This is a genomic window from Streptomyces ruber (assembly GCF_014648075.1).
GTDB lineage: Bacteria > Actinomycetota > Actinomycetes > Streptomycetales > Streptomycetaceae > Streptomyces > Streptomyces ruber.
In genome coordinates this window covers 182799-239081 of record NZ_BMQK01000004.1, presented here as the reverse complement: position 1 = coordinate 239081, position 56283 = coordinate 182799, and the positions used below count along the sequence as shown (strand labels likewise).

Sequence of the window (56283 nt, the reverse complement as noted above, 5' to 3'; positions counted from 1 at the left end):
CCAGCTCCCGCTCGTTGGCGAGGAGCTGGACGACCTGGTCGGCCATGGAGTTGAACGCCACCGCCGCCAGCCGCAGCTCCTCGGGCCCCTCCTCGGGGACCCGTGCCCCCAGCTTCCCCTCCCCCAGTTCGTGGGCACCCTCGGCCAGGCGCTGCGCGGGCTGCACCATCCGGACGCCGAGCCGGTCGGCCACCGCGACCGAGCCGACGACCAGCGCGGCACCCACCGCAGCGAGCACCGCCCAGGCCGTGTTCACGCCGTTGGTGACCTCTGCCTGCGGGACGTAGACCTCGACGACCGCGATCTGACCGGAGCCGATCGCGGTCGGCTGGAGCAGCGTGTGGCCACCGGGCACCTCCGTGGTGGAGGCGCGCCCGAGCCCGCGCACGGTCGCGATGTCCTCGTCCGAGGCCCGCTGCCGGCCGATGTCGAGGGCCTGCTGGCCCTGGCCCTCCGGTAGGTGCACCGCCATCCCGTCGTCCGAGCCCGCGGCGGCGACGACCCGCTCCAGCTCCGCCCGGTCGGTGGTGATGGACAGCGCGGGAGCGACCGCGGCGGCCTCCCGCTCGGCGCCCGTGAACGCGCGGTCGCGTGCCATCTCCTTGACGACCAGACCGAGCGGGACCGCGAAGGCGACGACGACCATCGTCGTGACCGCCACGCACACCTTGACCAGCGCCCACCTCATGGCAGCGGCTCCGCCACCGGAGGCTCCAGCTTCACGCCGACGCCCCGCAGGGTGTGCAGGTAGCGCGGGCGCGCCGCCGTCTCGCCCAGCTTCCGCCGCAGCCACGACAGGTGCACGTCGATGGTCTGGTCGTCGCCGTACGACTGCTGCCACACCTCGGCGAGCAGTTCCCTGCGCGGGACGACCACACCGGGCCGCCCGGCGAGGAAGGCGAGCAGGTCGAACTCCCGCCGGGTCAGGTCCAGTCGCACGCCGTCCAGTTCCGCCTCGCGGCGCAGCGGGTCTATCGCGAGGCCCCCGACCCGTATGACCTGGGGCGGCGGGACGTCACCGCCGCCCGCCCGAGCCCGGCGCAGCACGGCGGCCATGCGCGCGGACAGGTGCTCGACCGAGAAGGGCTTGGTCAGGTAGTCGTCCGCGCCCGCGTTGAGCAGCCGGACGATCTCCGTCTCGTCGTCCCGTGCCGTGGCGATGATCACCGGGACATCGGTGATCCCGCGCAGCATCTTCAGCGCCTCGGACCCGTCGAGATCTGGCAGCCCGAGGTCAAGGACGACCACGTCGAAGCGGAAATGGGCGACCTCGCGCAGCGCCTCCAGAGCCGTACCGACGCTGCGCACGGTGTGTGCGGCGTCGGTCAGATGCCGGATGAGCGCGGAGCGTACGAACTGGTCGTCCTCGACCACGAGCACACTTGCCATGGGCGGCACCGTACGCCATCCGGGCGACAGCGGTCCGGGCCTGTGGACAACTCCGGCAACTCCCCTGCCCCGGGCGGCCGGACGGGGCTGTAGGACACCTGTGCGACTCGTGGTGCAGTATGGCCGCGATGCACAGAGGACTCGTACACGTACTGGCCTGGCTGCTCGCCACGGGCGCGGCCGTCACGCTGTCGTGGTGGGGCGTCCACACGGTGATGTCGGGCACCGCGTACGACCCGCCGCGCGCCCTGCCCATCTCGGCGGGCGGCGCGACGGCCGGTGCGTCGGCGGAAGTGGGTTCGGCGACCTCCACCCCCGCGCCGTCGCCGAGCCCGGAGGAGTCCGGCGGGGAGCGCACGAGCGCGCCGCCCAGCCCGTCCCCCTCCCCGTCACGGTCGGCGCCCGCCTCCGCGCCCGCACCCGCCGGCTCCGTCCCCGCGCCGGCTCCGCCCGACTCCGGTCGGGTCGCCGGGCAGGCCGCCGGACAGGTCGAGAGCTACGACACCGGGGGCGGCCGGGCGGTCTTCTCGCTCGGTGAGGCGTCCGCCGCGCTCGTCTCCGCCACGCCGGCCGCGGGCTGGTCGATGCAGGTATGGAAGACGGAGACGTGGATCCGCGTGGAGTTCGCCTCGGGCGCGGACCGGGTGTCGGTGTTCTGCACCTGGCACGACTCGGCGCCGCGGGTGGAGGTCAACGACTACTGAGTCCCTGCCGTCCCTGCCGTCCCGGCCGTCCCGGCAGTGCGCAGTCCGCGCCGTCCGTGGCAGGTCAGTGGAACACGGACGGCGGTGGCGCCGGTGACGCCACCGCGGCCGCGTCCGTGACCGGCGGCGCGCCGCCGGTGAAGTCGGTGAGGGACGTGCCGTGCTCCACGCGCGCGGGTTGCGGGTCGGAGGCGGCCCGGCGGGTGAGTTCGGCGATCGGCAGCGGCCGGTCGGAGCCGACGAGGATCGCGTTGCCGAAGCGCTTGCCCCGCAGCACGGCCGCGTCGGCGATCAGCGCGAGCTCGGGGAAGACGGTCGCGGCGGTGGCGATCTGGCCGCGGAGGTGGGCGAGCGGGGGGCCGTCGGCGAGATTGGCCGCGTAGGCGCCGCCGGGCTTGGTGACGCGCCGCACCTCGGTGAGGAACTCCGTCGACGTCAGGTGTGCCGGCGTGCGGGCCCCGCTGAACACGTCGGTGACGACCAGGTCGGCCCAGCCGTCCGGCACCTTGCCGAGCCCCTCGCGGGCGTCGGCCGACCGCACCCGTATGCGGGCGCCCGGGTCGAGGGGGAGTTCACGGCGGACGAACTGGACGAGGGCGGCGTCCCGTTCGACGACCTGCTGGGTGGAGCGGGGGCGGGTCGCGGCGACGTACCGGGCGAGGGTGAGGGCGCCGCCGCCGAGGTGCACGGCGTGCACCGGCCGGCCGGGCGGGGCGATCAGGTCGATGACGTGGCCGATGCGGCGCTGGTACTCGAAGGAGAGGTACGCCGGGTCGTCGAGGTCCACGTGCGACTGCGGGGCGCCGTCGACCAGCAGGGTCCAGGCCCGCGCCCGGTCCCGGTCGGGCACCAGCTCGGCGAGCCCGCCGTCGACCGTCTCGCTGACGGCCTCGACGGCCGCCCGCGCGCGCCGCGTCCTCTGTGCCCTGCCCGACCTGCCCATCACCTCATTATCGGGGACCGCGGGGTGCGGGCCTAGCGGCAGTTGTCCGCCGCCTCGATCAGCCGTGCCGCCTCGCCGAGGGCCGCCCGCAGGTGGGCCGGGTCGGTGGCGGGGTCGGCCTCGCCGGGCGGGAGCAGCCAGTCGGCCCCGTCCCGCGGCGCGAGGACCGTGCCGCGGCCGTCGGAGTGGACGCAGGTGCTGCCGGGGACGTCCCACGCGTCGGCGGTGCCGGGCGGGACGAGGAAGCCGAGGACGTCGCAGCCGTCGTCGTGCAGGACGGGTCCCACGGCGAGCGGATCGGGTCCGGGGGCGTCGACGGCGCCGCGGCGGAGGATGTCGACCGCCTCCAGCCCCTGCCGGGCCGGGACCGTCACGAGATCACAGGCGGAGGCCCGCTGCGCGGACGACGGACCGTACTCGGGGGCCGGCCAGTGGTGTGCCGTCGTGGACGTACTGGGGGTCGGCGTACACGGTTCGGTGCGCTCCATCGCGGCCTCCACCAAGAATCCCGTCTGCCCGGCGAGCGGTGCCCGGCGGACGGTTCCCGGGCACCCTGTGAAACGTCCCGCGGACGTCATGGGCTACGGCGGAGTCGCTTCGCACAGGATGGCAGTTCATGGCAGATCATGGATGAGATATCCGGTTTGTAGCCAAACCTCGCGTCACGGCGCCGGTGGGACGGGTACGTTCTTGCCTCGCCGGACACAGGGAACGAGCCGTACGCCACACGGACAAATCCCCCACCCGTCCGGCACGGTTCCACGGCACGCAAGAGAGGGCCCGCCCATGGCGTCGTCATCGGTGACCCCGTCCCAGTCCCCGCCGCCCGCGCGGCCGAACCTCGCCTTCCGCGAGCTGCGCGGACAGCGCTCACCGGCCGAGTTCGCCGCGGCCGTGCGACGAGCCGCGCGTGACATCGGCGAACGGGTGAGCTGCGACGCGCGGTACATCGGACGGGTCGAGTCGGGGGAGATCCGTTGCCCCAACTACGCCTACGAACGGGTGTTCCTGCATATGTTTCCCGGCCGGACGCTGACCGATCTGGGGTTCGTCCCCCGATCGGCGGTTCGGGGCCGTGGGGCGCGCGCCGTCGACGAGGCGCCCGCTCCACGGAGCGAGAACCCCGTACACGCCCCTGCCGGGACGGGAGGGGCACACACGTCGCACCACTCGCACCACTCGCACCACCCGAACGAGAACCACGAGGAGAGCGACGTGCGGCGTCGCGCATTCATGACCGGCGGCACCGCCACGATGGCGGCCGTCTCGCTGGGCCCCCTCACGCTCGGCGGAGCCGCCCAGGCGGCGCAGCGGCCCGGCCACCGGCCGGGCATGTCCGAGGCGGGGGCGCTCGAGGAGGCCGTACGCAAGATCCGGCTGCTCGACGACCGGCACGGGGCGGACGGGCTGTACCGGAGGGCGGCGACGCCGCTGCGCACGGCGTACGCGCTGCTGGACGCGGGAGCCACCCGGCAGCCGGCGACCGACCGGCTCTACTCGGGCGCGGGGGAACTCGCCATCTCGGTGGGCTGGCTGGCGCACGACTCGGGACGGTTCGACGACGCGCGCTCGCACTACGCGGAGGCGCTCGCGACGGCCCGGATGGCGGGTGACGCGGCGCTCGAGGCGCACGCCTTCTGCAACACGGCGTTCCTCGCGCGCGACGCTGGCCGGCCGCGCGAGGCGGTACGGACGGCGCAGGCGGCGCAGCGCGCGGCCCGGCCGCTGGGCTCGGCGCGGCTGATGTCGCTGCTCGCGATGCGGGAGGCGGGCGGCTGGGCGGGGCTCGCCGACCGCACGGGCTGCGAACAGGCGCTGGCCCGCGCGCAGGCCCTGTACGAACGCGGCCCCGCGGATCCCGACCCCGAGTGGATGTCCTTCTACGGGGAGGCGGAGCTGGAGGGCCTGGAGGCGCAGTGCTGGTCCATGCTGGGCGACTGGCAGCGCGCGGCCCGGCACGCCCGGCACGCCGCCGGCCTGCAGAAACCGCACTTCACCCGCAACATCGCCCTCTACAAGGCCGAGCTGGCCGACGACCTCGCGCGCGGGGGCTGCCCCGACGAGGCCGCCGCGGTCGGCATGGAGGTGCTGGACCTGCTGCACGAGGTGCAGTCCTCCCGTATCCAGACGATGCTGGCGGGCACCGCGCGGGTGCTGCTGCCGCACCGCAGGGCGTCCGCGGTGTCGGCTTTCCTCGAACGGCACGCCTCGCTGCCGCGCCCGGTATAAGGCCTGTTGCGAAGGTCCCGTCGTGCGCCCGGCAGGCGGGACTTCCGCAACAGGCCCTGGCGGGCGGGCGTCTCACACGGTCAGGTGCCCGGTGTCGTTCCACGACTCGACGGCGGGCTCCCCGTAGGCCCAGCCGAGCACCGACAGGGACGTCGGGCTGAGGCGGACGCGGGCGGCGAAGTCGAGGCCGAACCCGAGCCAGCGCGCGGCTATGGACCGCAGGATGTGCCCGTGGGCGAAGACCAGCACGTCGCGGTCCGCGGAACGGGCCCAGTCGACGACCTCGTCCGCGCGCACGGCGACCTGCTCCAGGGTCTCGCCCTCGGGGACGCCGTCGCGCCACATGAGCCAGCCCGGCCGGATGTCCTGGATCTCCTTCGGCGTCAGGCCCTCGTACGCGCCGTAGTCGACCTCCATGAGCGCGTCCCAGTGCTCGGCGCGGTCGCCGAACCCGGCCAGCTCGCACGTCTCCCGCGCGCGGGACAGCGGGCTCGTCCGCACCTCGACGCCGGGGAGACCGTCCAGGGGCGCCCGGTGCAGGCGCTCGCCGAGCAGCTTGGCGCCGCGCCGCCCCTCGTCCAGGAGCGGGATGTCGGTCCTGCCGGTGTGCCTACCGAGCAGGGACCACTCGGTCTGGCCGTGCCGGGCCAGCAGGATGCGCGGTGCCATGTGACTCAGGAACCTTTCTGGGGAACCGGTTTCCGAAGGTGTGGAGAAACCAAGACGGACCCAGCCATCATCGCGCACGCTTGCGCGGGGCAACCCGGGGGGCGATCTCCGCGTCTTGGTCATCCGGGATCGCAGGAGTCGCAGGGACCGGCAGGACGACCAGTGCCGCAGACCGACACGGCGCGCACCGGGACCGCGTCGCCCACCCGGCTCCGCTGGTGGTCCGAGCTGCCGTTGATCCTGGTGGTGTACGCGCTGTACTCGGCGGGCCGGCTCCTCGCGCGCGGGGACACGGGCGACGCCGTGGGCAACGGCCTCGCCCTCCTGCGCGCCGAGAAGGCGCTGGGGCTGAACGCCGAGCACCCGCTGAACCGCCTCTTCGCCCGCGAACCCTGGCTCGGGATACCCGCCGACTTCTGGTACGCGTCCCTGCACTACCTGGTCACGCCGGCGCTGCTGGTGTGGCTCTTCCTGTGCCGTTCCGCCGTGTACCGGGCGGCCCGCACCTGGCTCATGACGTCCACCCTCATCGGCCTCGTCGGCTTCGTCGGCTTCACGCTCGTGCCGACCTGCCCGCCCCGGCTGCTGGACGCCGCCCACGGCTTCGTGGACACGATGGCCCGGTACAGCGCGTACGGCTGGTGGGGCGGCGAGGCGAGCGCCCCGCGCGGTCTCGGCGGCCTGACCAACCAGTACGCGGCGATGCCGAGCCTGCACGTCGGCTGGTCGCTGTGGTGCGGGGTGGTCCTGTGGCGGTACGGCGGCTCGCGCGCCACCAGGATCGCGGGCGTGGCCTACCCGCTGGTCACCACCGTCGTCGTGCTGGGTACCGCGAACCACTACTTCCTCGACGCGGTGGCGGGCGCCGCCGTGATGGGTGCCGGGCTGCTGCTGACTCCGCTGGTGACACGCCTCGCGGACCGGTCGGGGGCGGTCCCGCGCGGGCCGTTCGGAGGGCGCGCCGGGGTTCCCGGCGCCGCGCTCGCCGGAGCCCCGGGCGCTCCGGTCGCGGGCGCCTCGCCGGACGCACCGTCCCCGATTGTCAGTGGCGGATGCCAGACTTCCGCGGGTGAGCGATTACCACGGCAGCGCGAGTCCAGGGCCGAACCGGGTGCCGCCCCCGCGGACGCGGGAGACGGCACCGGCGCTCCGGCACCGGCTCGCTGAACTGCGGGGGCCGGACGTCCCCGCGAAGGCGCTGGACGCCCGCGCCCTCGCGGCCCTGGCCGCCAACCCCGGCTGCAGGCGACGCGCGCTCCTCGACGGGGCGGGCGTGAACAAGACGGAGCTGGCGAGCGCGCTCGGTTCGCCCTCCGCCTTCGGCCAGTCCCAGTTCGCCTTCATGCGGGGCGACGCCTTCGAGGCGCGCGTGAAGGCGGACGGCGGCACCGAGCTGCTGCGGCTGGTGCACGAGAGACTCGACCCCTCCGCCGAGCCGCCGTCCGGTGCGCACGTCCCCGACCTCGCCGCGGCCGGCCCCGAGGGGCGTACGGCCCGCACGGAGCTGGCACTGCGCGAGGCCACGGAGTCCGGCGGCTGGACGCTGCTCGACCACCCCATGCTCGCGCTGGACGTCGCCGGCTCGCCCGCGTTCCTGGAGCCGGACGCGGTGGTGGTGCACCCGGACGGGACCTGGACGGTCGTCGAGATCAAGTCCTTCCCGATGCTGGACGGCGCGGCCGACCCGGCGAAGGTGGGCGCCGCCGCCCGGCAGTCCGCGGTGTACGTGCTGGCGCTGGAGGACGCCGCCGCCCGCGTCGATCCGGTTCCCCAGGTGCGCCACCGGGTGCTGCTGGTCTGCCCCAAGGACTTCACCAACCTGCCGACGGCCGCCGCGGTGGACGTCCGCAAGCAGCGGGCGGTCACCCGCCGCCAGCTGACCCGGCTCACCCGCATCGAGGAGATCGCGGACGCGCTCCCCGAAGGCACCTGTTTCGCCCCGGACCTCCCCCAGGAGCGGCTGACCGCCGCCGTCGAACTGCTGCCCGCGACGTACGCCCCCGAGTGCCTCGCCGCGTGCGAGCTGGCCTTCCACTGCCGCGCCCGCTCCCGCGCCGCGGCCGAGGTGACGTCCGTCGGCCGGTCGGCGCGGGCGGAGCTGGGCGGCCTGACGACGGTCGGCGACGTGCTGGCGGCGGCCCACGGGACGGCCGGCGACCCGGCCGACCCGGCGGTGGCGGCGCTGCGCAGGGCGGCGCGGCTGCGGGCCGAGGCACTGGCGTCCGCCGGGTACGGCGCGAGGGATGAGGTCCTCGTGGACGGTGAGGTTCCGGCGGGCGCGGAGTCCCAGGACATGGCCGGCGCCAGCGCGGGGGGTGCCCCGTGTCACTGATCACCACGCTCGCCCGGCTGGAAGCCGTGAGCAGCGGCCGCGCGCGGCCCGTCGCCACCGTGCGCCACCGCCACCTGTCCGAGCGCCCGCTCGTGTTCGTCCCGCTCACGACCGCCGGTGAGGCCGGGGCGCCGCTCGGGGCGCTCGTCGGTACGGACCGGCACGCGCCCCGGCTGCTCGTCGTACCGCAGCCCCGCGACCGCGACCTGCGGTTCGCGTTCCTCGCCGAGCTCGCGGACATCGTCCTGCCGTACGTGGACGCGTACACGGACACCGTGGAGGCCGCCGAGCGCACCGAGACCGACCCGGAGACCGGCAAGCGGGTCAAGGTGGTGGTCGACCTGTGCGCGGACGCCCCGCAGCTGATCGTGCCGAGCCGCGCGGGCGTCGACTTCGTACGGCTGCTGGGGCGCTCCATGCGCTTCCGGCGCACCGCCGAGCAGGACCCCGACACCCCGCATCCGGCCCCGCCCCGGGTCCCGCTGCTCGGCCGCTGGCTGACGCACTTCGGGGAGCGCGCCCGGATGCCGGGCTCCTCGCTGCTCCTGGCGGTCACGGACCTGCTGGCGCGGCACTGGGCCACCGGCCAGTCCAGCGTGGAGGACCAGCACCTGGGCTCGCTGCTGGCGTGGATCGATCCGCCCGGGGACGAGCCGGGGGACGTGGCCGCGCACCGTGCCGAGCTGGCCCGCGACGCCGACGGCCAGCTGCTGTGCCCGCCCGCCGGACCCGCCACCGACCCGGCCTTCGACAACAAGCTGCTGGCCCCGGCGATCGAGGCCTACGACCGCGCGCGGAGCGCGCTCGCCGCCGCCGAGGACGGGCTGGAGGCCGACGACCGGTTCGGCGCCCTCACCGCGGCCGAGCAGCGCGTCCGCGATCTCGTCGAGAGCCGCACCCGGCCCACCTGGGACGCGGTCTGGCACGGGCTCGACCTGCTGCGCGCGCTGCCCGAGGGCGCGCACGTGCCCGACCGTTGGACCCGGGACCGCTGGTCGTTCACCGCCCACCGGGACCGGATCACCGCCGGTGAGCCCCCGCAGCCGCGCGTGGACGACGCGGTCACCGCCGCGAACAAGCTCGCCGCGCGCGAGCGCGAACAGGCCCGGCTGGACGCCCAGGAGGCCCTGGACGACCCGCTCGTCATGGCCGGCCGCCGCCTCGCGGGCGAGGCCTTCGCGGGCGAGGTCACGGACGTGGTGATGGCGTACAGCGAGGGCAGGCGGCCGAGCCCGCGCCCGCTGGTCACGGTGCGCACGGAGGACCTGCCGCACCTCGGGGAACGCGCGAAGGTGTACCGCTCGCTGGGCGGCAAGCCGCAGGCCGCCGAGTTCGTGGGGCACGCGGGGAGGGACGGCATCGGCACCGGAGACCCGGACGGTGACGGGAACGTTCTCGTCGTGCTGCGTGTGCTCGACAAGATGGGCCGCGGCAAGGAACCGGAGCCCGGCTCGGTCCCCGAGAAGGGCGACCGCGTCTGCTTCACGCTCTTCGAGCACGACCAGCGCGGCGGGGCGAAGCTGCCGGATCCGGAGGAGACCCCCTGGACGCACGGCGGCCCGCCGGGCGACCCGGAGGCCGTGCCGCTGCCGGATCCCCTGACGGAGGAGGACGTCCTGTGACCACCGCGCTCGACCCGCACGCGGAAGGCGGCGTCCCGGGAGTGTTCGATCCCGGCGCGGCGGCCGGCCGGGCCACCGAGGCGATCCTGCGCGACACGCTGCACGGTACGCACCGCGGTGTCGTGGTGGACTCGCCGCCGGGCGCCGGCAAGTCCACCCTCGTCGTCCGCGCCGCGCTCGAACTGGCCGCCGCCGGACGTCCGCTGATGATCGTCGCGCAGACCAACGCCCAGGTGGACGACCTGGTGCTGCGGCTCGCGGAGAAGGACGCCGACCTGCCGGTCGGCCGTCTGCACAGCAGTGACTCCGACCCGTACGACAAGGCCCTGGACGGCCTGCCGAACGTCCGCAAGTCGACGAAGGCCGCCGATCTCGCCGGGCTCGACATCGTCGTCTCGACGGCCGCGAAGTGGGCACATGTCAAGGGCGTCGAGCCGTGGCGGCACGCGATCGTGGACGAGGCGTACCAGATGCGGTCGGACGCGCTGCTGGCCGTGGCGGGCCTGTTCGAACGGGCGCTGTTCGTGGGCGACCCGGGCCAGCTCGACCCCTTCTCCATCGTGGGCAGCGAGCAGTGGGCGGGGCTGTCGTACGACCCGTCGGCCTCGGCGGTGACGACCCTGCTGGCCCACAACCCCGAGCTGCCGCAGCACCGTCTCCCGGTGTCCTGGCGGCTGCCGGCCTCCGCCGCGCCCCTGGTGTCGGACGCCTTCTACCCGTACACACCGTTCCGCAGCGGCACCGGCCACGGCGACCGGCGGCTCGCGTTCACCGTCCCGTCCGACGGCTCGGGCCCGGACCGGGTCATCGACGAGGCCGCCGAGGCGGGCTGGGGCCTGCTGGAACTCCCGGCCCGGCACACGCCCCGCACCGACCCGGAGGCCGTCCGGGCGGTCGCGCAGGTCGTACGGCGGCTGCTGGACCGGGGCGGTGCGGCGGTCTCGGAGCGGTCGGAGGAGCCGGTGCCGCTGACCGCCGGCCGCATCGCCGTCGGCACGGCCCACCGCGACCAGGCGGCCTCGGTACGGACGGCGCTGGCCGGACTGGGGGTCACCGACGTGGTCGTGGACACGGCTAACCGGCTGCAGGGGCGCGAGTACGACGTGACGGTGGTCCTGCACCCGCTGTCGGGCCGGCCGGACGCGACCGCGTTCCACCTGGAGACGGGCCGGCTGTGCGTGCTCGCCTCCCGGCACCGGCACGCGTGCATCGTGGTGTGCAGGGAGGGGGTGTCGCAGCTGCTGGACGACCACCCGTCGACGGAGCCGGTGCAGCTGGGAGTCACGGTGAAGTTCCCGGACGGCTGGGAGGCGAATCACGCGGTGCTGGCCCGGTTGTCCGAGCACCGGGTGGCATGGCGGCCGTGAGAAAGGGGGAAGGGCGCAGTGGTGGTGTTCCGGATGCCGATGGTGCGTGAGAGCGCTGTAGGTGTGCCGCGAGCGCCCCTGGTCCGCGCTTCCGGGCCCACTTGCACGGGCGGGAGACAATGGACGGTGGCCCGTGGCCCCGGACAGCGGACCATTGGACGTCCACGAGAAGGAGTAGACATGGCGGAGCCCACGCCGCACCGGAACGAACCGCGGCGACGCCCCGCGCCCCTGCTCTTCGAGCCCGCCGAGGCGGCGGCCGATCCGGAGCACTTCTTCGATCTGGAGTCGATCGACGACCCACGGGCGCTGCTCTCCCGCGCGACCGAACTGACGCACGCCTTCCGCGCCGCGGCGGACCGGGCGGTGGAGTACCAGGCCATGGCGGCCGCCCAACTCGCCGACCCGCGCCGCTTCGACCGCCTGACCGCGGCGGACATCGCCGAACGGGCCGAGTGGACCGAGGACTACGCCCACAAGATGGTCGAGTTCGGCCGCGACCTGATGCGGGGCCGCGACGGCCTCGGCCCCGACACGATCTGAGTCCCGGGCGACCGGAACGGTTGGCCTCCGGCCGGGGCCGGGTGGTCGTGAGTGGCTGCGGACGGGACCCAGATGATCGCGGGCCGGGCCGGGCCGGGGTCACCGTAGGGCAGGTTGAGGTGACTGCAGGGCCGGACTGATAACGCAGGTCAGGTTGGGGGGCGTGGGCCGGGCCGCAGGCCGAGGCGGGGCGCGCGGGCCGGATCGGTAGGGTCGCAGGCCAAGCCGGGGGCGGCGGCGGGCCGGATCGGTGAGCCGCAGGCCAAGCCGGGATGACCCGGGCCGGGCCAGGGAGGCCGCAGGCCAACCCGGAAGGTCGTAAGCCAAGCGGGGATGGCCGCAGGGCCGGATCGGTGAGCCGCAGGCCAAGCCGGGATGACCCGGGCCGGGCCAGGAAGGCCGCAGGCCAACCCGGAAGGTCGTAAGCCAAGCGGGGATGGCCGCAGGGCCGGATCGGTGAGCCGCAGGCCAAGCCGGGATGACCCGGGCCGGGCCAGGAAGGCCGCAGGCCAACCCGGAAGGTCGTAAGCCAAGCCGAGATGGCCGCAGGGCCGGATCGGTGAGCCGCAGGCCAAGCCGGGATGACCCGGGCCGGGCCAGGAAGGCCGCAGGCCAACCCGGAAGGTCGTAAGCCAAGCCGAGATGGCCGCAGGGCTGGATCGGTGAGCCGCAGGGCCAGTCAAGGTGACCGCGGACCAGGCCGGAAGGCCGCAGGTCAGGCTCGCGTTGGCTCGGGGTCGGTTCGTGTGGCCGTGGTTGACCCAGCCAGTCAGGTGGTCGTGGTCGGTTCGCAGATGGTTCGCGGTCCGGGTCTGGGCCTGATTCTCGTCGGACGGCGGCTGGTGGGTCCCCCTCCTGGTCGGGCTGCGGGCGGCGAACGGTCGGGGTTCTGCCGGGTCGGGCCGAACCGTGGCCGGAGTGACGGGGCGTTCCGCCGTGATCGCGATCGGAGTCCGGGCGACCGGTTCCGGGGGGCCGCGATTCCGGTCCGGACATGGCCGGACTTCGGCGGCTCGATCGCGGCGCTCCCGTCCGAGTGCCGTCGGCCGGGCGGGGCCCGCGCGTGGGGCGCGCCCGTGCACCGGGAGAGCGGTCGCTTTGCTCGAACAACCGTTGCATCCTCTCCCGGCATATACCAATTTCGGCGCTTGCTTCACACCAGCAACAGGAGTTTCGGAATTCCGCGACCGACGGGAACGGAGCGCTCACGGGCGGTAAATGTAGATCCCATGAGCCAGCAGACCTTTACCGTGAGCAAGCGTTCCTGCAACCACTCCGGCGCCCTGGGCACAGCCCCCGCGGGCATCGCCGCGTCGGTGCACTCCGCCCCGGACGCGTCGGTCGCGGACGTCACCGCGGAGGGGGCCGCCTGGCTCGCCTCCGCAGGAACGTATCCGCGAAGCACGCTCGCCCTCTGGGAGGAGCAACCCACCGCCCCCGTCGTCCTGCCCTGCGGCACCGTCTTCGACATCGTCAACATTCCCGCGATCTTCGGTCGGCGGATGCTGGACCGGCTGTGGGCCGAGGGACCGGGCACGGGCCCCGTCGCCACGTACCGGGGCCGCATGCTGATCTTCGCCGCCCCCGGCACCGCCCAGCGGTTACCCTCCCTCATGAAGTGGGAGGAATGGGGTTCACCCGGACGGACGGGTGCGATACCTCCCATCCTGTGCCACGGCACCGGAGACGCGGTGACCGTCCCTCCCCTGCGTTCGACCGCCCCCACCGGACCCACCGGCCGGGCGGCCTCCCGCTGGCTCGTCGCCCCCGACACCAGGCAGCCGTGGCTCCCCGGGCCCGAGGTACTGCTCTGGGCGGCCGTCCGCGCGGCCCGCGACGCCGCCTCCGCCGCCGTACGGATATCGATTTCTCCAGCCGCCGATCAGGGTGCTAATGTCTACGACGTCAGCAGGCGCCGCTAGCTCAGTTGGTTAGAGCAGCTGACTCTTAATCAGCGGGTCCGGGGTTCGAGTCCCTGGCGGCGCACAGACACGATGTCGGGGCGGAAGCGCGGAAGCGTTTCCGCCCCGACATCGTCGTAGCCGTTCACCCTGTCACGATCTTCACCGTCCACGCTCCGGACGCCGTACGGCCCTCCACCTCCAGCCGCACCCTCTCCCCCGGCACCGTGAAGGTCTCGCCCAGGTCCACGGGCGCGTCGGCGAGTGGCGGGTAGACCGAGTCGCCCCAGCAGGCTTCGGTGTGCGGGTGGGCGTCCACGACCTCGATCGGACCGTCGCCGGACTCCGTGCCGCTGCGGATCCGGTAGACGAGGATGCCCTGTGAGCAGACCGAGGCGTCGTTGCCCACCGGGCCGCGCGCCTCGAAGCCGAGCGCACTGTCGGGTCCGGTGGGGACGACCGCCAGCTTCGTACCGCCTCCGGAACCGAAGACAGCGGGACCGGCCGCGGAAACGGCCGCGGCACCAACCCCGGGACCGCCCGCGCCACCGGCCCCGGGATCGGTCGCCGGAACGGCCTCAGGACCGGCCGCCGGGACAGCCATAGGACCGGCCGCGGGGATGGCCCTACCTCCGGCCGCGGGGACGGCCCTACCCCCGGCCCGTCCTCGTGCGGCACCGGTCGCCGCTCCCCCGGTGCCGCTCCACCAGCCGCCGTTCCACCTACCGCCACTCCACCCGTCGCCCCCCGGACCCGTGTCCGTCGCCGGTCCCGCCCCCAGGGGCTCCAGGGTCAGACGCGTGGCCCCCGGGCCCCGTACGCAGGCCACCTGTCTCGTCCCCAGCCAGCCGAGCTTCCACTTGTGCCAGCCGAACAGGTCGGGGGCGAGGCCGAACTGGCTGCCCATGAGGTCCCAGTCACCGACGTACGTGTCCCAGTCGCCCTTGCCGTCGGACGGGCGGTGGTACAGGTCCGGCAGGTCGAAGACGTGGCCGGTCTCGTGGGCCAGGACCAGGCGGTCCGGCGGGTGCCTCTCGAAGACGGTGACGATCCGGTGCACGTCGGTGCCGTCGACGTGGAGGGGCCGCTCCAGGTTCACCACCTTCGTCGCGTCCGAGTCGACACCCGGCGCGTCCGGGTCGGCGACGAAGTACACGATGTCGTAGCGGGAGAAGTCGATCCGGGCGTCGGCCTCGGTCATCGCGTCCCGCAGGTAGGCGGCGCGGTGCTCGGCGTCCCAGTCGCGCTCTATGACGTACGCCGTGGACGGCCGCGGCATCTCGATCCACTCCGGCCGCGGATGCGCGCGCAGGCGGAACCTGCCGTACGAGGCACGCTCGTAGAAACGGCTGGTGGCCGGGAAGTGGTCGGCGGCCAGTTCGGCCGGGGTGGCCAGCGGGGCCGCGTCCGGGAAGGACAGGAAGATTAGTACCGCGTCGAGGGCCCGGGTGGGCCGCGGGTAGGAGCGGTTCCAGGTGTCGACGCCCTCCGAGTGGTGGGCGTCGGTGCGGTTCAGGACGCACGCGGCCGACAGCGGTACGGCGACCGACGGGACCGCGACCAGGGACGTGGCGGCCAGGGCGGTCAGCGAGGTGAACACGGCCGCCGTACCGCGCAGGCCCGGCAGCCGGCCCGCCCGCGCCCGCCCTCTCCGGCAGCGGGCGGAACCCTTGCTGAGCAGCGGGTGCGAGCGCGGGCGCGGCACATCGACCTCCGGACGCGGACTTCGGGGACACCGCACCCAGACTGTGTGAGCTTGTAGTACTTTGCCTCGTTAGTCTCCTCCGGACGAGTGAGTGCACCCCGGTGACGTCAGCCCGCCCATTCACGGAACGTCACAACTGGTCCGGGCAGGCAAAGAAGCCGTCCAGGGAGTGGCAGAAACGATCTGTCAGGAACGGAGGTAGTTCAGGGACACTGGAGAATGGCTGGAAGGGCGTGAGACCAGCCTCTATGATCGGCACAATTTCCTGCACGGACACGGCTTGAGCGGCTGACCGACCCGGACCGCCGCTCCGACGAGACATCACGAGACCGTACGAAGAACGAGTGCACTGCGGGAGCGAACGGTGAGCGGAATGTCCAAGGGGCCGGCGCCCGCGGTGGACCTCGTCCGGCCGATCGTCACAGAGCGTGACATCGATAGTTCACGCCAGGTGTTGACGCCTCTCACAGCACTACACGCGTCACGGGAGTCCCACACGTTCCAGGCGGCGTTCGCTGCGGCGCCCCTCGCCATGGCCGTGGTCGACCGGCAGGGGCGGATCGTCACCGCCAACGACGCGATGGGCACGTTGCTCGGGGGCGGTACGGCGGGACTGGTCGGACGGGTCGCCGCGGATCTGGTGGACCTGGCGTCGGACGCGCGCACCTGGCACGCGTACCGCGAGGTGCTGCGCGGCCGGCAGGCACGACTGCGCTGCGCGCGGCGGCTGAAGCATCCCGACGGGCACTACCTCTGGGTCCAGGTGATGGTGAACCCGCTGCCCGCGACGCCCGGAGGTCTCGCGACGCCCGGAGGTCTCGCGACGCCCGGAGGTCTCGCGACACCCGAGGGCCCCGCGACACCCGAGGCCCTCGCCCGGGCGGACGGCTCCCCGGCGCCGGTTCCCCAGGACACCCCGGCGGACCGTCGCCCGGAGCCCGCCGTCCTGCTCTCCCTGCACGACATCAGCGCCCGCCGGGAACTCCAGGCCCGGCTGCGGCACCTGCAGATGCACGACCCGGTGACCCGGCTGCCCAACCGCACCCTCTTCTTCGAGCGCCTGTCGGCCGCGCTGGAGGCGGAGTCGTACGACGAGGGCGGCACCGGCCGGATCGGGCTGTGCTACCTGGACCTGGACGGATTCAAGGCGATCAACGACACGCTGGGGCACCGGGTCGGCGACCGGCTCCTCGCGGCCGTCGCCGAGCGGCTGACGCGCTGCGCCGACGAGGCCGGGTACGGGAGAGCCGCGGCGCCCCTGGTGGCCCGGCTCGGCGGGGACGAGTTCGCGCTGCTCGTGGAGGACTCCGCCGGTACCGACCAGCTCGCGGACCTCGCCGAGGCCGTGCTGAAGGCCGTGCAGGCGCCCTTCGACCTGTCCGGCCAGCGGCTGTCCGTCTCGGCGTCGATCGGCGTCGTGGAGCGGCACGCCGCGAACACCACCGCCACCGGACTGATGCAGGCCGCCGACACCACGCTGTACTGGGCGAAGGCCGACGGCAAGTCGCGCTGGACGCTCTTCGACCCCGAGCGCAACGCCCACCGCATGACCCGCCAGGCCCTGTCGTCCACGCTCCGGCCGGCCGTGGAGCGCGGTGAGTTCGCCCTGGAGTACCAGCCGCTCGTCGACATGGAGGGCGGCGAGGTGCGCGGGGTCGAGGCGCTGGTGCGATGGAATCATCCTCAGTTCGGCACACTGACGCCGAATCGGTTCATCGGACTGGCGGAGGAGGACGGTTCGATTGTTCCGCTCGGGCGGTGGGCGCTGGTCACCGCCTGCCGGCAGGCCCGGCGGTGGCAGCTCGACCACCCGGGCCGGGACCCGCTGTTCGTCAGCGTGAACGTCGCCGTGCGCCAGGTGTGGGACTCCGACCTGGTCGCCGACGTGGCCGAGATCCTCAGCGAGACCGGGCTCGCCCCGCACCTGCTGCAGCTGGAGCTCACCGAGTCGGCCGTCATGGGCTCGGCGGGCCGCCCCCTCCAGGCCCTGCAGGCGCTGAGCGACATGGGCGTGCGCATCGCCATCGACGACTTCGGCACCGGCTACTCGAACCTCGCCTACCTCAGCCGGCTGCCGGTCTCCGTGCTGAAACTGGACGGCGCCTTCGTGCGCGGCTTCCAGTACGAGGCCGGCGAGAAGGGCGGCGACGGCAAGGGAGCCGGGCCCGAGCCGACCCCCGCCGACGAGGTGATCGTCGAGGCGCTCGTCCAGCTCGCCCACCGGCTGGGGCTCACGGTCACCGCGGAGTGCGTCGAGACGACGGACCAGGCCACCCGGCTGCGCCGCATCGGCTGCGACACCGGCCAGGGGTGGCTGTACTCACGGCCCGTGCCGCCGGAACGCATCGCCGAACTGCTGACGGCGGCCGGCTCGCGGGGCTGAGCGGAACAGCCCCGCCCGCACCCACCCGCAGGGCCGAGCCGCTCAGGCCGTCGGCAGTCCGTACGCGTCCGCGATCAGTTCGTACGAGCGCACGCGCAGCTCGCCGCTGTGGGCGTGGCTGGTGATCATCAGCTCGTCGGCGCCGGTGCGCTTCTGCAGGTCGTCCAGGCCGGTGCGGACCTCGTCGGCGGTGCCGTGGATGACGTCGGAGTTCCAGGAGGCGATGAACTCCCGCTCGGCCGCGCTGAAGTCGTACGCCTCCGCCTCCTCGGGGCTCGGCACCAGGCCGGGGCGGCCCGTGCGCAGCCGGAGCATGTTCAGCGCGGCGGCCAGGACCTGGCGGCGGGCCTCCTTCTCGTCGTCCGTGGCGAGGGCGGAGACACCGATGAGGGCGTACGGCTCGGACAGGACCTCCGACGGGCGGAAGGTCTCGCGGTACAGGTCGAGCGCCGGGATGGTGTTGCGCGCCGAGAAGTGGTGCGCGAAGGCGAAGGGCAGGCCCAGCTCGGCGGCCAGCCGGGCGCTGAAGCCGGAGGAGCCCAGCAGCCAGATGGGCGGCCGGTGCGGGGACTGGACGCCGCCGGGCGAGGTGCTCTGGACCGGCCCCGGCACGGCGTGGATCCGGCGGTAGGGGTGGCCGTCGGGGAAGTCGTCGTCCAGGAAGCGGATGAGCTCGACGAGCTGCTGCGGGAAGTCGTCCGCGCCCTCGTGCAGCCGCTCCGTACGGCGCAGGGCCGCCGCGGTGGCGCCGTCCGTGCCGGGCGCCCGGCCGAGACCGAGGTCGACGCGGCCGGGCGCCATGGCCTCCAGGGTGCCGAACTGCTCAGCGATGACCAGGGGCGCGTGGTTGGGCAGCATCACACCGCCGGAGCCGAGGCGGATGCGCTCGGTGTGGGCGGCGAGGTGGGCGAGGATCACGGCGGGCGAGGAGGAGGCCACGCCCGGCATGGAGTGGTGCTCGGCCACCCAGTAGCGGTGGAAGCCGCGCGACTCGGCGAGCCGGGACAGGTCCACGGCGGTGCGGAGGGCGTCCGTGGCGGTGCGGCCGGCTCCGACCGTGACCAGGTCCAGGACCGAGAGGGGTACGGGCGCGCTGCCCTGCGCTGCGCCTCGGATCTCGTCTGCCGCCACGGTGCCTCCTGTGTTTCGTTGCCGTCGCAATGCTCGGCTCCGCACAACAGGAGGCCGACTCCGGTTATTCCCCCGGGATGGCGTGCTCCGGGCGCCGTCTCACACCTGCACCACCGGCTCCCGGGTGAACAGCGCGCCGAGCTGCGGCGCGTTCACCCGGCGGTCGGCCAGCCGGAGGGCCTCCCAGACCGTGACCTGGTTGGCGGTGAGGACCGGCTTGCCCAGCGTGGTCTCCAGGGTCTTCAGGTGGGAGACCGTGTGCAGGGCCGTGTCCGGGACCAGGACCGCGTCCGCGTCGGGATGGTCGGCCGCGCGGGCCAGGGCGAGGACCTGCTCGCCGTCCCACCTCCCGGCCTCGGCCGCCGTGCCCACGCCGGCCGCCGCCACGGACACCGCCTCCAGACCGGCGTCCTTCAGGAACGCGGCGAACAGGGCCGCCACGTCGTCCGGGTACGTCGCCGCGACCGCGACCCGCTGCGCCCCGACCTCCCGGGCCGCGTGGACGAAGCCGAAGGAGGTGGAGGAGGCGGGCAGGCCGGCGGTCCGGGCGAGGGCGCGGACCTGCTCGTGGGCGCCCTCCCAGCCGTACACGAAGCTCCCGTGGGTGCAGGCCCAGACCACCGCCTCGGCGCCGGACAGGCGCAGTTCCTCGGCGCTCGCGGCGAGCCTTTCGGGCGTGCCCATCTCCCGCAGCGCGTCCTCACGGCGGGCGTCCTCACCGATGTCCGTGTGGATCAGGGGGAGGCGGATGTCGCTGCCCAGGAGCTGTTCCATGCGCGGGTAGTCGTCCTCGGCGGAGTGGCCCGGGTAGAGGAATCCGAGTGCTGTCATGTCCTGCCTTTCCTACTGCTCTGGTGCCGGCGGTACGGGGCTCCGGCGTGCCGTCTCCTGCAGCAGCGCCTGACAGGGGCCCACTGCCCGGGTACCCAGGCGACGCAGTGCCGCCCACACTCCGGTAGTCCTTCTGGGCGCAGTGCTCCGCGGTTCCGGGTGGACCACGGCTCGCGGTCGGGGGCGAAGCCGGACGGCGCCACCACCCCGACGCCGTGCTGCTCGCGCGGTCCGCCGGAGGGGCAGGGGCGGGGATGCGGGTACGGGCCCCGCTTGAGGAGCGTCCGTGGCAGGCACCGGCCTCACAGCGGGAGTCACAGCGGGACGAAGGTCAACGACTGGGGTGCGCGGCCGTGTTGACGAAGGTAGGTTCGGGTGCGAGCGTGGGCCGATCCGCGCACTTCGGGCAGATCCGGCTCGTCCGGTGAGGTTCTCGCCGGAGTCTCACCGGCCTTCCGGCCTTGGAGAATCAAAAGAAGCGGACGCGCATTGCGAGAGGGTTCCCCGACGATGTCCGGTACCACCACCCTGCTCGTCCTGGACGCCGAACCGTCACCCCGGCTGGGCCGTCTCACCGGGCGGGCGCGGATCGTGCACGCGGACGAGACCTCGCTCGCCGCACACCTGCCGGACGCCGACGTGCTCCTCGTCTGGGACTTCGCCTCGCGCGCGGTCCGCGACGCCTGGCCGGGCCCCGGCCCGCGGCCGCGGTGGGTGCACACGGCGAGCGCGGGCGTGGACCACCTGCTCTGCCCGGAACTGGCCGCCTCCGACACGGTGGTGACCAACGCCCGCGGCGTCTTCGACCAGCCGATCGCCGAGTACGTGGCCGCGCTCGTGCTGGCGATGGCGAAGGACCTGCCGCTCACCTGGCGCTCGCAGAACGCGCGCGCGTGGCGGCACCGCGAGACGCGGCGGGTGGCCGGGAGCCGGGCGGTCGTGGTCGGCTCGGGACCCATCGGCCGGGCGATCGCGACCACGCTCAGGGCGCTCGGGGTCACCGCGGCGGTGACGGGCCGCGCCCCGCGCCCGGGCGTCCACGGGCCGGAGGACCTGGACCGGCTGCTGTCGCGCGCGGACTGGGTGGTCGCGGCGGCTCCGCTGACCCCGGAGACGGAGGGCATGTTCGATGCCCGCCGCTTCGGCATCATGCAGCCGTCGGCCCGCTTCATCAACGTGGGGCGCGGCCGGCTCGTGGTCGAGAAGGCACTGGTGGAGGCGTTGTCGAAGCGGTGGATCGCGGGCGCCGCGCTGGACGTCTTCGAGCGCGAGCCGCTGTCCCGGGAGGACCCGCTGTGGGACGTCCCGAACCTGCTGATCTCCCCGCACATGAGCGGCGACACGGTGGGCTGGCGGGACTCGCTCGCCGCCCAGTTCGTGCGCCTGTACGAACGCTGGGAGGCGGGCGAGCCCCTGCCGAACGTGGTCGACAAGAAGCGCGGATACGTACCCGGACACTGAGCTGCCCGGACCTGGAGGGCGGATGAGATGACCGAGCTCGCCGAACTGACCGCGTCACGGCTGGTCGACGGCTACCGCAAGGGCGAGTTCAGTCCGGTCGAGGCGGTCCGGGCGGCCCTGGAGCGGGCCGGGCACGCACAGCGCACGGTGAACGCCTTCGTCCGCCTGGACGCGGAGGAGGCCCTGGTCCGGGCCCGCGCGTCGGAGGAGCGGTGGCGGCGCGGCGAGCCGTCCGGGCCGGTGGACGGGGTGCCGGTGACGGTGAAGGACGTCCTGCTGATGAAGGGCGGGCCCACGCTGAGGGGCTCCCGGACCGTCTCCCCCGAGGGCGCCTGGGACGAGGACGCCCCCTCCGTCGCCCGATTACGCGAGCGGGGCGCGGTCTTCCTCGGCCGGACGACGACACCGGAGTTCGGCTGGAAGGGCGTCACCGACTCGCCCCTGACCGGGGTGACGCGCAATCCGTACGACACCTCCCGCACCGCGGGCGGCTCCAGCGGGGGCGCGGCGGCGGCCGTGGCCCTCGGCGCCGGGCCGCTGGCGCTCGGCACGGACGGGGGCGGCAGCGTGCGCATCCCCGCCTCCTTCTGCGGCACGTTCGGGCTGAAGCCGACGTACGGCCGCGTGCCGCACCACCCCGCCGGCCCCTTCGGCACCCTCGCCCATGTGGGGCCGCTGACGCGGGACGCCGCCGACGCCGCGCTGCTGCTGGACGTGATCAGCGGTCCGGATTCCCGGGACTGGTCCGCGCTGCCTCCCGCCCCCGGGTCGTACGCGGACGCGCTGGGAGGAGGGGTGCGGGGACTGCGCGTGGCCTACTCGCCCTCGCTCGGCGGCCAGGTGGCCGTGCGGCCCGTGGTCGCGGCGGCGGTACGGCGGGCCGTGGAGTGCCTGGCCGGGCTCGGCGCGTACGTGACGGAGACGGACCCCGACCTCACGGAGCCCGTCGAGGCGTTCCACGCGCTGTGGTTCGGCGGGGCGGCCCGGGTGGTGCAGTCGCTCGGGCCGCACCAGCGGGAGCTCCTGGACCCGGGGCTCCGCGAGATCGCCGCGATCGGGGCGCGCCTGACGGCCCTGGACCATCTGGCCGCGCTGGACGTCCGCGCCGGCCTCGGGCGCCGCACGGGCCGCTTCCACGAGACGTACGACGTGCTGGTGACGCCGACGCTGCCGATCACCGCGTTCGAGGCGGGCGTGGAGGTCCCCCGGGGGTCGGGGCACCACCGCTGGACGGGCTGGACCCCGTTCACGTACCCCTTCAACATGACCCAGCAGCCGGCGGCGACCGTCCCCGTCGGTCTCGACGGGGACGGACTGCCCATAGGGATGCAGCTGGTGGCCGCCCGGCACCGGGACGACCTGGTGCTGCGGGTGGCGCACACGTTGTACGAGGCGGGGATGGCGGGAGTGGAGCGGCCGCGCCGGGTGTGACCCGCGGGGAAGCGGTGGTGGGTCACGCCGGCGTCACGCCGGCGTCACGCTCGCCGGAACGAAAGGATCTTCTCCGGCGCGCCCGGCCGCCACGGGCCGTCGCACGCGTCGGCCGTGCCGCCGGGAGTCCCGCCTCCGCGAACGCCGGGAAAGCCGGGAGTGCCGGGAAAAAGGCGTAGATCTCGTTGCGGGCGTATTTGGCATGGTAGGCGTCACCGGTGAGCGGGAGCGCGTTCCGGATCGTTACACGAGTGCGCGGAGCGCGCTCGTCGAGCAGCTCGGCCGTGGCGTGCACGTCACGGTTGACCAGCGGTATCCAGATGAAGCGAGCAGCCGCGCACGCCATGGTTCCGCCGGTGCTCCCGCCGCGGTCGGGGGCACCCTCCGTGAACAGGGCGGAAAAACACCTGAATAGAAGGCATGGAGTCGGGTAGCTGCGCGCCCATGGCTCCACCACATCGGAACGAAACAGACGTACTCGCCCGCATAAGACGCCCGAGCCGCCGATCGCTGCTGGCCGGAATGTCGGCGCTCGGCGTGCTCGGCGCCACCGGCTGCACACGCGTCGCGGCGAGCGCGTCCGGCACGGAGGGCGGTGACCTCCTCGACCGGCTCCGGGCCCAGGGCGTCGTCCGGCTCGGCATCGCCGGCGAGATCCCCCACGGCTACATCGACCGCGACGGCGAGGTGACCGGCGAGGGCCCCGAGCTGGCCAAGGTCATCTTCAAGCGGCTCGGCATCGACCGGGTGCAGCCCGTGCCCACCGAGTTCGGCTCCCTGATCCCGGGGCTCAACTCCCAGCAGTTCGACGTCGTCACCGCCGGCATGTACATCACGGCCGAGCGCTGCGCGCAGGTCATCTTCTCCGACCCCGACTACCAGATGCTCGACGCGTTCGTCGTGCGCAAGGGGAACCCGCTGGGTCTGCGCAACTACGAGGACATCCTCCGCGAGGGGGCGAAGTTCGCCACCGGCACCGGGTACGCCCAGATCGACCACGCCGTCGCGGCCGGCTACCCGCGCGGTGACATCCTCGTCGTGCCCGACCAGGTCGCCGGGCTGAACGCGGTGGAGACGGGCCGCGCCGACGTCTTCGCCGGGACCGCGCTCACCGTGCGCGAGGTCGTGAAGAAATCGTCCAAGGCGGAGGCGACCGAGGCCTTCGCGACCGTGGTGGACGGCGAGGAGCAGGTGGACGGCGGCGGCTTCGCGTTCCGGCCGACCGAGACGAAGCTGCGCGACGCCTTCAACGCCGAGTTGCGGAAGATGAAGGACAGCGGCGAGGTCTACCGCATCCTGCGGCCCTTCGGGTTCACCGAGGACGAGATGACCGATCTGACCGCGAAGGAGCTGTGCGGCGGATGACCTCCGGACTGTGGGAACTCGTACTCCAGGGCGTCTGGGTCACGATCCAGCTCCTCGTCCTCAGCGGACTGCTGGCGACGGCGGTGTCCTTCGTGGTCGGCGTCGCGCGCACCCACCGGCTGTGGATCGTCCGCTTCCTGGCGGGCCTCTACACCGAGGTGTTCCGCGGCACCTCCGCGCTGGTCATGATCTTCTGGGTGTTCTTCGTGCTGCCCCCGGCCTTCGGCTGGCAGCTGGTGCCGCTGTGGGCGGGCACGCTGGCGCTCGGCCTGACGTACGGGGCGTACGGCGCGGAGATCGTGCGCGGCGCCCTGCAGGCGGTGAACCCGGCGCAGCGCGAGGCGGGGATCGCGCTGAGCTTCACGCCGTGGCAGCGGATGCGGCTGGTGCTGCTGCCGCAGGCGGTGCCGGAGATGATCCCGCCGTTCTCCAACCTGCTCGTCGAGCTGCTCAAGGGCACCGCCCTGGTGTCGATCATGGGCATGGGCGACCTGGCGTTCAGCGGCAACCTGGTGCGTCTGGCCCTGCAGGAGAGCGCGGAGATCTACACGTACCTGCTGCTCATCTACTTCGTGATCGCCTTCCTGCTCACCCGTGTGATGCGCGGGCTGGAGTCGAAGCTGAAGGCCGGGGTCGGGAAGGCGCCCGCGCGCAGGCGTGACGTGAAGCCGAAGCTGCCCGAGGCGACCGCCGTGGGAGGTGGCGTCCGATGAACTGGAACTGGAGTGCGGTCTCCGACTTCATGCCCCATTTCTGGGACGGGCTGCTGGTCACCCTGCAGATCCTGGTGGTCGGCTCGCTGATCTCCTTCGTCCTGGGCCTGGTGTGGGCCCTGCTGATGCGGGTGCCGAGCCGCTGGGTGACCTGGCCGGTCGGCGCGGTCACCGAGTTCGTACGGAACACGCCGCTGCTGGTGCAGCTGTTCTTCCTCTTCTACGTGCTGCCGGAGTGGGGTGTGACCGCCTCGGCGATGACGACGGGCGTGGTCGGCATCGGGCTGCACTACTCGACGTACACGATGCAGGTCTACCGGGCCGGCATCGAGGCGGTGCCGGTCGGCCAGTGGGAGGCCGCGACGGCGCTGAACCTGCCGCTGCGGCGGACCTGGACCGCGGTGATCCTGCCGCAGGCCGTCCGCCGCGTGGTGCCCGCCCTCGGCAACTACGTGATCTCCATGCTCAAGGACACGCCGCTGCTGATGGCGATCACCGTGCTGGAGATGCTCGGCGAGGCGCGGCTGTTCTCGCAAGCGAACTTCCAGTTCACCGAGCCCCTGACGGTGATCGGCGTGGCCTTCGTCGTCCTGTCCTACCTGGCCTCCCTTCTCCTGCGAGCCCTGGAGCGTCGCCTTGTCCATTGAGACCCGCCCCACCCCCGAGACGAACACCGTGGAGTCCTCCTCCGAGCTGATCCGCCTGGAGCAGGTCACCAAGCGGTTCGGGGACAACACCGTCCTCGACCACCTCGACTTCTCGGTGGACGCCGGCAAGCACGTCACCCTGATCGGGCCGTCCGGCTCCGGCAAGACGACGATCCTGCGCCTGCTGATGACCCTGCTCAAGCCCGACGAGGGCACGATCACGGTCGACGGGCAGAGACTGTTCCCGGCCTCCGACAAGGAGGTCCGCGAGGTCCGCAAGAAGATCGGGATGGTCTTCCAGCAGTTCAACCTGTTCCCGAACATGTCGGTGCTGCGCAACATCACCGAGGCGCCGGTCACCGTGCTCGGCATGTCCAAGGACGAGGCGGCGGAGCGGGCCAGGGGACTGCTCGAGATGGTGGGCCTGGCCGACAAGTGCGACGCCCGCCCCACCCAGCTCTCCGGCGGCCAGCAGCAGCGGGTCGCCATCGCGCGGGCGCTGGCCATGCGGCCCCAGGTACTGCTCCTGGACGAGGTGACCTCCGCGCTGGACCCGGAGCTCGTCGCGGGCGTCCTCGACGTGCTGCGGGACATCGCCCGCTCCACCGACATCACGATGCTCTGTGTGACGCACGAGATGAACTTCGCCCGGGACATCTCCGATCAGGTTCTGATGTTCGATTCCGGCCGGGTCATCGAATCGGGTCCGCCGGAGAAAATCTTCACCGAGCCGGAGCGTGACCGGACGAGGGAATTTCTCAGCGCGGTGCTCTGATCACAGGGCGTACGCGGGGAACGGCCGAGGTCGGCACGCTGGTTCATGACTCTGGCATATGCCAGCGTGCCTGCGCCCCTGTTGAGGGGCCCGTGATGTTCGCGGATTTTCCTCGAACACCCCCTCCCCGCCCACCCCCCGGCCCGTATCGTGGAGGCGGCAAGCTGTCCGAAAAGGGCCCGAGACGCAGGGGGCACCGTGACGCTCAAGCACGAGCCGACCGCGCCGTACCACTCGGCCCAGGACGCGCTGCGCGTCCTGGAGACGGTGACACGACGCTCCACCGGCGTCATGGACGCGGAACTGAGCCGCCGGACCGGCATGGGCGGCGAGCGGCTGGCCTCCCTGCTGCGGATGCTGCGGCGCGAGGGGTACGTCGAGCAGACCGCCGACGGCGCGTACGTCGCCGGGGACGCCCTCGGCCGGCTGGGCTCCGTCCACCAGCGGGACCGCTCCCTGCGGGACAGGCTCCAGCAGACCCTGGAGCGGCTGCGCGACTCGCTGGGCGCCGCCGTCTACGTCAGCCGGTACGTCGACGGTGAGATCAGCGTCACGAGCTGCGCGGAGAGCCCCACGGCCCCGGCGGTCAACGAGTGGTTCGACTTCCGCTCGGCCGCCCACGCCAGCGCGATCGGCAAGAGCCTGCTCGGACAGCTCGACCTGAACGGCCGCCGCGACCACCTCTCCCGGCACCGGCCGACCCGTCTCACCTCCCGCACGATCACCAGCGAGCGGCTGCTGCTCACCACCCTGGACGCACAGCGGCCCACGGTCCCGGTGCTCGATCTCCAGGAGTACGCGGTCGGCACGGTCTGCGCGGCCGTCCCCCTCACGGCCGGCTCCGCCGTCGGCTGCCTCGCCCTCTCCCTGCCGGTCCAGCACGCGCACCGGCTGCGGCAGGCCGCGGACACGCTGAACCGGGGGGCCACGCCGGTGCTGCTGTCCCTGACGATCTAGCCCGGCCCGCCCGGACGGCGTACGGGGGCGGGTGGGCGGGCGGATGGTTCGGAGCACCCTTGCGGACCAGGTAGTATTTCTTTTGCCGCCGAACGCGAGAGCGGAAGGCGAGAGTCATGCGCCGCTAGCTCAGTTGGTTAGAGCAGCTGACTCTTAATCAGCGGGTCCGGGGTTCGAGTCCCTGGCGGCGCACCGCCCGAAGGGCTCCTCACCTGGGTGGGGAGCCCTTCGGGCGTTCGGAACGAAAGTGATCAGGACGTTCAGAAGGTGACGTCGGAGCAGGCGTAGAACGCGTTGCCCGTGTCAGCGATCGTCCACACACCGAGGATCACGTGGTGACCGCTCTTGCCGGTGGGCAGCGCGCCGCTGTGCGAGATCGTGTAGGGCGGGCGGCCGCTGTAGGGGACGGTCAGGAACGGCGTGAGCTCCAGGTCGGCACGGGTGAGCGCGCGGTTCTGGTTCCAGCCGTTCTTGGTGATGTAGTACTTGAAGTCGGTCGTCGAGTGCGACGCCGTGAGCTGCCACCGGAACGTGTAGTTCTGCCCGCCGGTCACCTTGGTGGTCGGCCAGGCACCGCCGTCGGGCTTGGTGGGCGAGTTCAGCTGGTTGAACTGGCCGAGCCCGGCGGAGCAGAGCTGGCCGTCGGCCGGACCCGCGGCCGGGAAGCCCTTCGGCCCCTCGACACTCTGCGGCTCCCACTGGATGTTCCCGCAGTTGGCCACGGTGCCGTTCTGGCAGAACTTCTGCCGGCTGACGGGCAGGTCGGTGTAGCCGTGACTGCTCGCGCCGCCACTGGAGACCATGAGGGCTCCCGTGGTGGCGAGGCCGACGACGGCCGCCGACCACTTGGTCTTCTGACGCATGCTGCGCTCCTGAACGTGTGGGGGTTCCCTGAGCCGTGCGTGCATCGATGCGGAGGATCGGGCGACTGAGCACCCAGGTCTAGACCAAGCTCACGGTATTACCGCGTGTTGAACATGTCCATACCAATTTCACAGGTTCACGTCACAGGTCTCTCACGCCGTGGGCTCGCCGCGCCCCGTCCAGAACGCCACCGTGAGGTCCTTGACCAGCGCCTTGCGCTCGTAGTCGTCCAGCTCCACCAGGCCGCGCGTGGTGAGCCTGGTCACGGTGTCCTCGACCGAGTCGACGACCGAGGTGAGCACCGTGTCCCGGTGCTGGGCGTCGAGCGCGGCGATCCGGCGTCGCTGCATGACGGCGGCCACCTCCGGCGCGTACGCGATGCGGGTCGGCTGCACGGAGAACACCTGCAGCCCGACCGCCGCCGCGTCCGCCGCCACCAGCCGCGTCAGCCGCTCGCCCACCGCCTCCGTGTTGCGCAGGGTCATGTCCCTGACGATGGCGGCCGGCGGTACGTCCGCCGGCAGCCGCGCGAGCACCCGGGACAGCGCCGCCTCCACGCACTCCCGCAGGTACCGCTCGTGGTCCTCGGTCCCGAGCACCGCCAGCGCGGTGTCCCGCACCCGCCAGGCGACGAGCACGACGACCCGCAGTTCGACCCCGTTGGCGTCGACCGCCGGCATCGGCTCGCTGCGCCAGTGCCGCAGCCGGACGTCGACCCGGCGGCGCAGGAACAGCGGGTTCAGCCACATGAGCCCCGTACGCCGCACGGTCCCGCGGTACCGCCCGAACAGCCCGAGCACCCAGGCGCGTCCGGTCCGGCCCCGCGCCAGCCCGCCGAAGCCGAACAGAGCGAGCGCCCCGGACCCGGCGTACGCGGCCCACTGGGCCGGCCCCAGCCCGGGGTCCGCCGGAGCGGGCAGCCGCGCCGCCGCCAGGGCCAGCCCCGGCAGCATCCCCGCCCACCAGGAGGTGAGCGCGCATCCGGCCACCCCGCAGACCCCGACCAGCACGCCCGCCGCACCGGGCAGCACCCGTGCCGGGCGCTCCACCAGGATGGAACCGGAGTCGGCGGGAGACTCGGGTTCGGCCCGCACCGGCCCGGGCCGTACCCGCGGCTGCTCCCCCGTGCCCCGCCGCCCCACCACGGCGGGGGCGACCGGTACGGACACCGGGTCGGGCTCGTCGCGGAAGAGCAGGTGCACGGGGATCTCGGTGGTTCCCTCGGTGTGGATGAGCCGGGCCGGTCGGGCGAAGCCCTCCGGCTCCGGCGTCTGCGCAGTCGTCGAACTCATCCGTGCCTCCAGCCACCGCGCGGGACGCGCGGGGCGAAACGTGCCGTCATGAGAAGAGCCGGCGCCAGGTCTCCGGCCCCGGATAACCGTCCGCCGCCGCGCCCCGCCACCCCTGAGCCCGCTGGAACGCCGCCACGTTCCGCCGGTCCGCCTCGCTCCAGCGCCGGCCCGGCCCCGTGGCGTAGTACCGGCCGAACCCCTTCTCGACCAGCCGTCTCCCCAGCCGGTCCACATGGTGGTTGACCGCGCCCGGCCGGAACATCCCACGTCCCGGGTAGGGCTCCGGGCGCCCGGCCCCGCGGGGCCCGGGACCGGTGGTGTGGGAGCGTGTCCCGCCCCGCCGTACGAGCATGCGCCCCGGCCCGGTCACATGGCCGTCGTGCGCGCCGTTCCCGAAAGCGGGGACGCCCGGGAAGTGAGCGGTCCCCGCCCCCTCCGGCTCCGGTGCGCCCCCCGCGCCCGCCGGTACCGTCCCGGCTCCCGCGCCGCCCGGCACCAGCCCCTTGTAGCGGTACGGCACATAACGCTCCGAATTGCTCCAGTAGGCATAGGGTGTGGACTGCTTCCGGGTGTGCGGGCGGGTCTGTTCGTAGGCGATGTAATGCGTGTGCGTGTAGTCCGTCCAGCCACCGAAAATCACCACGTGCGAACCGTTCTGCGGATCCTCCGGGTTGTGGAAGAGGAGAATGTCGCCGGGTTGCAGCTCGTCCCGGGAAATCGGATCTCCGTAGGCGGCGAGCGAGCCCGTCCATTCGTTCAGGCCGAGATTCCAGGCCATCGACACATAACCCGAGCAGTCCTGCCGGTATCCGTCCGGCCGATATGCGGTCATGCTGTACGGGACCTGCTCGGTGACCCAGGTCTGCGCCCGGTTGATGATGTCGGTCCGGGTGGTCGCCGGCGGATCGACCACCGGCGCCGGGGTTCCCACGGACGCCGGACGACCGGCCGGACCATGCAGCGGCTCCTTCTGCCCCTGCGGCGTACCAGGCCCATCACCTGCGGGAACACCTGGTTCGGCGGGCGCGTGCACGGCCACGGCCGGTCCGCAGTGCCCTGCTCCCAGGGCGATGCCCGCCGCCACGGCCAGCACGAGGGCGCTCCGGGCCGTGGACCGGCCGGTACCCGCCGGCGCGGCGGAACACGGCGGGACGCGTCGCCCGAGCACGCACCCGGGGCACGCGCAGCCGCCGGCGGGATCACTCTCCTCGAATGCCGGAGTCTCCATGCGACCGCCCTCGTGTTCCGGCTCGTGTTCCGCCCTGTGTTCCGCCTCGTGTTCCGGATGGGAATGTCCGCGCTGCTGCACGGTCGCCAGTTTCTCAACGGTGGCCGGATGTCGCATGCTGACGGTCCGAATGATGTACGGCGCCGCCCGGCGGCGTACGCCGGAGATCGGCGCCGGCGGCCGACCGGGGGCCGTGGTCGGGAGCACCGCGCGGTATCGGGTAGAGTTCTTCCGTCAGCAGGCGCCGCTAGCTCAGTTGGTTAGAGCAGCTGACTCTTAATCAGCGGGTCCGGGGTTCGAGTCCCTGGCGGCGCACGACACGAAAGAGGCCTCCCGTCGAAGCGGGGGGTCTCTTTCGTATATACGGCTCAGCCACACCCACAGATGCCCACCGTTAGAACAGAACACCACTCAAGGAACAGGCGTACGACACCGTCGAGCACGTACCTGCCCGATAGTGCGCATTCCGGTATCCCAATGTGCGCGTATGACCGGTAAACACCTGGTATCCCATCTTGCGATCATGATGAACGCCGTAGAACCCTGGGCCGTAAGAGACTGCGGATACAGGGCAGTTGGGGGGCTTGGGCCGGATTCGGCCATCGGGGGAAGCGGGGACCCCCGTTCATGAACGGATGCCGAGGGGGGCATCATGCAACCGGAAGGTCGGCGTCCTGTGTCTCTATGGTGGAGATGACATGGCGACACCGACCCGCCACTGATACGTCCGTGCCGGTCGAGGGGGACCGCTCGGACGGAGGACCGACGACCACGCATTGACCGTGCGTGCGGGGGGATGACTCATGACGTCGACGCCGACGGGCGCCCGGAAGGACTTCGACCCGTCCGAGACCACCCAGCTACGGGTGCCGTCGCACCGGACCGGCACGTTCCGCAGGATCAAGAAGACGCTGCCCAGATACGACTACGAGCACTACAGCCGGCTCGCGGGGCCCCTCACCCAGCCCGACCCGAGCAAGCCGTACAAGGTGCAGTACCGCTCGCTGATCTCGCAGGAGCCGCACCGCATCCGGGTCGCCCTGATGCTGGCCGCGGCTCCGGTGCTCTCCCTCGTGCTGCTGTTCTGGCTGCTCCAGCCGGAGCACTGGACCGAGCGGGACTACCCGGCCTTCGACTGGCTGCCCGCGCTCGACGTCGTGATGCTCGTCTCGATCGGCCTGATCGAGTTCTTCCGCTGCATGAACGTGCTGTCCAACGCGCACGCCACGCTGGTCGCCCGCGACCCGGTCCCCGTGGTGCCCGAGACCGGCACCAGAGTGGCCTTCCTCACCTCCTTCGTGCCCGGCAAGGAGCCGCTGGAGATGGTGACGAAGACGCTGGAGGCCGCGGTGAAGATCCGCCACCGTGGCCTCATGCACGTCTGGCTGCTCGACGAGGGCGACGACCCGGAGGTGAAGGCCGTCTGCGAGCGTCTCGGCGTGCACCACTTCTCCCGCAAGGGCGTCGCGAAGTGGAACCAGGCCAAGGGCCCGCACCGCGCCAAGACCAAGCACGGCAACTACAACGCCTGGCTGGACGCCCACGGCGACGACTACGACTACTTCGCCTCCGTGGACACCGACCACGTGCCACTGCCCAACTACCTGGAGCGGATGCTCGGCTTCTTCCGCGACCCGGACGTCGGCTTCGTCATCGGCCCGCAGGTCTACGGCAACTACGACAACCCGATCACCAAGGCCGCCGAGTCGCAGCAGTTCCTCTTCCACGCGCTGATCCAGCGCGCCGGCAACCACTACGGCTCCCCGATGTTCGTGGGCACCTCCAACGCCGTACGGATCAAGGCGCTCAAGCAGATCGGCGGTCTGTACGACTCGATCACCGAGGACATGGCGACCGGGTTCGAGATCCACCGCCACAAGAACCCGGCCACGGGGAAGAAGTGGAAGTCGGTCTACACCCCCGACGTGCTCGCCGTCGGCGAGGGGCCGAGCGCCTGGACGGACTTCTTCACCCAGCAGCTGCGCTGGTCGCGGGGCACGTACGAGACGATCCTCAAGCAGTACTGGAAGGGCTGGTACTCACTGCCCCCGGGCAAGCTCTTCAACTACACGATGATGATCATCTTCTACCCGATGTCCGCCCTGAACTGGATCCTGGCCGCGCTGAGCTGCGCGCTCTTCCTGGGTCTGGGCGCCTCGGGCGTGAACATCGACCCGACCGTGTGGCTGATGCTGTACGGCAACGCCTCGGCGCTCCAGATCGGCCTGTACGTCTGGAACCGCCGGCACAACGTCTCCCCGCACGAGCCGGAGGGCTCCGGCGGTGTGGCCGGCATGGTGATGTCGGCGCTGTCGGCACCGCTGTATGCGCGCGCCCTCCTCGACTCCGTGCTGCGCCGCAAGAGCAAGTTCGTGGTCACCCCGAAGGGCGACTCGGCGAGCCCGGACACCCTGTTCGGGACGTTCCGCATCCACTGGTGGTTCATCCTCGTCTTCGCCGGCTCGATCACCGCCGGTCTCGTGCTGGGCAACTCGCACCCCGCGATGATCATCTGGGCCACGTTCGCCCTGCTCATCACCGCGTCCCCGATCTTCGCGTGGCGCTACATGCTGCGGGAGGCGAAGAAGAAGGGCGGAGCGCACGCCGCGTCCGCCACCACCGGCGCTCCCGGACAGCCGCAGGACGCCGTACCGCCGACCCTGTCCATGCCCGCCCAGGCGGGCCCCGACGTGAGCTACGAGCCGCAGGCCGGGCACGGCCCGCACCCGGGGCACGGACCGCAGCAGAAACCGAGCTGGGCGGCCTCGGACGGGGGCAACGACCAGACCATGCAGATCGCCCTTGGGGGACGTAAGAAATGAGTGACCGTGCAGGCCGCCGTCGCGCTCGCCGTCTGGCGATAGGCTCGGCGGTGGTTCTGGCGCTGGCCGGGATGAACGGGCCGTGGCTGTACCGGTTCGGAACGGAGCAGTACCACGCCTACAAGATCAACCAGCCGGAGTACAAGGCCGAGAACGGGCGCTGGGAGATCGTCGAGTTCCCCGAGGAGTACCGGCAGAACACCATCCACGCGGCCCTGCTGCACACGGGCAAGGTGCTGCTGATCGCGGGTTCGGGCAACAACCAGGACAACTTCGACGCGAAGAGGTTCGACACCCGGATCTGGGACCCGGTCAAGGGCACGATCAAGAAGATCCCGACGCCCAACGACCTGTTCTGCACCGGCCACACCCAGCTGGCGAACGGCAATCTGCTCATCGCGGGCGGCACCAAGCGCTACGAGAAGCTCAAGGGCGACGTCACCAAGGCCGGCGGCCTGATGATCGTGCACAACGAGAACCCGGACAAGCCGATCACGCTGCCCGCGGGCACCCGGTTCACCGGCAAGGAGAACGGCAAGACGTTCGTCTCCAAGGACCCGGTGCTCGTACCGCGCGCCGAGAAGAAGTTCGACCCCGCGACCGGCGCGTTCCTGCGCAACGAACCGGGGCTCGGCCGCATCTACGTCGAGGCCGAGAAGAGCGGCCAGAAGTACGAGACCGGCACCCAGGACAACTACCGGATCCAGGGCCTGACGGGCGTCGACGCGCGCAACACGTACGGCATCGCGGAGAAGCTGGCGCTCGACAAGAAGGACTTCCAGGGGATCAAGGACGCCTACGAGTTCGACCCGGTCGCCGAGAAGTACATCAAGGTCGACCCGATGAACGAGGCGCGCTGGTACCCGACGCTGACCACGCTCTCCGACGGCAGGATCCTGTCGCTGTCCGGCCTCGACGAGATCGGGCAGCTGGTCCCGGGCAAGAACGAGGTGTACGACCCGGAGACCAAGAAGTGGACGTACAGCAAGGACGTCCGGCAGTTCCCGACCTACCCGGCGATCTCCCTGATGCAGAACGGCGAGCTGTTCTACTCGGGCGCGAACGCGGGCTACGGCCCGGACGACGTCGGCCGTGACCCGGGCATCTGGGACCTGAAGACGAACAAGTTCACCAAGGTCCCCGGCATGAGCGACGCCGACCAGCTGGAGACCGCCGGCACGGTGCTGCTGCCGCCCGCGCAGGACGAGAAGTACATGGTGATCGGCGGCGGCGGGGTCGGCGAGTCGCCGAAGTCCAGCGAGAAGACCCGGATCATCGACCTGCTGGCGGACGACCCGAAGTTCGTGGACGGCCCGTCCCTGGAGAAGGGCACGCGCTACCCGCAGGCCTCGATCCTCCCCGACGACACCGTACTGATCTCGGGCGGCTCGGAGGACTACCGGGGACGCGGCGACAGCAACATCCTCCAGGCCCGCATCTACGACGCGAAGACGAACGAGATGCGCCGGGTGGCCGATCCGCTGGTGGGCCGCAACTACCACTCCGGGTCGATCCTGCTGCCCGACGGCCGGGTGATGTTCTTCGGCTCGGACTCGCTGTACGCGGACAAGGCCAACACCAAGCCGGGCAAGTTCGAGCAGCGCATCGAGATCTACACGCCGCCGTACCTGTACGGCGACTCGCGGCCCACCCTGTCCGGCGGGCCCAAGACCATCGAGCGGGGCGGCTCGGCGACGTTCTCGACGCAGCACGCGTCGTCCGTCAAGACGGCCCGCCTGATCCGCCCGAGCGCGTCCACCCACGTCACCGACGTGGACCAGAGGTCCATCGCCCTGGACCTCAAGACGTCGAAGGACGGCCTCACGGTCACGGTCCCGAAGAACCGCAACCTGGTCCAGTCGGGCTGGTACATGCTGTTCGTGACGGACGACCAGGGGACACCGAGCGAGGCGCAGTGGGTGAAGGTGCCGTAGCGCCCTTGAGAAGCGAGTGGGCCCCCGCGCTGTGCGCGGGGGCCCACTCGCTTCTCAAGGGCGCGGGCAACTGCGCGCCGGCCACGGCGGACCCGCAGCGGCCAACGCACCGCAAGCACCCCTACGACATGCTCACCCCTCGGAGGCCCGCGCCAGCGAAAGCGCGTACTCGGGCCACCACTCCCCCGCCCGGGGCCCCCCCTTGCACTCCCCGTCCGACTCCCCCGGCCGCTTGATCCACAGATAGGCGTCCACCAGCGGATCGGCCGTCTCGGTCGTCGGCGCCTCGCCGAGCGCCCGCCCCGGCGGGTTGCACCAGCGCTCGCTCTCGTCGCCCTCGGTGTACGGCCCGTTGCCGTTGCGGCTGGTGTCGATGACGAAGGGCTTGTCGCCGACCTTCGCCGAGAGCTCCTTGCCGTAGGCGATGGAGTCCTCGGTGGTGTAGAAGTTCGACACGTTGACCGCGAAGCCGTCGGCCTGGTCGATGCCGGCCCACTTCAGCGGCTCGAAGATCTGGTCCGGCTGCCCCCAGCCCGCGTTGCCCGCGTCCAGGTACACCTTCGTGTTCTCCAGGGCGCCCAGCTTCGCGATCGCGCCCTTCAGCAGGTCGTACCGCTCCTCGTGGAACTCGTCCGGGGTGCAGCCGTCCACCAGGTGCAGCACCGCGTCGGGTTCCAGGACGACCGTGGCCGGCCGGTCACCGATGCCCTTGGCCACGCTGTCGACGAACGCCCGGTAGGCGTCGCCGTCCGCCGCGCCGCCGCCCGAGTACTGGCCGCAGTCGCGGTGCGGGATGTTGTAGAGGACCAGCACCGCGTCGCGGTCCGCCTGCTGTGCGGCCTCGGTGTACCCCTTGGCCTCCTGCTCGGGGTTCTCCGTGCCGATCCACTCGGCGGTGGGCTGCTCGGCGATCTTGCGGATCTGTTCCGCGTCCGCGTCCTTGCCCGCCTTCTCGTACTCGGCGACCGCGTTCGCCGCGTTGCCGTCCGGGTTGACCCAGAACGGGTCCACGTTCTTGGGCTGCTGGGTGATCCCCGCGGACGAGTCCTTGCCGTTCTTGTCGCCGCCGTCCCCGCCCGAGCAGCCGATGAGCAGCAGTGCCGCCCCCGCCACTGCCACGGACGCCCGCGCCGTCGCCGGGAGAGTCCTCGCCCCCCTGCTGCCGTACATCCAACTCCCCCTTGGGTGCACCGTCGTAAGTCCCAATCCTGACATACGGTCCGCCCGGCTCACGAGGGACTCCGCCCCTTGTCGGAGAGCTCTTGCCGGTGGCGCCCGCCCGGCCGGGAGGCGTGCGCGGGAGGGGCGCCGGGCGGCCGGAAACGATTGCCCCGGCCACGTACCGGTGCGATGCCCGGCGGTACGGCCCCGGACCCTCACGCCCAAGGCTGCGCGGCGGCACGAGGGCGGTCGGGAAAGGGCGTGAAACGTTCGTGGAACGTTCAATGTAACCGCTTTCAGCTGCACGTATCACCGACAGCCACGGACCGGGGACTTGGCGTCAAACAGCCTCTAGGCCGGAGCGCCCATCCGTTCTAGAGTTGCTTCGGACGGCCCCAGCCCCCGGCCGGACTCACCATCCGCGATGTCCGGATTGGCCCACAAGCCTCCCGCGCCGGCGCCGGGTTACTCCCGCGGCCCGAGCGCGCGCGGTCGAGGACCAGCCCGGTCGGCGGCTCCGGGGGGAGCGGGTCGCCGATCGGGCCAGGTGGGGCTAGTCCGTGTGGCCCGTCAGATACGCGGAGACGATCACGTTCGCCGTGTAGCCGCCGGACGCCCGGTCGAACGTGCCGCCACACGTGATCAGCCGCAGCTCGGCCCGCCCCGGCTCCTGCGCTCCGTACGCCTGCCCGGCGTCGAAGCGGTCCCGGTCGATCACCTGGACGTCGTCCACGGTGAACTCGGCGACCGTCCCGTCGTCGCGGGACACCCGGACCGTCTCGCCGATCCGCAGCGCGCTCAGCTTGTAGAAGACGGCGGGCCGGGTCTCGGTGTCGACGTGTCCCACGAACAGCGCGGCGCCGGCCGCCCCGGGTCGCACACCGGCCTCGTACCAGCCCACGGTTCCCGCCCGGCCGAACGGCGGCGCATCGACGGCCCCGTCGCCGTCCAGACCGCGTGCGACGACCGGTGCCCGTACGCCCATGGACGGGATGTCGAGTTGCTGCGGCCGGGCCCCGTCCAGGGGTTCGGCGGCGGGCGGGAGTTCGGCGTCCCCGGGCCGGCCCACCGCCGCCACGTCACCCGTGGTCGGCGCGGACACGCCCCGCCGTACGTCGGTCACCTCGCGCCCCCACAGCCAGAGCCCGAGCAGCAGCACGGCCCAGGCGATACCGGTGGTGAGACGGCCGGTGCCGGTGGGACCTCCGGGGCCGCCGGAGTCTCCCTCGTCGACGCCTCCCGGGTTCGTCGCTTCTCCTTCTCGGTCGGACATCGGGTCATCTCCCGTCGGTCACTCCGTGCCGCGGCCCCGGCGCGTGCTCCGCACCAGGACGACGATCGCGGCGACTCCCGCCAGGACGATGCCGATGACGGCGTGCCGGAGACCGGGGCCGTCGTCCCGGGCCTCGGCGGAGAGGTGCGCGGTACCGCCACCGCCCGCCCGTACGGGCGCTACGGGGGATGCGTGCGCGGGAGGCTCCGGCGGGGCCGCGTGCGTGGGAGGGGCGTCGGTGGCGGGCGGGTGCGCGGGGCGCCGGTTCTCGTCCTTGCCTGCCTCGTCCCTGCCTGCCTCGTCCCTGCCTGTCTCGCCGCTGCCCGGCTCGTGTCTGTCCGACTCGCGGCCGTCCGACTCGCCGCTGCCCGACTCGTGTCTGTCCGACTCGCGGCCGTCCGACTCGCCTCTGCCCGACTCGTGCCTGTCCGACTCGCGGCCGTCCGACTCGCGGCCGTCCGCCTGGCCCCGGCCCGCCTCATCCCCGTCCGCCTGGCCCCGGCCCGTCTCGTCACTGCCCGCCTGGTCCTTGCCGGCCGCGGCCGCGGCCGCGCCCGCCTTCCTGGCGACCTCGATCCGGCCCTCGACCTTGTCCTCCCGGCCGTCGCAGGTGACCCTCACCCCGTACGTGCCCGGCTTGAGGGAAGAGCGGACGCGGGTCTCGCCGACCAGCGGGCCGCTCCCGCGGGTCAGCAGCGCGTCCGCGACGAACGCCTCCGACGCGGCGGTCCCCGTTTCCTGCTCGCACCCTTCGACGCTCAGCCGGATGTCGCTGCCGGGCGCCGGCGGGGACGGCGCCACCGAGACCGCGGCGGTGTCGCCCGCGTACGCCACCGTCACCGGCAGGGTCAGCGGGTACGCCACCGGAGTCAGCACCCCGGCGACCACGGCACCCGTACGGAACGTGAGACGTAGTGAACCCATCGTGAAACCTCCAGACAACTGGAGGCTCCCCTTCCGGCCGCCGCGACGCATCCTGAGAGGGCCTGGTGCTGCTCCGTACGGGTCGAAGAATCACGGACGCGTTTGAACGCGAGGCCGTTCGTGGGCGGCCTCGGGCGACCCCGGGTGATCTCGGGCGACCCCGGGTGATCTCGGGTGATCTCGGGTGATCTCGGGTGGTCCGGACGGTCTCAGACCAGGTCGACGATGTCCGCGATGGAGCTCACGACGTGGGAGGGGCGGTACGGGAAGTGGTCGATCTGTTCCGGCCGGGTCAGGCCCGTGAGCACCAGGAAGGTCTGCATCCCGGCCTCCATGCCGGCCAGCACGTCGGTGTCCATGCGGTCGCCGATCATCGCGCTGGTCTCGGAGTGCGCGCCGAGGTTGTTCAGGCCGGTGCGCATCATCAGCGGGTTCGGCTTGCCGGCGAAGTACGGCTGACGGCCCGTCGCCTTGGTGATGAGCGCGGCGACCGCTCCGGTGGCGGGCAGCGGGCCCTCGGTGGACGGGCCGGTCTCGTCGGGGTTGGTCGCGATGAACCGCGCGCCGCCCTGGATCAGCCGTACCGCCTTCGTCATGGACTCGAAGGAGTACGTACGGGTCTCGCCGAGCACCACGTAGTCCGGGTCGTGGTCCGTCAGTACGTACCCGATGTCGTGCAGCGCGGTGGTCAGGCCGGCCTCGCCGATGACGTACGCCGTGCCGCCCGGCCGCTGGTCGTCGAGGAACTGGGCGGTGGCGAGGGCCGAGGTCCAGATGTTCTCGACGGGGACGTGCAGGCCCATGCGGGACAGCCGGGCGTGCAGGTCACGGGGCGTGTAGATGGAGTTGTTGGTGAGGACCAGGAAGGGCCTGCCGGACTCCCGCAGCTTCTTGAGGAAGGCGTCGGCACCCGGGATCGGCACGCCCTCGTGGATCAGCACGCCGTCCATGTCGGTGAGCCAGGACTCGATGGGCTTGCGCTCTGCCATGTGCGTTCTCCTGCCGTACGTCCGTGAGACGCGAGTGTGCTGGGGCGCCGGACGTCTGTGTGCCGACGGCTTCCACCCTAGTGACGGGTGTCCCGAAACAGGAGGGGGTGATCACGGCTGGTGCCGGTCAGTGGTGGTTCCTGTGGTACCTCCGCCGGGAGAGGGCGCTGAGCAGGGCGCCGACGGTCAGCAGGGCGAGCGGGAGCAGCGTGATCGCGTACGTCGCCACGGTCGGCCCCGTGTCGGCCAGTTCGTCGGCGAGCGGCCTGTCCTCCGTCGCCGCGTCGCCGTTCCCCTCCTCGCCGTCGACGATCCGGAACCGGTAGTCGTCGGACTCGCCCACCCACTCGCCGTCGTCGCCGCGCCGCTGGACGACGGCCGCGTTGGCCACGACGTCGTTCGGGGTGCGTGCCGCCGAGTTGACGGCGAGCCGGAGCCGGACGGTGAGGGTACGGCCCGGGGCCACGGTGAATCCGGGGAAGCCCTCGTGGTCGAGGACGCCGACGAGTTCGTCGGCGTCGGTACGGGTGAGGGCGACCGGGTGGGGGCGGGCCCCCTCGTAGAACTCGAGCTGCGGATGCTCCGTGCCGAGCACGCGTGCATCGTCGGTGAGGACGATGACCGGGTGGATGGCGCGGCAGGTGTGCGTGGTGGTGTTGGTGAGATCGAGGGACCAGGTACGGAAACCGCCGCCGGCCTCGTAACGGGTGGGGCCGCCGTGGATGCGGGTGCGCAGGGGGAAGTCACCGGCGTCGGGGGCGGCGCAGAGGGGGGCCGAGGCGGAGGCGGGGACAGCGGCGGGGACAGCGGCGGGAACGGGAGCGGGGGCGGAGACGGAAGCGAAGGCGGGGACGGACGCGAAGGCGGGGACGGACGCGACGCCGCACGCGAGGGCGGCTGCGGTGGTGAGGGTGGCAACGGTGAGGGCCGGGCGCGCCACGGGTCGCAAGGACAGTCGCATGCACTCATGCCTCCCATCCGGCCGCCGCCGTCGCCCCCGCCACGCGACCTGTGCCCCTTACGGGCGCGGAAGTGCCCTCCATCAGCCGAGCGGCCGAGCCCGCCGAGCGTGCCGGTCCCGGCCCTGCTGAGGCCCCCTCAGCCGTCACCCCGTCCGAAGAGCGGCGCCAGCAGCAGTTGGGCCGCCCCCTCCGCAACACCGCGCGCCCCACCGGGGGCGACCCGGACGGGTACGGCCCGGTCGGCGCCCTCGCGCCGGGCGCGCTCCTCGATGACGGCGCCGACCCCCCGTACGAACTCCTCCTCGTGGGCGGCGACGGTACGGCCCCCGAGCAGCAGCACGTCGATGTCCAGCAGCGCGACCAGGTTGGCGGCGGCCACGCCGAGCACCCGCGCCGCCCCGGCCACGTCGCCCCGGTCCACGGCCGCGAGGCACAGCGCCTCGACGCACCCGCGGTTCCCGCACTCGCAGGGCGGCCCGTCGAGCTGGACGACCTGGTGCCCGAACTCCCCCGCGCCGGTGCGCGCGCCCCGGTGCACGGTGCCCCCGAGCACGAGCCCGGCTCCCAGCCCCGTACCGAGGTGCAGGCAGGCGAAGGAGGCGGACGGGCCCGCTCCCCGGACCGCCACGTCCAGCGCCGCCGCGTTGGTGTCCTTGTCCACCACGACCGCCGTGCCCAGCCGCCGCGCCAGCACGTCCCGCAGCGGGAACCCGCTCCACTCGGGGAAGCCGGTGACCCGGTGCAGCACGCCCCGGGTGTGGTCCAGCGGTCCGGGCAGCGCGACGCCGACGCCCAGCAGCGCCAGGGGGGAGCCGCCCGGCAGCGCCAGGGGGGAGCCCGACAGCGCCTCCACCTCGCGCGCCGCGCCCTCCACCACCGTGTCCGCGCCGGCGCCCAGGTCCAGCGGGGCGCGCCGTTCGGCCACCACGGCGCCGGTCAGGTCGCAGAGGACGGCGGTGAGTTCGTCACGGTCCAGGTGCAGGCCGACCGCGTGCCCGGCCTCGGGCACGAGGCGCAGCACCGTACGCGGTTTGCCGCCCGTCGAGGCCCGGCGCCCCGCCTCCGCCACGAGGCCGTCCAGCCGCAGCCGGGCGGTGATCTTGCTGACGGCCTGCGGGGTCAGCCCGGTCCGCTCGGCGAGCTCCAGCCGGCTGATCCCGGACGGGCCCGCCGTACGCAGCAGGTCGAGCACCAGCGCGGTGTTGTGGCTGCGCAGGGCGCCGAGGTTCACCCCCGACGCGCCCAGCCCCGTCGCCCCGTTCGCGCTCCCGCTCCTGTGTGTCCTCGCGTGTGTCCTCGCGTGCGTGCTCCCGTGCGTGCTCCCGTGTGCGCTGCTCACCCTCCCATTGTCGGGGACGCTTGCACTTTGGCAACAGCGTTGCTTAAGTGGGACGCATGACTGGCACTGGCACTGCTCCCCTCCGTGTGGCCCTCGTCGGTTACGGCCTCGCGGGCTCCGTCTTCCACGCCCCGCTGATCGCGGCCACCGAGGGACTGGTCCTCGACACCGTGGTCACGGCCAACCCGGAGCGGCGCGCGCAGGCCCGCGCCGAGTTCCCGGACGTACGGTTCGCCGACGCGCCCGACGGCCTCTGGTCCCGCGCCGGCGAACTGGACCTGGTCGTCGTCGCCTCCCCGAACAGGACGCACGTGCCGATCGCGACGGCCGCCCTGGAGGCGGGCCTCGCGGTCGTGGTCGACAAGCCGGTCGCCGGGACGGCGGCCGAGGCACGCGAGCTGGCCGGCCTCGCCGAGAAGCGCGGCCTGCTCCTCTCGGTCTTCCAGAACCGCCGCTGGGACAACGACTTCCTGACGCTCCGCAAGCTCCTGGCCGAGGGTGGGCTGGGCGACGTCTGGCGCTTCGAGTCCCGTTTCGAGCGGTGGCGCCCGCAGCCCAAGGGCGGCTGGCGCGAGTCCGGCGACCCGGCGGAGATCGGAGGTCTGCTGTACGACCTCGGCAGCCATGTCGTGGACCAGGCCCTGGTCCTCTTCGGCCCGGCCACCCAGGTGTACGCCGAGTCGGTCGTCCGCCGCCCCGGCGCCGAGGCCGACGACGACACGTTCGTCGCGATCACGCACGAGAACGGCGTCCGCTCCCACCTGTACGTCTCCGCGACCGCGGCCCAGCTCGGCCCGCGCTTCCGCGTGCTCGGCTCGCGGGCCGGTTACGTCAAGTACGGCCTCGACCCGCAGGAGGGCGCCCTGCGCGAGGGCCTGCGCCCGGGCCGGGGTGAGGGTTGGGGCACGGAGTCCGAGGAGCTGTGGGGCCGCCTCGGCGCCGGGGAGTCCCCGCTGTCCGGCGGCGGCGACCCCGTACCGACCGAGCCCGGTGACTACCCGGCGTACTACGCGGCCGTGGCCGCCGCCCTGCGCGACGGCGCGCCCAACCCGGTGACCGCCCTGGAGGCCGCCGCCGCGCTCGACGTCCTGGAGGCGGCGAGGCGCTCGGCCCGCGACGGCGTGACGGTGAAGCTGTGACGAAGCCGGTGCCGAAGCCCGTGACGAAGGAGGCCGGCATGGAGACTCCCGAGAACACCCCGCAGATCGTTCCGAGCGTGGCGGAGCTGGAGGCCCAGGAACGCCGCCTGGTCCTTCCGCGCTTCACCCACGAGGACGCGTGGGCGCTCGGCTCACTGCTGGTGGAGCTGGCCCGGGAGCGGCAGGCCCCGGTCGCCGTCGACATCCACCGCGCCGGCCAGCAGCTCTTCCACGCGGCCCTGCCCGGCTCCACCCCGGACAACGACGCCTGGATCGCGCGCAAGCGCCGGGTCGTGGAGCGCTACGGCTCCGCGTCCTACCTGGTCGGCGCCCGCTTCCGGGCCAAGGGCACGACGTTCGAGGACTCCTCGCGCCTCGACCCGGACGTGTACGCGGCCCACGGCGGCTCGTTCCCGATCACCGTCGAGGGCGTGGGCGTCATCGGCGCGGTCACGGTCTCCGGCCTGCCGCAACTCCAGGACCACGCGCTGGTGGTGGAGGCGCTGGAGCGGTTCCTGGAGCGCCCGTAGAGAACGTTCGCGCGGAGCCCGCGGAGCCGCCCGCGGGCTCATCGCTTCGCCGTGGCCTGGTGGGCGAGGAGCTTCCAGGTGCCGTCGGCGCCCCGGGCCCACACCCCGAGCGCGCGGTTCTCCAGTTGCCTGCGTATCCCACCCGCGGTCATATTCACTCGCATGTGCCCGATCACCACGGCGGTGTCACCGACCACGGACACTTTGTCGACGAGGTGATCGATGCGCTGGTAGACGAAATAGCCGCTCTCGCATTTCGCGACGAACGATTCCAGCGTATCCACGGTCCCGCTCGAATGGATGTAGGCGAGATCGGGGTGGGCCAGTCCGGCGAAATCATCGAGGTCACGTTCCACTACGGCCCGGAAACGACGCTCCTCCAGTTCCCGCACGACATCCGCGTCGGCTCCGCGCACACCGTCCATGTCGGCTGACGTCATGTTCCCCCCCTCCGGTTCCGCCACCGCTTCCGCCACCGTCTTCTCCTCGGCCGGAGCAGCGCACGCCCGTAAGTCTGCACGTCGTACCGGTGGGTGTCCTGCGCCCTTCGGACTAGTCCGATGTGCGGAGCGCCGTCATCCCGAACAGGCACAACAGGTGAGGCAGCCGCCTTTCCCCGATCCCTAGGATCCGGCAGCAGGAATGTCCTGGCCATCGAAGGGAATCACCGGTGCCGAAGCGAGTCCTGCTTTCCGAGACCGATCTGCCCGACAGCTGGTACAACATCCTCCCCGATCTGCCCGCTCCCCTTCCCGGACCGCTCAACCCGGTGACGCTGGCCCCGCTGCAGCCCGCGGATCTCGCCGACCTCCTCCCCCAGAAAGTCATCGAGCACGAATTCACGCAGGACCGCTGGGTGGAGATCCCGGAGCGGATACGGGACGTCTACAAGATATGGCGGCCCTCCCCGCTGGTCCGGGCGGAGCGGCTGGAGCGTGCGCTCGACACCCCGGCACACATCTACTTCAAGTTCGAGGGCGTCTCCCCCTCCGGCTCCCACAAGCCGAACACGGCCGTCGTACAGGCGTACTACGCCGCCGAGGAGGGCGTCCGCCGGCTGACGACGGAGACGGGCGCCGGCCAGTGGGGCTCCGCGCTGTCCTTCGCCGGGGCGCTGTTCGGGCTCGAGGTGAACGTCTACATGGTGCGCGCGTCGTTCGAGCAGAAGCCCTACCGCAAGTCGCTGATGCGGAGTTGGGGCGCCCAGGTCTACTCGTCGCCCACCCGGCGCACCGAGGCCGGGCGCAAGATCCTGGCCGAGAACCCGGACTCGCCCGGCAGCATCGGCATCGCCATCAGCGAGGCTGTGGCCGACGCGCTGAGCCGGGAGGACACCAAGTTCGCGCTGGGCTCCATCATGAACAACGTGCTGCTGCACCAGACCGTGATCGGTCTGGAGGCGAAGAAGCAGATGGAGATCATGGGCGAGTACCCCGACGTGGTGATCGGCTGCGTCGGCGGCGGTTCCAACTACGCCGGGCTCGCCTACCCGTTCCTGGCGGACCGGCTGAGCGGGGAACGCCCCCGGACCCGGTTCGTCGCCGCCGAGCCCGAGGCCTGTCCCACCCTCACCCGGGGCAAGCTGGCCTACGACTACCCGGACACCACCGGTCTGACCCCGCCGCTGTACATGCACACGCTGGGTCACGACTTCATCCCCGGTTCCATCCACGCCGGCGGGCTGCGCTACCACGGCGACGCGCCCAGCCTGTGCCTGCTCAAGGAGCACGGTCTGGTGGAGGCACGGGCCTTCCCGCAGACCGAGGTCTTCGACGCGGCGGTGCGCTTCGCGCGCACCGAGGGCTTCGTCATGGCGCCCGAGTCGTCGCACGGGCTGAAGGCGGCGCTCGTCGAAGCGCTGGCCGCCCGTGAGGCCGGGGAGGAGCGGGTCGTGCTGTTCAACATCTCCGGGCACGGCAACTTCGACCTGGCCGCCTACGACTCCTTCCTGGCGGGGACGCTGGAGAACCCGACGGTCACGGACGAGCAGATCGCAGCGAGTCTGAGCGACCTCCCCTCTCCCGCCGCCTCGGCCTGAGGGGTGGTGGTGACCACGCGTCCCGAACTGCGGGGCACCTTCGGCGCGGTGTCCTCGACGCACTGGCTGGCCTCGGCGGCCGGCATGGCGGCCCTGGAGGCCGGCGGCAACGCCTTCGACGCCGCGGCGGCGGCCGGCTTCGTGCTCCAGGTGGTCGAACCCCACCTCAACGGGCCCGGCGGTGACGTCCCGATCCTCGTCTTCGACGCCGCCTCGGACCGCACCCAGGTCATCTGCGGGCAGGGGCCGATGCCGCAGGCGGCGACGCCGGCGGCCTTCCGGGCCCTGGGCCTGTCCCGGATCCCGGGCTCCGGCCTGCTTCCGGCCACCGTGCCGGGGGCGTTCGGGGCCTGGCTGAGGCTGTTGGAGGAGCATGGCACGATGCGCCTGGCGCAGGTGCTCCAGTACGCCGTCGGCTGCGCGGCGGACGGTTATCCGGTCCTGCCCAAGGCCGCCGAGGCCATCGGTGTCCTCGCGGACCTGTTCCGCGAGGAGTGGACGGAGTCCGGCCGCACCTACCTGGTGGACGGCGCGCCACCCCGTCCCCGCTCCCGGTTGCGCAACCCGGCGCTGGCCGAGACCTACCGGCGGATCCTGAAGGAGGCCGAGGCCGCCGGATCCGGTCGTGAGCAGCAGATACGCGCCGCACACCGGGCGTTCTACAGCGGTTTCGTCGCCGAGGCGATCGACGCGCACCTGCGCGGCACCGACGTACTGGACGCCACCGGGCGCCGGCACCGGGGTCTGCTCACCGGTGACGACATGGCCCGCTGGCAGCCGCGCACGGAGGACACGGTGAGCCGTGTCTACCGGGGCCTGGAGGTGCACAAGCCGGGCCCGTGGTCGCAGGGCCCGGTCTTCCTCCAGCAGCTGGCCCTGCTGGAGGGGTTCGACCTGGCCGCGATGGGGCTGGACAGCGCCGACCACCTGCACACCGTGATCGAGTGCGCCAAGCTGGCCTACGCGGACCGGGAGGCCTGGTACGGCGACCCGGACTTCACCGACGTACCCCTCACGGCGTTGCTGTCCGAGGACTACACCGACGAGCGCCGTCGGCTGGTCGGCGACCGGGCCTCCGGCACCCTGCGCCCCGGCGCCCCGGCGGGCCGGCCGCCCCGGATACCGGCACTGGACCGGGCGGAGCCGCCCGCCGGACCGTACTGGCAGGGCCAGCTGTACGACGGACTGCCCACGGTGACCGCTCCCGCCGTTCCGGTCCCTTCCGTCGTGGCGGCGACCGAGGCGCGCGGGGACACCTGCTGTCTGACGGTCACCGACCGGCACGGCAACATGGTGGCCGCCACGCCCAGCGGCGGCTGGCTGAAGAGTTCCCCCGTGATCCCGGGGCTCGGCTTCCCGCTGGGCACCCGGGGTCAGATGGCCTGGCTGGAGGAGGGGCACCCCAACTCCCTGGCCCCGGGGAAGCGGCCCCGTACGACGCTGAGTCCCACCCTCGTGCTGCAGGAGGGCCGGGCCCGGTTGGCGTTCGGCACCCCGGGCGGGGACCAGCAGGACCAGTGGACGCTGGGGTTCTTCCTGGCCCACGTCGACTTCGGGCTGGACCTGCAACGCGCCGTCGAGACCCTGGCCTTCCACTCCGAGCACGTGCCGTCCTCGTTCACGCCCCGCACTCACCGGCCGCTCGCCGTACGGATCGAGAGCCGCCGCTCCGACGCGGTCGCGGCCGACCTCGCCCGTCGCGGGCACGCACCCGTGACCGTCCCGGACTGGTCGCTGGGCAAGGTGTGCGCCGTGGGTGTCGAGCCGCGCGACGGCCTGCTCCTCGCCGCCGCGTCACCGCGCGGTGAGCAGGCGTACGCGGTCGTCCGCTGAACCGGGCGGGCGGGGCCGCGTCGCTCGCCTGCCGGGCCACCGGGGACGAACCCTCCCGCGCTCCCACGAACCATCGGAAAGGATGCCGAACCGTGCCCCTCCCCGTGCACGACACCTCACCGCCCGGTCGCGCCCCACGGGCCGGACTGCACCACCTGGCGGTCGAGACCGCCGACCTCGACAACTGTGTCGCGTGGTACACCGACTTCTTCGGCGGCAGCGCCGCCTGGACCCTCGACACCTTCTCCGACCTGACCCGCGAGCGGCTGCCCGGCATCACGCGGCTGACGGAGGTGGTGGCCGCCGGCACGCGGTTCCACGTGTTCAGCCGTTCGGCCGCGTACGCCCGCCCGCGCCCGGACACGCCCCAGTTCCAGCACGTCTGCCTGACCGCCTCGACGGCGGAGGAGTTACGGCGGTGGCGGGACCGCTGGCACGAGCTGTTCGACTCCGGACGGTACGTCTTCGCCCGCCCCGAGCCCCCGACGGACATCGTCGTGGACTCCGACGGGGTGAGCAGCTTCTACGCCTACGACGTCAACGGCCTGGAGTACGAGTTCACCCACATACCGGCGGAGGCCGAGGGCCGGTGAGCGCGCTGGAAGGCAACTCGACCACCGCGTTGCTGGAGGCCGACGTCGCCGAGTTCGGCGGCCGCGACTACGGGCTCGAACCCCTGGTGCTGCCGCCCGACCCGGTGCACAGCAGCGGCGACGGCCATCTGGCCCGACGGTACGCGGACCTTCTCGGCGCCGGTCCGGAGCAGGCCGCCGGAGCCTCCGGTGCCCCGAGAGCCCTGGGCGCCGCCGACTCCATGGAACAGCTGTTCTGGTTCAGATGGATAACCGGACACCAGCTCACCTTCATGCTGTGGCAGGAACTGGGACGGCGGGCCGCCGAGGCCGCCGCCCCGGCGCCACCGGACGACATGGCCGCCGCGGCACGGCTGGTGCGCGGCTACTCGGCCATGCTGCTGTACACGGCATCCTGCTCCCGGGACGTCTACCACCGGGTCATCCGGCCGAGCATGGCGCTGCACCACCCGGCGTTCAGCGGTGCGTGGGCCCGTGACTACGGGCCCGTGCGGACGCTGCTCCGGGGCCGGCTCCCCACCGCGTGGGCCGGCCGCGCCGACGCCGTGCGCGAGGAGTGCGCGCTCAACACGGCCGTGCACGAGGGCATCGCCGCCAAGCTGGTGCCCGACGCTCCCTCGCTGCTCCAGTCGGCCGCCGGCGGCACCCGTCCGCTGCCGCGCGACGTCCGGGCGGTCCTGTTCGACACGTACTTCCTCACCCTCCGCGCGCCCTGTTCGCCTACGGAGATCGCCGCCCAGCTGCTGCGCCGGGTACGGGTGGTGCGCGACGACCTGGTGGTCAACGGCCTGTACCCGGCCGCCACCACGAGCCGGGCGGAGAAACCGGACGCGCTGCGGACGGAGCGGGTGGAGGACATCGAGCGCACCCTCCCCGAACTGCTCGGCAGCATCGCCCGCGACTCCGTACGGCGGACCGCCCCCGATCCCGGTGCCCACGCCCTCTCCCCCGCCCACGCGAACGATCATCCGTTGGAAGGAAGCTGATCCCATGGCGCATGACGTGATCGTGGTCGGCGGCGGCATAGCGGGGTGTGCCGCCGCCGAACGACTGGCCGGGCAGGGTCTGAGCGTGCTGCTCCTGGAGCGCGGTCCGCTGGCCGGCGGTGCGACGGGCCGCAACCAGGGCGGTCTGCTGCCCAGCCCGCTGCCCGCCTGCGGCGGGCTGTTCGCCGAGGCGGTCGCCTACTACGCACGGGCCGAACGGGAGAGCGAGGTGTCCTTCCGCTTCCGTCCGCACGGCTACCTGCTGGTCGCCGCGGACGAGGAGGGCATGGACCGGGCCCGCGGCCACGGGCGGGCGCTGACCGAGGCCGGGTTCCCGACCCACGAGGTCGGTCCCCGTGAGCTGCGGGAGCTGGAGCCCGGTCTGGCACCCGACCTGGCGGGTGCGGTGGTGGTCGAGGGCGCGCACGCCCTGCACCCCGTGCTGGCGGCCACGGCTCTGGCCGCGCGGGCCGCCCGCGCGGGTGCCGAGATCCGCACGCACACACCGGTCCGGGGTCTGACGGCGGACGGCGGCCGGGTCACCGGCGTGGTCACGGACGACGGTCCGCTGGCGGCGGGCGCGGTGGTGCTCGCGGCGGGGCCGTGGTCGCGGAGCCTGGCCCAGCAGGCTGGGAGCGATGTGCCGGTCTTCGGGGCCCGTGGCTGGCTGGTGCGCACCGTACCGGTCACGGGCGCGGTGTTCCGCCACACGCTCATGCAGTCCACCTGGCACGGCCCCGTCGGGCTGAAGCGCAACGGCCCGCCCCTGCTGGCCGACGTCGCCGCGCCCGCGGCCACGGCCACCCAGGTGGTCTTCTCACTGCAGCCGTTGCCCGGCGGGGAGGTCGTGCTGGGTTCCAGCAGCGGCCCGGCACTGCAGCTCGACGACGTGCGGGACGGCGAGGAGGCGGTCGCGCTGATCGCGGCGGCCGCGGCCCGGCACGCCCCGGTGCTGGCCAAGACTCCGGTGCGTGCCGCCTGGTCGGGCGTCCGCCCGATGTCCCCCGACGGACTGCCCGTCGTCGGCCCGGCGGCCGGGGCGCCCGGGCTGTGGCTGCTCACCGGCTTCGGCATCGACGGCATGCCCCTGGCACCCGGCGCCGCCCGGCTGCTGACGGAGCACCTGGTGTCCGGCACCCGCCCGGTGGCCGCCGAACCGTTCGCACCGGAACGATTCCACGAGGACGGCTGACCACGAGGACGGCTGAGCCGGACGGAGGAGACGGCTGAGCCGGACAGTAGTGAGGCGGTGCGGACCGGAGGAACATCCGGTCCGCACCGCCCCGCCGTTCCGCTGTCTCCCTGTCCTCCCCGTCAGTTCACGAGGACAGCTCCTCGACCCTCGGCCGGACCAGCTCGATCAGCCGTGCGGCCTCGACCACCACGGTCCGGTCGGCCCGCCCGCTGCCGCAGTACACCGTGCCCATGGACGCCACCGACGCGTCGAAGACGGTCACCACGTCCGGCAGGTCGCACACGGGGCTCGCGCCGCCCGGCTCCATGCCCAGCAGGCTCAGCTCGTCGGGCCCGGCCTGCCGGAGCCTGGCACGGGGAACGCCCGCCGCCCGGGCCAGCCGGCCGTAGTTGACGCGTCCGGTGACGGGCAGGGCGGCGAGCACGAACCCGCCGTCCGTCACACGGAAGACCATGGTCTTCAGTAACTGCTCGGTGGCTAGGCCGAGTCGGTTCTCCGCGTCCTCCCGCCCCACGACGGGGACGTGGTCGAGAACGGTGAAAGGCACTCCGGACCTGCGGAGCACCTCCTCGGGCGACAGCACACCGGTGGCTTCTCCGGGCTGGGACGCGTCGGACGGCTGGGTCATCTCACTCCTCGTCGGCCGGGTCCGGCCGGGAGCGGCCGGGCTCGGCCACGCTACCCCCCGACGGCCATGCGGCGTACCGGCGCAACCCGTAGAGCAGCGGCGCCCGTTCGGGTCCGGTACCGACGCTGACCCGGACCACCCGTCCGAAGACCACGCTGTGGTCACCGACCCGCCGCACCCCGTCGACCCGGCAGTCGCTCACGGCGTGCGCGGCGTCCCGCAGGTGCGGCCCGGCCGCCGTCGCGTCCGGCAGGTGCCAGGCCGTCCGCCGGAACCGGTCCGGGTCACCGGAGGCGAACAGTTCCGCCACGTCCCGGGCCTCGTCGTGCAGCAGGTTGACGCTGAACGCCCCGGTCCGCTCCAGCGCGGCCAGCGTCGGGCTGCCGCTGCGCACACACACCAGCAGTGTGGGCGGGCTGAGCGAGACGCTGCACAGCGAGGAGCACGTCATGCCCCAGGGCCGTCCGCTGCCGTCCAGGGCCCCGACCACTGCGACGCCGGTGGGGAACAGCGACATCAGAGCCCTGAAGTCACCTTCCGTCACGCCTGCTCTCCCCACGGCCGCGGACGCCGTGGCGCTCGTGTCAATCCTCGTCATGGGACAGCTCCTCGGACGCGGGCCGGGACGGAGGGCCGGCAGCGGGGTGGGCCGGTGGGCGGGCGGCGGGACGGAGCGGTGCCCAGGTGGCGGTGCGGGCCGGCGCGGTGGCGGCGACGCGAGGGCGTGCGCCGGCGGTGAGGCGGCCTCGGTCCGTGACCGACAGCAGCGGTCCGGTGGCGGCGGTGGTCACCAGCGCCATCAGCACCAGGGCGAGGAAGAGCCCGGGGGACAGGATCCCGGCCGACAGCCCGGCCTGCAGGACGGCGATCTCCGTCAGGCCGCGGGTGTTCATCAGCACTCCGAAGCGCAGCGCCGTCCGGGCGGGCAGCCGGGCGGCGCGCGCACCGGCGTAGCCGCCGCCGACCTTGGCCGCCGTGGCGAGCAGCAGGACCAGGCCGAAGGTCGTCCAGGAGAACCCGTCCGGACCGTCGACGGACACCTGGAGTCCGGTCGTCACGAAGAACACCGGGACGAGCAGCAGCCCGCACCGCTCCACGCTCCGTACGGCCCTGTCGCGAGGACCGCGTCCGCCGTCCCGCGTTCCCGGCTCCCCGTCCCGTGGCACGGCGAGCCCCACCAGCACCGCCCCGAAGATCGCGGTCAGCCCCGCCCGCTCCGTCGCCAGGGCGGCGGCGATCGCGACCGCGCCCAGCACGGCCGCGGCCGCGGTGGGCCACCGGGCGGACAGTCTGCCCACGCTCTCCCGGCGGAGCAGGTGCCGCAGCAGCACGGCGGCCACCGCCCCGCCGGCGATCACCGCGAGCGCCCGGACGAGCCGCCCGCCGCCACCGGCGGCGACGGCCAGCGCGGCGGTCAGGACCAGCCAGGTCAGGGCGTCGATGGAGACGGCGACGAGCACGGACAGCCGGCCCTCGGTGGTGTCGGTGAGAGACCGGTCGGTGAGTATCCGGGCCAGCACCGGCACGGCCGTGACGGCGAACGCGGCAGCGAGCAGCAGCACCAGCGCCGTGGTGGGCGCCGTACCGCGTTCGCCCGGTACGCCGCGCCGCACCACCCACACGGCCAGCAGTACGCCGGCCACCAGCCCCGGAAGCAGCGAGCCCGCCAGCAGCCGGCCGTACGAGCGGGGCGAGACCTCGCCCCGGCGCGGCCGTGCGCCGTGCCCGACGCCGGTCAGGTACAGCGCGAGCCCGGCCAGGCCGACGGTGTGCAGATGACCGGTGACGCCGGACGGCAGCAGGGTGCCGACGAGACCGGGGCCGGCCGCCGCCGTCAGGGCGGGTACGGCGACCAGGCCGAGGGTGATCTCCCCGATGACGGCGGGCTGCCGGGCCAGCGTCGCCGCCCGGCGGGCCGGCCAGGCCACGGCGAGTACCACGGCCAGCACCGCCAGGGCCTGCACGGCGTCGGCCATCAGCGCAGTTCCGCCAAGTACTCCGCCTGGCCGGGCAGCGTGTCGACCAGCTTGCGCGCCTGCGCCCGGACCCGGGCCAGCTCGGCCCGTGCCGCGCGGGAGTCGACCAGGTCCAGCGCGGGCGGATGCCGCAGCGGGAGGCCGCCGAGGCCGAGGGCCATGCAGACGTAGCTGTAGGGCTCGAAGGCGTGGTAGTAGGGATAGGTGGTGTCGTTGTCGGGGAGCTTGCTCTGCCACTGCTCGAGACGCATCGCCATGTCGTCCGGCACCTTGCGTTTCTTCGCGTCGCGCCAGTAGTCGTTGTCCGCGCGGGCGGCGCCCCGGTAGTGCAGGATCAGGAACTCCCGCACACCCTCGATGGCCCGGGCGACGCTGACGTTGTAGGTGCCGCGCAGCACCGGGTCCCGGTCGGTGCCGGGGAAGTACCTGACGAGTTGTTCGATCGCGTGCTGGATGAGGAAGATCCCGGTCGACTGCAGCGGTTCGACGAAGCCGGCGGACAGGCCGATGCCGACGCAGTTGTTGACCCAGGCCCGCTCGGAGCGGCCGATCCGCATGCGGATGTGGTTGGCCTCCAGGTCCGCCGCGGCGGGTCCGACGAAGTCGCGCAGCGTGCGCTCGGCCTCCTCGGGCTCGCAGTACTCGCCCGAGTAGACGTATCCCGTGCCGATCCGGTCGTACAGCGGGATCGTCCAGATCCATCCGGCGTCCTGGGCGGTGGCCGTGGTGCACGGCCGGATGCCCGTCACGGCGGTGTCGACGGGGACCCGCAGGGCCACCGCGCGGTCGTTGGGGAGGGCGTCCTGGAAGGAGACGAACGGCTCCTCCAGCGCCTCGCCGAGCAGCCGGCTGCGGAAGCCGGAGCAGTCGACGTAGAGGTCGCCGGTCAGGTCGCCGTGCTCGCGGGTGACCAGGCGGTCGATCCAGCCCCGCTCGTCGAGGCGCACGTCCACGACGTCGTCGACGACCCGGCGGACGCCGCGCTCGACGGCGTACCGGCACAGGAAGTCGGCGAGGAGGGAGGCGTCGAAGTGGTAAGCGTAGGGGAACTGGGTGTTCTGCTCGGCGAGGGTGGTCCGGTACAGCGGACGGCCGGGATCCTCGTCGAAGTCCTGCTCGAAGAGCCGGTGATCCAGGTATCTGGGGGAGGCCTTGGCGTCGCACAGCCAGGGGATGAGGAAGCAGTCCTGGTCGAAGCGGTCCGTCTCGCCGACCTTCTGCCACCAGTCGGTGAGCGGCACCCCGTCGACGACCCGCATCCGTTCGAACGGGTGATAGAAGTACGTGCCGGGTGCCCGCCAGTTCTCCAGGCGGACCGCCAGTTTGTAGGTGGCGTTGCATTCCGGCATCCAGTCGGCCTCGCTGAGGCCGAGGTAGTCGAAGAAGTGACGGACCGTGCTGAAGGTGGCCTCCCCCACCCCGATGGTGCCGATCCGCCGGGACTCCACCACGGTGACGTCGACGCTGTCCGCGAAGGCCGCTCGCAGGTAGGAGGCGGTCATCCACCCTGCCGTGCCACCACCCAGGATCACCACGCTACGTGTCATGTCTGGTGACCCTAGGTGTGGCCGCCGGGCGGTGTCTTCGGTAGATCGGACCGATCACGGCGGTCCGGGCGTCGAACGGACTAGGCCGAAGTGACGGTCGACCCGGTGTCCCCGCCCTTCAAATGTGGCGAAAAAGTGTGCGCTACGGGTGAAAGCCGTGGGACAAGATTGAGGTGCTGTTCGCATCTGTCCACTGCCGCGCCTCACCGCGCAGGGGGGCTCGTGACCGTAGCCACGTCCGACCAGAATCCGATTCCGAGCGACGCGGTCGGCAGCGAGGAGCCGAAACCCTTACGCGTCTTCCTCATCGACGACTCCAGCCTGGCGCTCGCCGGCCTGGTCCACATCCTGCACGGCCACCCGGACCTGGACTTCGTCGGCAGTGCCCGGGACAACCCGACGGCGCTTGAGGCGACGCTCGACTCCTCGCTCGACGTGCTCGTCATCAACACCGCCTGCCGCTCCATCGACGTGCTGAACCTGATGCACCGGGCGGTCCACTACTCCGGTGCCGGGATCTCACGCATGCTGCTGCTGACGAACGACGCGAACGATCCCGTCCACGCCGAGGCCGACAAGCTGGGTGCCGGAGGTGTGGTGCTGGCCTGGGAGGAACCGCAGTTCCTGGTGTCCGCGATCAGACTCGTCTCCGGGGGCTACCGGATCGGCGTGCCCTGCCAGGGGGAGGCCGACCGCGGCCGGATCCGCCGGCAGTCCATCCGGCACACGACACTCGACCTGCTCACCCTCCGGGAACGGCAGGTGCTCACACTCCTGGCGCGCGGCATGAAGAACGCCGAGATCGCCGGAGAGCTGGTGGTCAGCGAGAGCACGGTCAAGACGCACGTACAGAACCTGCTGGTCAAACTCGGCCTGCGGAACCGTGCCAGCGCGGTGGCGGTCGCCTACGAACTGGGGATCACCCGCGTCGAGAGGGCGGGGTGACACGCCGGAGGGAGACCGGCCGAGGCGCCGCACGCGTCGGCCACGCCCTCGGGCCCGGCCCGCGCCCTCGCTGCCGGCGCCGCCGGTACGGCTCGCCCGCTTCCCGCCGCCGGTACGGCTGGCCGGCGTCCGCCTGCGGGACCTCCGGAGCGAACGGCTCGCCGTCGAGGACACCCGCTGAGGACGGACCAAGCCCGAGCGTGCCCGGGCCGGTCCGGCTCAGTCCCGCCCGCTGACCGCCAACTGGACCCCCAGACCGACCATCACGATGCCCGACGCCCCGCCGATCAGCGACAGGCGACGCGGTGACCTGGCGAGCCAGTTGCGGGCGGTCCCGGCGAGAAGTCCCCAGGTCGCGTCGGAGATCAGCGCGATCAGCACGCAGATCATGCCGAGCAGCAGCAGTTGTACCTGCACGTTGCCCGCCATGGGGTCGACGAACTGCGGCAGCACCGCACCGAAGATCAGCAGCCCCTTGGGATTGCTCACCCCGACGATGAACCCCTCCCGGAAGGCCCGCCCACCCGGACGGCCCGTCACCGGCTCGCCCTGCTCCTGCACGGCCAGCAGCTTGCGGTGCCGCCAGGCCTGGACACCCAGGTACACGAGGTAGAGGGCACCGGCGAACTTGAGGAGGGAGAACAGCAACTGGGAGCGGGCGAGCACCTCCCCGAGCCCGAGGGCCACGAGGACCACCTGCACGAGCAGTCCGGCCTCGTTCCCCACCGCCGTGGAGACGGCCGCCCGTCGGCCCAGCGCGACTCCCCGGCTCACCACGAACAGGACGCTCGGTCCCGGCACGGCGATCAGTACGGTGACGACGGTCAGGAAGGCCACGAGATGCTGTAAGTCAATCACCTCCGTAGCATATGCATCACCGCCCTCGGCGCCCTTGCCGTTCGGCGAACAAAGCGGTCGGCGAACGAAGCGGCTGGAGATCCGCGCGCACCGTACCCGGCGGAGTGCTCACGCGTCCCTCAGCACCTG

General features: G+C 72.6%; 51 protein-coding genes, 3 tRNA genes and 1 pseudogene (2 of these 55 running past the window's edge). 29 read left to right on the top strand and 26 right to left on the bottom strand.

The window, feature by feature from the left end:
* Together IEZ04_RS12470 and IEZ04_RS12465 are read right to left on the bottom strand one after the other, a co-directional pair.
* Window positions 1-688, bottom strand: partial view of a HAMP domain-containing sensor histidine kinase gene (locus tag IEZ04_RS12470; RefSeq protein ID WP_189216858.1) — the 5' portion only. The gene continues 725 nt to the left of window position 1, outside the view; only the first 688 of its 1413 coding nucleotides appear in the window; it begins with the start codon at window positions 686-688; the stop codon falls past the left edge of the window.
* Window positions 685-1389, bottom strand: coding sequence for a response regulator transcription factor (locus IEZ04_RS12465; protein ID WP_189216857.1), 705 nt, complete (start codon window positions 1387-1389; stop codon window positions 685-687). Before IEZ04_RS12465 ends, IEZ04_RS12470 begins: the two co-directional genes overlap by 4 nt.
* A 128-nt stretch (window positions 1390-1517) precedes the next feature.
* Between IEZ04_RS12465 and IEZ04_RS12460 the strand changes: the two genes are divergently transcribed.
* Window positions 1518-2093, top strand: coding sequence for a hypothetical protein (locus IEZ04_RS12460; protein ID WP_229821003.1), 576 nt, complete (start codon window positions 1518-1520; stop codon window positions 2091-2093).
* Window positions 2094-2157: 64 nt separating this feature from the next.
* Here the strand turns inward: IEZ04_RS12460 and IEZ04_RS12455 are convergent, their stop codons facing one another.
* On the bottom strand, window positions 2158-3036 hold the full coding sequence (locus IEZ04_RS12455; protein WP_189216855.1) for a spermidine synthase: 879 nt from the start codon (window positions 3034-3036) through the stop codon (window positions 2158-2160).
* A gap of 32 nt (window positions 3037-3068) precedes the next feature.
* Window positions 3069-3524, bottom strand: coding sequence for a hypothetical protein (locus IEZ04_RS12450; protein WP_229821002.1), 456 nt, complete (start codon window positions 3522-3524; stop codon window positions 3069-3071).
* Window positions 3525-3822: 298 nt separating this feature from the next.
* On the opposite strand from IEZ04_RS12450, the gene IEZ04_RS12445 reads away from it, so the two are divergent.
* On the top strand, window positions 3823-5265 hold the full coding sequence (locus IEZ04_RS12445) for an NsdA family TPR-like regulatory protein (RefSeq protein WP_189216854.1): 1443 nt from the start codon (window positions 3823-3825) through the stop codon (window positions 5263-5265).
* A gap of 72 nt (window positions 5266-5337) precedes the next feature.
* On the opposite strand, the gene IEZ04_RS12440 is transcribed toward IEZ04_RS12445, so the two are convergent.
* Window positions 5338-5934 carry a histidine phosphatase family protein gene (locus IEZ04_RS12440; protein WP_189216853.1) on the bottom strand — a complete coding sequence of 199 codons (597 nt, stop codon included), beginning with the start codon at window positions 5932-5934 and terminating at the stop codon, window positions 5338-5340.
* Window positions 5935-6096: 162 nt separating this feature from the next.
* Here IEZ04_RS12440 and IEZ04_RS12435 point away from each other — a divergent pair, with 162 nt between their 5' ends.
* The 7 genes from IEZ04_RS12435 (at window position 6097) to IEZ04_RS12405 (ending at window position 13784) form a co-directional block, all read left to right on the top strand.
* Window positions 6097-7101 carry a phosphatase PAP2 family protein gene (locus tag IEZ04_RS12435; RefSeq protein WP_189216852.1) on the top strand — a complete coding sequence of 335 codons (1005 nt, stop codon included), beginning with the start codon at window positions 6097-6099 and terminating at the stop codon, window positions 7099-7101.
* The gene (locus IEZ04_RS12430) at window positions 7046-8266 is read left to right on the top strand and encodes a hypothetical protein (RefSeq protein ID WP_189217140.1); all 1221 of its coding nucleotides are present in this window, start codon (window positions 7046-7048) and stop codon (window positions 8264-8266) included. Before IEZ04_RS12435 ends, IEZ04_RS12430 begins: the two co-directional genes overlap by 56 nt.
* Complete coding sequence (locus IEZ04_RS12425) at window positions 8257-9888, top strand: amino acid adenylation domain-containing protein (RefSeq protein ID WP_189216851.1); 1632 nt, start codon at window positions 8257-8259, stop codon at window positions 9886-9888. Before IEZ04_RS12430 ends, IEZ04_RS12425 begins: the two co-directional genes overlap by 10 nt.
* A complete protein-coding gene (locus IEZ04_RS12420; RefSeq protein WP_229821001.1) occupies window positions 9885-11255 on the top strand; it encodes an AAA family ATPase in 1371 nt (456 codons plus the stop codon). Before IEZ04_RS12425 ends, IEZ04_RS12420 begins: the two co-directional genes overlap by 4 nt.
* A 180-nt stretch (window positions 11256-11435) precedes the next feature.
* Window positions 11436-11798 (top strand): DUF8844 domain-containing protein, encoded by a 363-nt coding sequence (locus IEZ04_RS12415; RefSeq protein ID WP_189216850.1) that lies wholly within the window; start codon window positions 11436-11438, stop codon window positions 11796-11798.
* A 1316-nt stretch (window positions 11799-13114) separates the two neighbouring features.
* Window positions 13115-13720 (top strand): bifunctional DNA primase/polymerase, encoded by a 606-nt coding sequence (locus IEZ04_RS12410; RefSeq protein ID WP_373296305.1) that lies wholly within the window; start codon window positions 13115-13117, stop codon window positions 13718-13720.
* Window positions 13711-13784: transfer RNA gene (locus IEZ04_RS12405), tRNA-Lys, on the top strand. The genes IEZ04_RS12410 and IEZ04_RS12405 overlap by 10 nt, the downstream gene beginning before the upstream one ends.
* Before the next feature lie 60 nt (window positions 13785-13844).
* Here IEZ04_RS12405 and IEZ04_RS12400 read toward each other — a convergent pair.
* Complete coding sequence (locus IEZ04_RS12400) at window positions 13845-15404, bottom strand: M6 family metalloprotease domain-containing protein (protein ID WP_373296293.1); 1560 nt, start codon at window positions 15402-15404, stop codon at window positions 13845-13847.
* A gap of 364 nt (window positions 15405-15768) precedes the next feature.
* Here IEZ04_RS12400 and IEZ04_RS12395 point away from each other — a divergent pair, with 364 nt between their 5' ends.
* Complete coding sequence (locus IEZ04_RS12395; protein ID WP_229821000.1) at window positions 15769-17787, top strand: putative bifunctional diguanylate cyclase/phosphodiesterase; 2019 nt, start codon at window positions 15769-15771, stop codon at window positions 17785-17787.
* A 42-nt stretch (window positions 17788-17829) separates the two neighbouring features.
* Here the strand turns inward: IEZ04_RS12395 and IEZ04_RS12390 are convergent, their stop codons facing one another.
* The 3 genes and pseudogenes from IEZ04_RS12390 to IEZ04_RS35955 form a co-directional block, all read right to left on the bottom strand.
* Window positions 17830-18918, bottom strand: coding sequence for an LLM class flavin-dependent oxidoreductase (locus IEZ04_RS12390; protein ID WP_189216846.1), 1089 nt, complete (start codon window positions 18916-18918; stop codon window positions 17830-17832).
* 99 nt (window positions 18919-19017) lie between these two features.
* Window positions 19018-19749, bottom strand: a complete 732-nt coding sequence (locus IEZ04_RS12385; RefSeq protein WP_189216845.1) for a maleate cis-trans isomerase family protein — start codon at window positions 19747-19749, stop codon at window positions 19018-19020.
* Between the two features lie 12 nt (window positions 19750-19761).
* Window positions 19762-19869 (bottom strand): annotated as a pseudogene (locus tag IEZ04_RS35955) (maleate cis-trans isomerase family protein); the annotation flags it as partial.
* 390 nt (window positions 19870-20259) lie between these two features.
* Between IEZ04_RS35955 and IEZ04_RS12380 the strand changes: the two are divergent.
* A complete protein-coding gene (locus IEZ04_RS12380) occupies window positions 20260-21210 on the top strand; it encodes a D-2-hydroxyacid dehydrogenase (protein WP_189216844.1) in 951 nt (316 codons plus the stop codon).
* A gap of 27 nt (window positions 21211-21237) precedes the next feature.
* Entirely contained in the window at window positions 21238-22641 is a 1404-nt protein-coding gene (locus IEZ04_RS12375) for an amidase (RefSeq protein WP_189216843.1), read from the top strand.
* Between the two features lie 22 nt (window positions 22642-22663).
* Here IEZ04_RS12375 and IEZ04_RS35595 read toward each other — a convergent pair whose 3' ends face one another.
* Window positions 22664-22987 (bottom strand): DUF3830 family protein, encoded by a 324-nt coding sequence (locus tag IEZ04_RS35595; RefSeq protein ID WP_189216842.1) that lies wholly within the window; start codon window positions 22985-22987, stop codon window positions 22664-22666.
* Between the two features lie 98 nt (window positions 22988-23085).
* Here IEZ04_RS35595 and ehuB point away from each other — a divergent pair, with 98 nt between their 5' ends.
* The 6 genes from ehuB (at window position 23086) to IEZ04_RS12340 (ending at window position 27290) form a co-directional block, all read left to right on the top strand.
* Window positions 23086-24006, top strand: a complete 921-nt coding sequence (gene ehuB, locus IEZ04_RS12365; protein WP_373296292.1) for an ectoine/hydroxyectoine ABC transporter substrate-binding protein EhuB — start codon at window positions 23086-23088, stop codon at window positions 24004-24006.
* Window positions 24003-24719 carry an ectoine/hydroxyectoine ABC transporter permease subunit EhuC gene (gene ehuC / locus IEZ04_RS12360; protein WP_189216840.1) on the top strand — a complete coding sequence of 239 codons (717 nt, stop codon included), beginning with the start codon at window positions 24003-24005 and terminating at the stop codon, window positions 24717-24719. The genes ehuB and ehuC overlap by 4 nt, the downstream gene beginning before the upstream one ends.
* Window positions 24716-25366 (top strand): ectoine/hydroxyectoine ABC transporter permease subunit EhuD, encoded by a 651-nt coding sequence (gene ehuD / locus IEZ04_RS12355; protein WP_189216839.1) that lies wholly within the window; start codon window positions 24716-24718, stop codon window positions 25364-25366. The genes ehuC and ehuD overlap by 4 nt, the downstream gene beginning before the upstream one ends.
* Entirely contained in the window at window positions 25356-26141 is a 786-nt protein-coding gene (ehuA, locus tag IEZ04_RS12350; protein ID WP_189216838.1) for an ectoine/hydroxyectoine ABC transporter ATP-binding protein EhuA, read from the top strand. Before ehuD ends, ehuA begins: the two co-directional genes overlap by 11 nt.
* Before the next feature lie 198 nt (window positions 26142-26339).
* Complete coding sequence (locus IEZ04_RS12345) at window positions 26340-27098, top strand: IclR family transcriptional regulator (protein ID WP_189216837.1); 759 nt, start codon at window positions 26340-26342, stop codon at window positions 27096-27098.
* Between the two features lie 118 nt (window positions 27099-27216).
* A tRNA-Lys gene (locus IEZ04_RS12340) sits at window positions 27217-27290 on the top strand.
* A 68-nt stretch (window positions 27291-27358) separates the two neighbouring features.
* Here IEZ04_RS12340 and IEZ04_RS12335 read toward each other — a convergent pair.
* The 3 genes from IEZ04_RS12335 to IEZ04_RS12325 all read right to left on the bottom strand — a co-directional run bounded on the left by IEZ04_RS12335 (window position 27359) and on the right by IEZ04_RS12325 (window position 30482).
* The gene (locus IEZ04_RS12335; protein WP_189216836.1) at window positions 27359-27961 is read right to left on the bottom strand and encodes a lytic polysaccharide monooxygenase auxiliary activity family 9 protein; all 603 of its coding nucleotides are present in this window, start codon (window positions 27959-27961) and stop codon (window positions 27359-27361) included.
* Window positions 27962-28114: 153 nt separating this feature from the next.
* Window positions 28115-29254 carry an SPFH domain-containing protein gene (locus tag IEZ04_RS12330; RefSeq protein WP_189216835.1) on the bottom strand — a complete coding sequence of 380 codons (1140 nt, stop codon included), beginning with the start codon at window positions 29252-29254 and terminating at the stop codon, window positions 28115-28117.
* Between the two features lie 46 nt (window positions 29255-29300).
* A complete protein-coding gene (locus IEZ04_RS12325; RefSeq protein WP_189216834.1) occupies window positions 29301-30482 on the bottom strand; it encodes a peptidoglycan-binding protein in 1182 nt (393 codons plus the stop codon).
* Window positions 30483-30723: 241 nt separating this feature from the next.
* Here IEZ04_RS12325 and IEZ04_RS12320 point away from each other — a divergent pair.
* The 3 genes from IEZ04_RS12320 (at window position 30724) to glxA (ending at window position 35238) form a co-directional block, all read left to right on the top strand.
* Window positions 30724-30797: transfer RNA gene (locus IEZ04_RS12320), tRNA-Lys, on the top strand.
* A 488-nt stretch (window positions 30798-31285) separates the two neighbouring features.
* Window positions 31286-33304 (top strand): glycosyltransferase family 2 protein, encoded by a 2019-nt coding sequence (locus IEZ04_RS12315; protein WP_189216833.1) that lies wholly within the window; start codon window positions 31286-31288, stop codon window positions 33302-33304.
* On the top strand, window positions 33301-35238 hold the full coding sequence (glxA, locus tag IEZ04_RS12310) for a radical copper oxidase GlxA (protein WP_189216832.1): 1938 nt from the start codon (window positions 33301-33303) through the stop codon (window positions 35236-35238). Before IEZ04_RS12315 ends, glxA begins: the two co-directional genes overlap by 4 nt.
* 132 nt (window positions 35239-35370) lie before the next feature.
* On the opposite strand, the gene IEZ04_RS12305 is transcribed toward glxA, so the two are convergent.
* The 6 genes from IEZ04_RS12305 to IEZ04_RS12280 form a co-directional block, all read right to left on the bottom strand.
* The gene (locus tag IEZ04_RS12305) at window positions 35371-36408 is read right to left on the bottom strand and encodes a glycoside hydrolase family 6 protein (protein WP_189216831.1); all 1038 of its coding nucleotides are present in this window, start codon (window positions 36406-36408) and stop codon (window positions 35371-35373) included.
* A 544-nt stretch (window positions 36409-36952) separates the two neighbouring features.
* Entirely contained in the window at window positions 36953-37672 is a 720-nt protein-coding gene (locus IEZ04_RS12300) for a class F sortase (protein ID WP_189216830.1), read from the bottom strand.
* Window positions 37673-37690: 18 nt separating this feature from the next.
* Entirely contained in the window at window positions 37691-38596 is a 906-nt protein-coding gene (locus tag IEZ04_RS35785) for a hypothetical protein (RefSeq protein WP_189216829.1), read from the bottom strand.
* 209 nt (window positions 38597-38805) lie between these two features.
* Window positions 38806-39585, bottom strand: a complete 780-nt coding sequence (locus IEZ04_RS12290; protein ID WP_189216828.1) for an HAD-IIA family hydrolase — start codon at window positions 39583-39585, stop codon at window positions 38806-38808.
* 127 nt (window positions 39586-39712) lie between these two features.
* Entirely contained in the window at window positions 39713-40546 is an 834-nt protein-coding gene (locus tag IEZ04_RS12285; protein ID WP_189216827.1) for a hypothetical protein, read from the bottom strand.
* Window positions 40547-40683: 137 nt separating this feature from the next.
* Window positions 40684-41793: an ROK family transcriptional regulator gene (locus tag IEZ04_RS12280; RefSeq protein WP_229821028.1), complete on the bottom strand. Its 1110-nt coding sequence runs from the start codon at window positions 41791-41793 to the stop codon at window positions 40684-40686.
* 149 nt (window positions 41794-41942) lie between these two features.
* Between IEZ04_RS12280 and IEZ04_RS12275 the strand changes: the two genes are divergently transcribed.
* Both IEZ04_RS12275 and IEZ04_RS12270 read left to right on the top strand, forming a co-directional pair.
* Window positions 41943-43025: a Gfo/Idh/MocA family oxidoreductase gene (locus IEZ04_RS12275; RefSeq protein ID WP_189216825.1), complete on the top strand. Its 1083-nt coding sequence runs from the start codon at window positions 41943-41945 to the stop codon at window positions 43023-43025.
* A gap of 38 nt (window positions 43026-43063) precedes the next feature.
* The gene (locus tag IEZ04_RS12270; RefSeq protein ID WP_189216824.1) at window positions 43064-43555 is read left to right on the top strand and encodes a heme-degrading domain-containing protein; all 492 of its coding nucleotides are present in this window, start codon (window positions 43064-43066) and stop codon (window positions 43553-43555) included.
* A 38-nt stretch (window positions 43556-43593) separates the two neighbouring features.
* Here IEZ04_RS12270 and IEZ04_RS12265 read toward each other — a convergent pair whose 3' ends face one another.
* Window positions 43594-44031, bottom strand: a complete 438-nt coding sequence (locus tag IEZ04_RS12265; protein ID WP_229820998.1) for a nuclear transport factor 2 family protein — start codon at window positions 44029-44031, stop codon at window positions 43594-43596.
* Window positions 44032-44225: 194 nt separating this feature from the next.
* Between IEZ04_RS12265 and IEZ04_RS12260 the strand changes: the two genes are divergently transcribed.
* The 5 genes from IEZ04_RS12260 (at window position 44226) to IEZ04_RS12240 (ending at window position 50197) form a co-directional block, all read left to right on the top strand.
* On the top strand, window positions 44226-45593 hold the full coding sequence (locus IEZ04_RS12260) for a TrpB-like pyridoxal phosphate-dependent enzyme (RefSeq protein ID WP_189216823.1): 1368 nt from the start codon (window positions 44226-44228) through the stop codon (window positions 45591-45593).
* 9 nt (window positions 45594-45602) lie between these two features.
* Window positions 45603-47426 (top strand): gamma-glutamyltransferase family protein, encoded by a 1824-nt coding sequence (locus IEZ04_RS12255; RefSeq protein WP_189216822.1) that lies wholly within the window; start codon window positions 45603-45605, stop codon window positions 47424-47426.
* Between the two features lie 92 nt (window positions 47427-47518).
* Window positions 47519-48019, top strand: a complete 501-nt coding sequence (locus IEZ04_RS12250; RefSeq protein WP_229820997.1) for a VOC family protein — start codon at window positions 47519-47521, stop codon at window positions 48017-48019.
* Window positions 48016-49005, top strand: a complete 990-nt coding sequence (locus tag IEZ04_RS12245; protein WP_189216821.1) for a 3-methyl-L-tyrosine peroxygenase-related protein — start codon at window positions 48016-48018, stop codon at window positions 49003-49005. Before IEZ04_RS12250 ends, IEZ04_RS12245 begins: the two co-directional genes overlap by 4 nt.
* A gap of 4 nt (window positions 49006-49009) precedes the next feature.
* Window positions 49010-50197: an NAD(P)/FAD-dependent oxidoreductase gene (locus IEZ04_RS12240; RefSeq protein WP_189216820.1), complete on the top strand. Its 1188-nt coding sequence runs from the start codon at window positions 49010-49012 to the stop codon at window positions 50195-50197.
* Window positions 50198-50324: 127 nt separating this feature from the next.
* Here IEZ04_RS12240 and IEZ04_RS12235 read toward each other — a convergent pair whose 3' ends face one another.
* Genes IEZ04_RS12235 through IEZ04_RS12220 form a run of 4 tightly spaced genes read right to left on the bottom strand, consistent with a single transcriptional unit; the run spans window position 50325 to window position 54351 of the window.
* On the bottom strand, window positions 50325-50828 hold the full coding sequence (locus tag IEZ04_RS12235) for an aminoacyl-tRNA deacylase (RefSeq protein ID WP_189216819.1): 504 nt from the start codon (window positions 50826-50828) through the stop codon (window positions 50325-50327).
* Window position 50829: 1 nt separating this feature from the next.
* On the bottom strand, window positions 50830-51426 hold the full coding sequence (locus IEZ04_RS12230; RefSeq protein WP_189216818.1) for a flavin reductase family protein: 597 nt from the start codon (window positions 51424-51426) through the stop codon (window positions 50830-50832).
* Entirely contained in the window at window positions 51413-52804 is a 1392-nt protein-coding gene (locus IEZ04_RS12225; RefSeq protein WP_229820996.1) for a cation:proton antiporter, read from the bottom strand. Before IEZ04_RS12225 ends, IEZ04_RS12230 begins: the two co-directional genes overlap by 14 nt.
* The gene (locus tag IEZ04_RS12220; protein ID WP_189216817.1) at window positions 52804-54351 is read right to left on the bottom strand and encodes a tryptophan halogenase family protein; all 1548 of its coding nucleotides are present in this window, start codon (window positions 54349-54351) and stop codon (window positions 52804-52806) included. Before IEZ04_RS12220 ends, IEZ04_RS12225 begins: the two co-directional genes overlap by 1 nt.
* Window positions 54352-54573: 222 nt before the next feature.
* Between IEZ04_RS12220 and IEZ04_RS34765 the strand changes: the two genes are divergently transcribed.
* Window positions 54574-55296 (top strand): response regulator transcription factor, encoded by a 723-nt coding sequence (locus tag IEZ04_RS34765; RefSeq protein WP_229820995.1) that lies wholly within the window; start codon window positions 54574-54576, stop codon window positions 55294-55296.
* A 219-nt stretch (window positions 55297-55515) separates the two neighbouring features.
* Here IEZ04_RS34765 and IEZ04_RS12210 read toward each other — a convergent pair whose 3' ends face one another.
* Window positions 55516-56154, bottom strand: a complete 639-nt coding sequence (locus IEZ04_RS12210) for a LysE family translocator (protein ID WP_189216816.1) — start codon at window positions 56152-56154, stop codon at window positions 55516-55518.
* A 108-nt stretch (window positions 56155-56262) separates the two neighbouring features.
* Window positions 56263-56283, bottom strand: partial view of a fumarylacetoacetate hydrolase family protein gene (locus IEZ04_RS12205; RefSeq protein WP_189216815.1) — the final stretch only. 876 nt of this gene lie beyond the right edge of the window; the window shows 21 of its 897 coding nt (coding positions 877-897); its start codon lies off the right edge, out of view; it ends in the stop codon at window positions 56263-56265.

Bases quoted from the DNA above. Each gene is read 5' to 3' on its own strand.
- glxA (WP_189216832.1), top strand. From the start codon at position 33,301: ATGAGTGACCGTGCAGGCCGCCGTCGCGCTCGCCGTCTGGCGATAGGC.
- IEZ04_RS12220 (WP_189216817.1), bottom strand. From the start codon at position 54,351: ATGACACGTAGCGTGGTGATCCTGGGTGGTGGCACGGCAGGGTGGATG.
- IEZ04_RS12285 (WP_189216827.1), bottom strand. From the start codon at position 40,546: ATGCGACTGTCCTTGCGACCCGTGGCGCGCCCGGCCCTCACCGTTGCC.
- ehuB (WP_373296292.1), top strand. From the start codon at position 23,086: ATGGCTCCACCACATCGGAACGAAACAGACGTACTCGCCCGCATAAGA.
- IEZ04_RS12315 (WP_189216833.1), top strand. From the start codon at position 31,286: ATGACGTCGACGCCGACGGGCGCCCGGAAGGACTTCGACCCGTCCGAG.
- IEZ04_RS12415 (WP_189216850.1), top strand. From the start codon at position 11,436: ATGGCGGAGCCCACGCCGCACCGGAACGAACCGCGGCGACGCCCCGCG.
- IEZ04_RS35595 (WP_189216842.1), bottom strand. From the start codon at position 22,987: ATGGCGTGCGCGGCTGCTCGCTTCATCTGGATACCGCTGGTCAACCGT.
- ehuD (WP_189216839.1), top strand. From the start codon at position 24,716: ATGAACTGGAACTGGAGTGCGGTCTCCGACTTCATGCCCCATTTCTGG.
- IEZ04_RS12385 (WP_189216845.1), bottom strand. From the start codon at position 19,749: ATGACAGCACTCGGATTCCTCTACCCGGGCCACTCCGCCGAGGACGAC.
- IEZ04_RS12290 (WP_189216828.1), bottom strand. From the start codon at position 39,585: ATGGCAGAGCGCAAGCCCATCGAGTCCTGGCTCACCGACATGGACGGC.
- IEZ04_RS12450 (WP_229821002.1), bottom strand. From the start codon at position 3,524: ATGGAGCGCACCGAACCGTGTACGCCGACCCCCAGTACGTCCACGACG.
- IEZ04_RS12230 (WP_189216818.1), bottom strand. From the start codon at position 51,426: ATGACGAGGATTGACACGAGCGCCACGGCGTCCGCGGCCGTGGGGAGA.
- IEZ04_RS12445 (WP_189216854.1), top strand. From the start codon at position 3,823: ATGGCGTCGTCATCGGTGACCCCGTCCCAGTCCCCGCCGCCCGCGCGG.
- ehuC (WP_189216840.1), top strand. From the start codon at position 24,003: ATGACCTCCGGACTGTGGGAACTCGTACTCCAGGGCGTCTGGGTCACG.
- IEZ04_RS12440 (WP_189216853.1), bottom strand. From the start codon at position 5,934: ATGGCACCGCGCATCCTGCTGGCCCGGCACGGCCAGACCGAGTGGTCC.
- IEZ04_RS12455 (WP_189216855.1), bottom strand. From the start codon at position 3,036: ATGGGCAGGTCGGGCAGGGCACAGAGGACGCGGCGCGCGCGGGCGGCC.
- IEZ04_RS12375 (WP_189216843.1), top strand. From the start codon at position 21,238: ATGACCGAGCTCGCCGAACTGACCGCGTCACGGCTGGTCGACGGCTAC.
- IEZ04_RS12330 (WP_189216835.1), bottom strand. From the start codon at position 29,254: ATGAGTTCGACGACTGCGCAGACGCCGGAGCCGGAGGGCTTCGCCCGA.
- IEZ04_RS35785 (WP_189216829.1), bottom strand. From the start codon at position 38,596: ATGGGTTCACTACGTCTCACGTTCCGTACGGGTGCCGTGGTCGCCGGG.
- IEZ04_RS12380 (WP_189216844.1), top strand. From the start codon at position 20,260: ATGTCCGGTACCACCACCCTGCTCGTCCTGGACGCCGAACCGTCACCC.
- IEZ04_RS12335 (WP_189216836.1), bottom strand. From the start codon at position 27,961: ATGCGTCAGAAGACCAAGTGGTCGGCGGCCGTCGTCGGCCTCGCCACC.
- IEZ04_RS12275 (WP_189216825.1), top strand. From the start codon at position 41,943: ATGACTGGCACTGGCACTGCTCCCCTCCGTGTGGCCCTCGTCGGTTAC.
- IEZ04_RS12235 (WP_189216819.1), bottom strand. From the start codon at position 50,828: ATGACCCAGCCGTCCGACGCGTCCCAGCCCGGAGAAGCCACCGGTGTG.
- IEZ04_RS12460 (WP_229821003.1), top strand. From the start codon at position 1,518: ATGCACAGAGGACTCGTACACGTACTGGCCTGGCTGCTCGCCACGGGC.
- IEZ04_RS12270 (WP_189216824.1), top strand. From the start codon at position 43,064: ATGGAGACTCCCGAGAACACCCCGCAGATCGTTCCGAGCGTGGCGGAG.
- IEZ04_RS12325 (WP_189216834.1), bottom strand. From the start codon at position 30,482: ATGGAGACTCCGGCATTCGAGGAGAGTGATCCCGCCGGCGGCTGCGCG.
- IEZ04_RS12225 (WP_229820996.1), bottom strand. From the start codon at position 52,804: ATGGCCGACGCCGTGCAGGCCCTGGCGGTGCTGGCCGTGGTACTCGCC.
- IEZ04_RS12465 (WP_189216857.1), bottom strand. From the start codon at position 1,389: ATGGCAAGTGTGCTCGTGGTCGAGGACGACCAGTTCGTACGCTCCGCG.
- IEZ04_RS12305 (WP_189216831.1), bottom strand. From the start codon at position 36,408: ATGTACGGCAGCAGGGGGGCGAGGACTCTCCCGGCGACGGCGCGGGCG.
- IEZ04_RS12240 (WP_189216820.1), top strand. From the start codon at position 49,010: ATGGCGCATGACGTGATCGTGGTCGGCGGCGGCATAGCGGGGTGTGCC.
- IEZ04_RS12300 (WP_189216830.1), bottom strand. From the start codon at position 37,672: ATGTCCGACCGAGAAGGAGAAGCGACGAACCCGGGAGGCGTCGACGAG.